At 61.7% G+C, this 56,068-nt stretch carries 54 protein-coding genes and 3 tRNA genes (1 of these 57 cut by a window edge); 47 read left to right on the top strand and 10 right to left on the bottom strand.

Translation table 11 applies throughout. The annotated features are described in order from the left end of the window. Positions 1–30, top strand: partial view of a MarR family winged helix-turn-helix transcriptional regulator gene (locus ACQ66J_RS00285; RefSeq protein WP_430429966.1) — the 3' portion only. The gene continues 399 nt to the left of window position 1, outside the view; only the last 30 of its 429 coding nucleotides appear in the window; the start codon falls outside the window, past its left edge; it ends in the stop codon at positions 28–30. Positions 31–33: 3 nt separating this feature from the next. Here ACQ66J_RS00285 and ACQ66J_RS00280 read toward each other — a convergent pair whose 3' ends face one another. Next, positions 34–633, bottom strand: a complete 600-nt coding sequence (locus ACQ66J_RS00280; RefSeq protein ID WP_430429964.1) for a peptidylprolyl isomerase — start codon at positions 631–633, stop codon at positions 34–36. Positions 634–876: 243 nt separating this feature from the next. On the opposite strand from ACQ66J_RS00280, the gene ACQ66J_RS00275 reads away from it, so the two are divergent. The 3 genes from ACQ66J_RS00275 (at position 877) to ACQ66J_RS00265 (ending at position 2,490) form a co-directional block, all read left to right on the top strand. Beyond that, on the top strand, positions 877–2,043 hold the full coding sequence (locus ACQ66J_RS00275; RefSeq protein ID WP_430429962.1) for a bifunctional chorismate mutase/prephenate dehydratase: 1,167 nt from the start codon (positions 877–879) through the stop codon (positions 2,041–2,043). 24 nt (positions 2,044–2,067) lie between these two features. Then, positions 2,068–2,143, top strand: a tRNA-Val gene (locus ACQ66J_RS00270). A gap of 128 nt (positions 2,144–2,271) precedes the next feature. Continuing rightward, on the top strand, positions 2,272–2,490 hold the full coding sequence (locus tag ACQ66J_RS00265; protein ID WP_375548966.1) for a hypothetical protein: 219 nt from the start codon (positions 2,272–2,274) through the stop codon (positions 2,488–2,490). Positions 2,491–2,504: 14 nt separating this feature from the next. Here the strand turns inward: ACQ66J_RS00265 and ACQ66J_RS00260 are convergent, their stop codons facing one another. Further along, a complete protein-coding gene (locus ACQ66J_RS00260) occupies positions 2,505–3,686 on the bottom strand; it encodes a hypothetical protein (RefSeq protein WP_430429960.1) in 1,182 nt (393 codons plus the stop codon). A 266-nt stretch (positions 3,687–3,952) separates the two neighbouring features. On the opposite strand from ACQ66J_RS00260, the gene ACQ66J_RS00255 reads away from it, so the two are divergent. Both ACQ66J_RS00255 and ACQ66J_RS00250 read left to right on the top strand, forming a co-directional pair. Next, positions 3,953–4,029 (top strand) — tRNA-Asp (locus ACQ66J_RS00255). Between the two features lie 73 nt (positions 4,030–4,102). Next, a tRNA-Asp gene (locus tag ACQ66J_RS00250) sits at positions 4,103–4,179 on the top strand. An 82-nt stretch (positions 4,180–4,261) separates the two neighbouring features. Here ACQ66J_RS00250 and ACQ66J_RS00245 read toward each other — a convergent pair. From ACQ66J_RS00245 to ACQ66J_RS00230, 4 genes are all read right to left on the bottom strand, one after another. After that, entirely contained in the window at positions 4,262–4,966 is a 705-nt protein-coding gene (locus ACQ66J_RS00245; protein ID WP_430429958.1) for a CPBP family intramembrane glutamic endopeptidase, read from the bottom strand. A gap of 121 nt (positions 4,967–5,087) precedes the next feature. Continuing rightward, positions 5,088–6,332 (bottom strand): ABC transporter permease, encoded by a 1,245-nt coding sequence (locus ACQ66J_RS00240; RefSeq protein WP_430429956.1) that lies wholly within the window; start codon positions 6,330–6,332, stop codon positions 5,088–5,090. A 2-nt stretch (positions 6,333–6,334) separates the two neighbouring features. Beyond that, positions 6,335–7,018 (bottom strand): ABC transporter ATP-binding protein, encoded by a 684-nt coding sequence (locus ACQ66J_RS00235; protein ID WP_375548970.1) that lies wholly within the window; start codon positions 7,016–7,018, stop codon positions 6,335–6,337. Next, entirely contained in the window at positions 7,015–8,487 is a 1,473-nt protein-coding gene (locus ACQ66J_RS00230) for an efflux RND transporter periplasmic adaptor subunit (protein WP_430429954.1), read from the bottom strand. Before ACQ66J_RS00230 ends, ACQ66J_RS00235 begins: the two co-directional genes overlap by 4 nt. Positions 8,488–8,819: 332 nt before the next feature. Between ACQ66J_RS00230 and ACQ66J_RS00225 the strand changes: the two genes are divergently transcribed. The 19 genes from ACQ66J_RS00225 (at position 8,820) to ACQ66J_RS00135 (ending at position 27,836) form a co-directional block, all read left to right on the top strand. Further along, positions 8,820–9,185: an NADH-quinone oxidoreductase subunit A gene (locus tag ACQ66J_RS00225; protein ID WP_028284441.1), complete on the top strand. Its 366-nt coding sequence runs from the start codon at positions 8,820–8,822 to the stop codon at positions 9,183–9,185. 5 nt (positions 9,186–9,190) lie between these two features. Beyond that, the gene (locus ACQ66J_RS00220; RefSeq protein WP_022699593.1) at positions 9,191–9,754 is read left to right on the top strand and encodes a NuoB/complex I 20 kDa subunit family protein; all 564 of its coding nucleotides are present in this window, start codon (positions 9,191–9,193) and stop codon (positions 9,752–9,754) included. A 24-nt stretch (positions 9,755–9,778) separates the two neighbouring features. Further along, entirely contained in the window at positions 9,779–10,393 is a 615-nt protein-coding gene (locus ACQ66J_RS00215) for an NADH-quinone oxidoreductase subunit C (protein WP_430429951.1), read from the top strand. 5 nt (positions 10,394–10,398) lie between these two features. After that, positions 10,399–11,589 (top strand): NADH-quinone oxidoreductase subunit D, encoded by a 1,191-nt coding sequence (locus ACQ66J_RS00210; protein ID WP_430429949.1) that lies wholly within the window; start codon positions 10,399–10,401, stop codon positions 11,587–11,589. Beyond that, a complete protein-coding gene (gene nuoE, locus ACQ66J_RS00205; RefSeq protein ID WP_430429947.1) occupies positions 11,586–12,626 on the top strand; it encodes an NADH-quinone oxidoreductase subunit NuoE in 1,041 nt (346 codons plus the stop codon). The genes ACQ66J_RS00210 and nuoE overlap by 4 nt, the downstream gene beginning before the upstream one ends. Before the next feature lie 3 nt (positions 12,627–12,629). Further along, the gene (gene nuoF / locus ACQ66J_RS00200; RefSeq protein WP_430429945.1) at positions 12,630–13,934 is read left to right on the top strand and encodes an NADH-quinone oxidoreductase subunit NuoF; all 1,305 of its coding nucleotides are present in this window, start codon (positions 12,630–12,632) and stop codon (positions 13,932–13,934) included. A 9-nt stretch (positions 13,935–13,943) separates the two neighbouring features. Beyond that, on the top strand, positions 13,944–16,055 hold the full coding sequence (gene nuoG / locus ACQ66J_RS00195) for an NADH-quinone oxidoreductase subunit NuoG (RefSeq protein ID WP_430429943.1): 2,112 nt from the start codon (positions 13,944–13,946) through the stop codon (positions 16,053–16,055). Between the two features lie 5 nt (positions 16,056–16,060). Continuing rightward, positions 16,061–17,113, top strand: coding sequence for an NADH-quinone oxidoreductase subunit NuoH (gene nuoH, locus ACQ66J_RS00190; protein ID WP_022699587.1), 1,053 nt, complete (start codon positions 16,061–16,063; stop codon positions 17,111–17,113). Positions 17,114–17,129: 16 nt separating this feature from the next. After that, positions 17,130–17,618 (top strand): NADH-quinone oxidoreductase subunit NuoI, encoded by a 489-nt coding sequence (nuoI, locus tag ACQ66J_RS00185; protein WP_022699586.1) that lies wholly within the window; start codon positions 17,130–17,132, stop codon positions 17,616–17,618. Between the two features lie 104 nt (positions 17,619–17,722). Beyond that, on the top strand, positions 17,723–18,331 hold the full coding sequence (locus ACQ66J_RS00180) for an NADH-quinone oxidoreductase subunit J (RefSeq protein ID WP_022699585.1): 609 nt from the start codon (positions 17,723–17,725) through the stop codon (positions 18,329–18,331). Then, a complete protein-coding gene (nuoK, locus tag ACQ66J_RS00175; RefSeq protein WP_009800975.1) occupies positions 18,331–18,642 on the top strand; it encodes an NADH-quinone oxidoreductase subunit NuoK in 312 nt (103 codons plus the stop codon). Before ACQ66J_RS00180 ends, nuoK begins: the two co-directional genes overlap by 1 nt. A 9-nt stretch (positions 18,643–18,651) precedes the next feature. Next, positions 18,652–20,784: an NADH-quinone oxidoreductase subunit L gene (nuoL, locus tag ACQ66J_RS00170; RefSeq protein ID WP_430429940.1), complete on the top strand. Its 2,133-nt coding sequence runs from the start codon at positions 18,652–18,654 to the stop codon at positions 20,782–20,784. A gap of 6 nt (positions 20,785–20,790) precedes the next feature. After that, entirely contained in the window at positions 20,791–22,338 is a 1,548-nt protein-coding gene (locus ACQ66J_RS00165; RefSeq protein ID WP_430429938.1) for an NADH-quinone oxidoreductase subunit M, read from the top strand. A gap of 12 nt (positions 22,339–22,350) precedes the next feature. Further along, positions 22,351–23,802 carry an NADH-quinone oxidoreductase subunit NuoN gene (gene nuoN, locus ACQ66J_RS00160; RefSeq protein ID WP_430429936.1) on the top strand — a complete coding sequence of 484 codons (1,452 nt, stop codon included), beginning with the start codon at positions 22,351–22,353 and terminating at the stop codon, positions 23,800–23,802. Further along, a complete protein-coding gene (locus tag ACQ66J_RS00155; protein WP_430429934.1) occupies positions 23,792–24,538 on the top strand; it encodes a biotin--[acetyl-CoA-carboxylase] ligase in 747 nt (248 codons plus the stop codon). Before nuoN ends, ACQ66J_RS00155 begins: the two co-directional genes overlap by 11 nt. A gap of 24 nt (positions 24,539–24,562) precedes the next feature. Continuing rightward, positions 24,563–25,357 (top strand): type III pantothenate kinase, encoded by a 795-nt coding sequence (locus ACQ66J_RS00150; protein WP_430429932.1) that lies wholly within the window; start codon positions 24,563–24,565, stop codon positions 25,355–25,357. Next, a complete protein-coding gene (locus tag ACQ66J_RS00145; protein ID WP_375550206.1) occupies positions 25,351–27,024 on the top strand; it encodes a ribonuclease J in 1,674 nt (557 codons plus the stop codon). Before ACQ66J_RS00150 ends, ACQ66J_RS00145 begins: the two co-directional genes overlap by 7 nt. Before the next feature lie 18 nt (positions 27,025–27,042). Further along, positions 27,043–27,483, top strand: coding sequence for a methylmalonyl-CoA epimerase (mce, locus tag ACQ66J_RS00140; RefSeq protein WP_430429930.1), 441 nt, complete (start codon positions 27,043–27,045; stop codon positions 27,481–27,483). Then, on the top strand, positions 27,480–27,836 hold the full coding sequence (locus ACQ66J_RS00135) for a DUF1467 family protein (protein ID WP_430429928.1): 357 nt from the start codon (positions 27,480–27,482) through the stop codon (positions 27,834–27,836). Before mce ends, ACQ66J_RS00135 begins: the two co-directional genes overlap by 4 nt. A 3-nt stretch (positions 27,837–27,839) precedes the next feature. Here the strand turns inward: ACQ66J_RS00135 and ACQ66J_RS00130 are convergent, their stop codons facing one another. Next, the gene (locus tag ACQ66J_RS00130) at positions 27,840–28,790 is read right to left on the bottom strand and encodes a DMT family transporter (RefSeq protein WP_430429926.1); all 951 of its coding nucleotides are present in this window, start codon (positions 28,788–28,790) and stop codon (positions 27,840–27,842) included. A 129-nt stretch (positions 28,791–28,919) separates the two neighbouring features. Here ACQ66J_RS00130 and proS point away from each other — a divergent pair, with 129 nt between their 5' ends. The 19 genes from proS to lpxB all read left to right on the top strand — a co-directional run bounded on the left by proS (position 28,920) and on the right by lpxB (position 50,946). Further along, positions 28,920–30,248, top strand: coding sequence for a proline--tRNA ligase (gene proS, locus ACQ66J_RS00125; protein WP_430429924.1), 1,329 nt, complete (start codon positions 28,920–28,922; stop codon positions 30,246–30,248). After that, on the top strand, positions 30,245–31,588 hold the full coding sequence (locus ACQ66J_RS00120) for a lipoprotein-releasing ABC transporter permease subunit (RefSeq protein ID WP_430429922.1): 1,344 nt from the start codon (positions 30,245–30,247) through the stop codon (positions 31,586–31,588). The genes proS and ACQ66J_RS00120 overlap by 4 nt, the downstream gene beginning before the upstream one ends. Next, the gene (locus tag ACQ66J_RS00115; protein WP_430429920.1) at positions 31,581–32,270 is read left to right on the top strand and encodes an ABC transporter ATP-binding protein; all 690 of its coding nucleotides are present in this window, start codon (positions 31,581–31,583) and stop codon (positions 32,268–32,270) included. The genes ACQ66J_RS00120 and ACQ66J_RS00115 overlap by 8 nt, the downstream gene beginning before the upstream one ends. 317 nt (positions 32,271–32,587) lie before the next feature. Beyond that, positions 32,588–36,040 (top strand): DNA polymerase III subunit alpha, encoded by a 3,453-nt coding sequence (gene dnaE, locus ACQ66J_RS00110; RefSeq protein WP_430429918.1) that lies wholly within the window; start codon positions 32,588–32,590, stop codon positions 36,038–36,040. Between the two features lie 251 nt (positions 36,041–36,291). After that, positions 36,292–37,140 carry a 30S ribosomal protein S2 gene (gene rpsB, locus ACQ66J_RS00105; protein ID WP_375548987.1) on the top strand — a complete coding sequence of 283 codons (849 nt, stop codon included), beginning with the start codon at positions 36,292–36,294 and terminating at the stop codon, positions 37,138–37,140. A 33-nt stretch (positions 37,141–37,173) separates the two neighbouring features. After that, positions 37,174–38,115, top strand: a complete 942-nt coding sequence (gene tsf, locus ACQ66J_RS00100) for a translation elongation factor Ts (RefSeq protein WP_430429916.1) — start codon at positions 37,174–37,176, stop codon at positions 38,113–38,115. A 102-nt stretch (positions 38,116–38,217) separates the two neighbouring features. Continuing rightward, positions 38,218–38,946 (top strand): UMP kinase, encoded by a 729-nt coding sequence (pyrH, locus tag ACQ66J_RS00095; RefSeq protein ID WP_107713712.1) that lies wholly within the window; start codon positions 38,218–38,220, stop codon positions 38,944–38,946. A 28-nt stretch (positions 38,947–38,974) separates the two neighbouring features. Next, on the top strand, positions 38,975–39,532 hold the full coding sequence (frr, locus tag ACQ66J_RS00090) for a ribosome recycling factor (RefSeq protein ID WP_022699566.1): 558 nt from the start codon (positions 38,975–38,977) through the stop codon (positions 39,530–39,532). 52 nt (positions 39,533–39,584) lie between these two features. Beyond that, on the top strand, positions 39,585–40,304 hold the full coding sequence (gene uppS / locus ACQ66J_RS00085; RefSeq protein WP_430429914.1) for a polyprenyl diphosphate synthase: 720 nt from the start codon (positions 39,585–39,587) through the stop codon (positions 40,302–40,304). Further along, on the top strand, positions 40,297–41,151 hold the full coding sequence (locus ACQ66J_RS00080; protein ID WP_430429912.1) for a phosphatidate cytidylyltransferase: 855 nt from the start codon (positions 40,297–40,299) through the stop codon (positions 41,149–41,151). The genes uppS and ACQ66J_RS00080 overlap by 8 nt, the downstream gene beginning before the upstream one ends. Next, positions 41,148–42,329 (top strand): 1-deoxy-D-xylulose-5-phosphate reductoisomerase, encoded by a 1,182-nt coding sequence (dxr, locus tag ACQ66J_RS00075; RefSeq protein WP_375548991.1) that lies wholly within the window; start codon positions 41,148–41,150, stop codon positions 42,327–42,329. Before ACQ66J_RS00080 ends, dxr begins: the two co-directional genes overlap by 4 nt. Before the next feature lie 24 nt (positions 42,330–42,353). Beyond that, positions 42,354–43,547 (top strand): M50 family metallopeptidase, encoded by a 1,194-nt coding sequence (locus tag ACQ66J_RS00070; RefSeq protein ID WP_430429910.1) that lies wholly within the window; start codon positions 42,354–42,356, stop codon positions 43,545–43,547. A 35-nt stretch (positions 43,548–43,582) separates the two neighbouring features. After that, positions 43,583–45,988 (top strand): outer membrane protein assembly factor BamA, encoded by a 2,406-nt coding sequence (gene bamA / locus ACQ66J_RS00065; protein WP_375548993.1) that lies wholly within the window; start codon positions 43,583–43,585, stop codon positions 45,986–45,988. A 4-nt stretch (positions 45,989–45,992) separates the two neighbouring features. Continuing rightward, positions 45,993–46,598 (top strand): OmpH family outer membrane protein, encoded by a 606-nt coding sequence (locus ACQ66J_RS00060; RefSeq protein WP_375548994.1) that lies wholly within the window; start codon positions 45,993–45,995, stop codon positions 46,596–46,598. Positions 46,599–46,610: 12 nt separating this feature from the next. After that, positions 46,611–47,639, top strand: coding sequence for a UDP-3-O-(3-hydroxymyristoyl)glucosamine N-acyltransferase (gene lpxD / locus ACQ66J_RS00055; protein ID WP_430429907.1), 1,029 nt, complete (start codon positions 46,611–46,613; stop codon positions 47,637–47,639). Continuing rightward, positions 47,636–48,094 carry a 3-hydroxyacyl-ACP dehydratase FabZ gene (fabZ, locus tag ACQ66J_RS00050; RefSeq protein WP_375548996.1) on the top strand — a complete coding sequence of 153 codons (459 nt, stop codon included), beginning with the start codon at positions 47,636–47,638 and terminating at the stop codon, positions 48,092–48,094. Before lpxD ends, fabZ begins: the two co-directional genes overlap by 4 nt. Positions 48,095–48,104: 10 nt before the next feature. Further along, the gene (gene lpxA, locus ACQ66J_RS00045; RefSeq protein ID WP_430429905.1) at positions 48,105–48,896 is read left to right on the top strand and encodes an acyl-ACP--UDP-N-acetylglucosamine O-acyltransferase; all 792 of its coding nucleotides are present in this window, start codon (positions 48,105–48,107) and stop codon (positions 48,894–48,896) included. A 3-nt stretch (positions 48,897–48,899) separates the two neighbouring features. Next, positions 48,900–49,784, top strand: a complete 885-nt coding sequence (locus tag ACQ66J_RS00040) for an LpxI family protein (RefSeq protein ID WP_430429903.1) — start codon at positions 48,900–48,902, stop codon at positions 49,782–49,784. Next, positions 49,747–50,946 carry a lipid-A-disaccharide synthase gene (gene lpxB / locus ACQ66J_RS00035; RefSeq protein ID WP_430429901.1) on the top strand — a complete coding sequence of 400 codons (1,200 nt, stop codon included), beginning with the start codon at positions 49,747–49,749 and terminating at the stop codon, positions 50,944–50,946. Before ACQ66J_RS00040 ends, lpxB begins: the two co-directional genes overlap by 38 nt. Positions 50,947–50,984: 38 nt before the next feature. Here lpxB and ACQ66J_RS00030 read toward each other — a convergent pair whose 3' ends face one another. Then, on the bottom strand, positions 50,985–51,485 hold the full coding sequence (locus tag ACQ66J_RS00030) for a lactoylglutathione lyase family protein (RefSeq protein ID WP_430429899.1): 501 nt from the start codon (positions 51,483–51,485) through the stop codon (positions 50,985–50,987). 95 nt (positions 51,486–51,580) lie between these two features. Here ACQ66J_RS00030 and ACQ66J_RS00025 point away from each other — a divergent pair, with 95 nt between their 5' ends. The 3 genes from ACQ66J_RS00025 (at position 51,581) to ACQ66J_RS00015 (ending at position 53,350) form a co-directional block, all read left to right on the top strand. Beyond that, a complete protein-coding gene (locus ACQ66J_RS00025) occupies positions 51,581–52,486 on the top strand; it encodes a LysR family transcriptional regulator (protein ID WP_430429898.1) in 906 nt (301 codons plus the stop codon). A gap of 80 nt (positions 52,487–52,566) precedes the next feature. Beyond that, entirely contained in the window at positions 52,567–53,127 is a 561-nt protein-coding gene (locus tag ACQ66J_RS00020; RefSeq protein WP_430429896.1) for a hypothetical protein, read from the top strand. After that, on the top strand, positions 53,120–53,350 hold the full coding sequence (locus ACQ66J_RS00015; RefSeq protein ID WP_430429894.1) for a helix-turn-helix transcriptional regulator: 231 nt from the start codon (positions 53,120–53,122) through the stop codon (positions 53,348–53,350). Before ACQ66J_RS00020 ends, ACQ66J_RS00015 begins: the two co-directional genes overlap by 8 nt. 70 nt (positions 53,351–53,420) lie before the next feature. Here the strand turns inward: ACQ66J_RS00015 and gltA are convergent, their stop codons facing one another. Both gltA and gltX read right to left on the bottom strand, forming a co-directional pair. Continuing rightward, entirely contained in the window at positions 53,421–54,725 is a 1,305-nt protein-coding gene (gltA, locus tag ACQ66J_RS00010; RefSeq protein WP_375549004.1) for a citrate synthase, read from the bottom strand. 56 nt (positions 54,726–54,781) lie between these two features. Further along, on the bottom strand, positions 54,782–56,068 hold a 1,287-nt coding region (gene gltX, locus ACQ66J_RS00005; RefSeq protein WP_430429892.1), incomplete at its 5' end, for a glutamate--tRNA ligase.

The raw sequence follows: 56,068 nt of genomic DNA, 5'->3' as shown, positions 1-56,068 counted from the left end.
AACACGCTGCGTCTTGAACTGAAAAGCTAGACCCTAATCTGCGTTACGGATACGCACTTTCTCGATCACGACAGGGTCGGTCATGAACTGCGGGTAGGGGAAGTCATCCGGCGCGCGGTCCAGGCTGGTCGGGCTCATCCAGATGCGCTCCACCACATCCATACCCTCGATCACTTCGCCGAACACGGCGTATCCGGCTTCATCGGGGTTACGGCCGTCCGGTCCTGCGTCGAGGCCGGGATAGTCATGAACCATGATGAAAAACTCGGTCGTGGCGGTGCCAGGTGCGTCGCGCGCCATGGAGATGGCGCCGCGTGTATGGCTCAGACCGGTGTCGAGCGTTGATTCATGGGCGATGCTCTCAGCCGCGGCCAATCCGTCAAAGCTGTGTCCGCCCTGGATCAGGTTCATCGGAGCGACGCCCGCGCGCTCATTATCGTCGCGGACTGAGCGATAGAAAGACCCGTCGTCAAAATGCCCGGCCTGGGCGTGGGTGATGAAATTGGCGACGCTCAATGGCGCAGCGGCCTCATCAAGCTCCACCACGATGGCGCCATGGCTGGTCTCGATGACCGCCTGAGGCAAGCCGAACGCCAGGGCTACGGCTGACAGCGTGGTGATGAGTGCAGGCATGGGCGTGTCCTTTGACCGAGATGGCGCTATCGGGCGGTGTTGCAAGCTGAATGTCAATTGTCCGGCCAAAAGGACTTGACCGTGTGAGGTTTAGGGTTTCATGCTGCGACGCATGATGAACACGAACCTCTTTGTCTTCGGCGGCTATTTCTATCGTCCTTTCGGGGCCGGTTGACGCTGCTTGCTTGCAAGATGAAGTCACCAGCCCCGCCCTTCGGCGGGGTTTTTTAATGGGAGTCGGCCATGAGCCAGACCGAGCTGCGCGATGAGCGTCTAATTCTGCGTCAGGCGATTGATGCGTCCGATTCAGAGATCCTGAAAATTCTGGCGGAGCGTCGGCGTCTGGGCGAGGCGCTCGGGGCGTTGAAAGCCGGCGAGCACAGCCCGGTGCGCGATACGGATCGTGAGCGCGCCGTCATCGAGCGCGCCGTGGAAAAGGGGCGCGAGTACGGCTTGTCTGACAGCTTCGTTGAAACCCTGTTCCAGGCGATCATCGACGACTCCCTGCGCCGCCAGCGCGCCGGTCTCGACGCCCGTGTGGGCGACGCCATGCTGACCGAAGCGCGGGTCGCCTATCTCGGCGGTCCCGGCTCCTATTCGCAGTTTGCCGCGAACGCGCACTTTTCGGGCCGGTATTCCGGCGTCGCGCCGGTGATCAAGCGCGATTATGCGTCGATCTTCAAAGCGCTCGAGGAGGGCGAGGCGGATTACGGCTTCCTGCCGATCGAGAACACGGCCACAGGCGGCGTCAATGAAGTCTACGACTTGCTGCGCGACTCCAACCTGAAGATCGCCGGCGAACACCATATGAAAATCCAGCATGCGCTGATGGGCAAGGCCAGCGATCTGGGGCCGGTCCGCACGGTCTATGGCCACCCCCAGGCGCTGCGGCAGGCGCAGAGATGGCTTAATTCGCGCACGGATCTCAAGAAAGTCCCGGTCACCTCCACCACGCGGGCGCTGGAACGCGCGCTGGATGAAGGGCCTTCGGTGGCCGCCGTTGCAGGACCGGACGCCGCGCGCTTGTTCGGCCTGAACCTGATTGAGCCGATGATCTCCGACTTTGAAGGCAATGAGACCCGCTTTGTCGCCCTGGCGGTCGACCCGGCCCCGGCGTCCCCGCTCTTGCCGTGCAAGACCTCGCTGGTCTTCATCACGTCTGATGCGTCCGGCTCGCTCGTGGATGCCCTGGACGGCTTCCGCCAGCACGGGGTGAACATGACCAAGCTGGAAAGCCGACCCGTCCCTGGATCCCCCTGGGAGCAGATGTTCTTTCTCGATCTTGAAGGTCATGAAGAGGACAAGGCCGTGGTCAAGGCGCTGGAGCATTTGTCCGGCTGTGCGAAATCTGTTCGGCGCTTCGGTTCTTACGGTTCAGACCGCTTGAAGCCGACCTCGCTTGAGGGCTAAAAGAACGTCCTTCGAGTCGGAAACGGGTGGTTAGCTCAGCTGGTAGAGCAACTGGTTTACACCCAGTAGGTCGGCGGTTCGACCCCGTCACCACCCACCATCCGGCTCAATTTTTCTCACAGGACCAGACGTGTCGGGATATTTCCCCATTGCCGTCGCCAGACGGCTCAGCCAGTGTTTCAGATCTGAGGGGCGTCTTTGCGCCTCCTGGCTTGGGGAGCAAGCTCGATGACCCCGTATGACGCGTTTATCGCCGCTCATATCGATACCGATTTCGAGACTTACGCAGCGTTCCTCAAAGCGATGGACGAGGCGGGTCTTGAGGGCGAAGACCGGCAGCGCGCCTATTCGGCCTGGAGGCTGGGCTGGAGCCGGGCGATGCTGGGCGCGGAAGGCGGCGAGCAGCTGACTGAAGTGCGTGAAGGCCGCATCAAGCAATGGCGCTAGCGTTCGGATGTTGATCACGCGCCAAACTGCGCGTCCAGAAAGCGCAAAAACGCATCCCAGTCTTCGCCGCGCACCCCATGTGTGGCGGGGCGGATGTGAAAGGCGATGCGTCCGGTGACGCTCATATCTTCAAGTGTGTCCTGCCTCAGACCGTCCTCTCCATAGAGCGACCAGACCGGGCTCGCCGCTTCCGCCGCGCGCCAGGCGCCGGCAGGGTCAGACCAGACATCGCGGCGCGCATTGCCCAAGAGCACGCTGCGCGGCGCGATCATGGCCAGTAGATGATGCGCATCGAGCGGCAAGGCGTCTTCGCGGTCTGCATAGGTCGCATAGGCAGGCGCGAACCAGTGCGGATAGCTTTGGGTGATCGAGGCGAGCGGCTCTCCCAGATTGTCCCGGTGAAGAGATGCTCCGCCCGTACCCGATTGATGGGCGATCACGACGCCGAAGCGTTCATCGCGTGCGCCCGCCAGCAATGCCGCCTTGGCGCGCCGCGAATGCCCCATGACGCTTAACTGGTTAGGGGCGATGCGGGGATCGGTTTGAAGGTGATCGGCCACACGGCTCATCATCCACGCCCACACCCCGATCACGCCGGGGCGGTCAGGCGCGTCTGGGTCAAGATTGAGCGCGCGGAGTGTCGCGTCATGAACGCTGGCGCGATCTGGCGCGATATCGCTTTCATGCCAGGCGGCGACCGCATACCCGCGCCGCAGAATCTGTTCCAGAGGCGGGCTGACGACGTAATCGCCAAAAAAACTGCTGGCGAAGTCTTCAAGCGCCGAGCCTGACGGTTCGCAATATCCCGGAACCGGGTTATCGGATTCGGGCCAGTCAGGACGGCGCAGCTGGGCGCGCAAGCCGCAATCGCTGGGAATGAGAATCACCGGAACCGGGCCTTGCGCATCGTGCGGCGTGATCAGCGCCAGATCAATTGCGCCCTGACCACCGTTTTCAAGCGCGATTGAGAGCGACACCCGCTCCAGCACGCCAGATTGACGATAGGCGTCCGGATCGATGACCTCGCGTTCAATCATGCTGACATCAGCGCCTGGGAGCGGTGCGCCATACAGCGTGTCGGACAGGGTTTGAGCAATCTGCGGTCTTGCGCTCCGCCAACCCTCCAACCCGTCTTCCAGCCCTGGCAGCGGCGGCTCAGCCGGGGGACCTGCGCCATGGGGGTTGGCGGTCATCATGATATAGCGCACCGGACTGCATGAGGCGGCGAGGCCAAGCAATAAGGGCGTTATGAGCGCGAGGAGGAGGGCGGTTCTCAGGACGAAACGAGGCTGGGTCATCAGACCAGCTTAGCGCTGTCCCGAGCCCGCGGCGAGCGGGCTCACAACGCTGTGATTTTCCCACAGTCAGACGCTGCATTTGCTGGCAAAACCCGCTTGACCCTTCGCGGGTGCGCCTTTAGACACACGCTTCCTGACGCGGCCTTGCGCCGCAGATGATCTGAGCGGGTGTAGCTCAGTTGGTTAGAGCGCCGGCCTGTCACGCCGGAGGTCGCCGGTTCGAGCCCGGTCACTCGCGCCAGTTCAGATCATCAGGACATGCCGCTTTGAGCGGCGTTTTAGTTGGCGCCGAGCTTATCGACGCATTGATCTGAGCGGGTGTAGCTCAGTTGGTTAGAGCGCCGGCCTGTCACGCCGGAGGTCGCCGGTTCGAGCCCGGTCACTCGCGCCAGTTCAGATCGAAATAGTCCAGACTTTCAAATATGATCTCAAGAGCCGACGCCCGGTTTCAGGCGCCGGCTGAGACTGTTCGTCTAGACGTCCAGATTGAAATACAGCGCTGTGAATGCCAAGCAGTCTACCGCCGCGTGAGCGATCACTAGCGGCCACAGATTTCGTTTGTAGATCAGGAATAACAGTCCAAGCGACAGGCCGATCAGGCCCGTGGTGATCAGGCCGCGTATGCCCTGATAGTAAAAATGGCCATATCCGAAATACAACGCCGGCAAGAGCACGGTCAGCGCGGTCATGGCGAACCCAGACCCTAGCGCATCACGCAGCCGGTTGATCATGTAGCCGCGAAAGAACAATTCCTCGCCCAGGCCTGCAGCGAAGATCGCAATCGCGAGCCACAACAGATAATGGGGCAAACTGCCATCGACCACCGCGCCGAAGCGATCCATGACCCCGGCGGGCTCTTCCCCCATGAAATCAAACCCGAGCGCTGCGCCGATGGTCGCAGTTCCTACGCCTGTCGCCAGAATTGCGATGATCGCGAACACTGCCTGAACAGGTAAGAGGAGCCAGGATTTCAGCTTTGGTAGTTTGATCAGCCCGAAGCGTCGCCAGCCTAATCCTCGCCAGCGCAGATAGACTGTCAGCCCTGACAAGACGACCAGCAGCGTCAGCGGTCCGGCATAACGCCAGAGCACCAGGCTGATCAGGGCTTTGACCGTCATGGCCGCCAGGGCCGCGATTAGGACTTCAAGCAAGATAAGGTGACGGGGAGAAGCGGACATTTCAAACTCACTTTGCATACTATTGGTTCAAAGCCAGATGCCTGTATCGCCCTGATTGGATGCAAAAGAGGCCGCTTCGGGGGAAGCGGCCTCTCTGTCGAGTTCTGATAAACAGAGCGCTCTACTCGTGGCGCAGCGCCGTGATCGGATCGAGGCGGCTGGCCTGGTGCGCGGGATAAAAGCCGAACAGTACGCCCACCAGCGTCGAGGCGCCGATGGCCACCAGCGCGATTGTGGGCTTTACCGCTACGTTCAGATTGACGCCGAGCGCCGGTGCGAACTGCTCGATGCTGAGCGCCAGGCCAAGACCGAACAACAGACCCAGCACGCCGCCGACGGAGCACAGCACGACCGATTCAATCAGAAACTGATTACGGATGTCCGCCCGGCGCGCGCCGATGGCGAGGCGCAGCCCGATCTCTCGCGTGCGTTCGGTCACCGAGACCAGCATCACGTTCATGATGCCGATGCCGCCGACGATCAGGGTGATCAGCCCGGCCACGGCGAGCAGCAAGCCCATCACGGTCTCTGTGGCGCGGAAGGCGGTGATGAATTCGGCGAAATTGCGAACCTGAAAATCGTCGTCATCCCCCGGATCAATGGCGCGCAAGACGCGCAGGAAGTTTTCCAGCTCTTCGGTCGCGTAATCCATATCCTCGCCGGCGGCGATTTTCACCCAGACCCGCTGGACCGGATCACGCACGCCGGCGCGAGAATAGCCCACCACGCGCGAGCGCACGGTGGAGATGGGCGCCATGATGATGTCGTCCTGATCCTGTCCGAAGCTCGACTGGCCCCGCTCAGACAGGATGCCGATGATCTCGAACGGCTGGCTGTTGAGCCGGACCGAGGCGCCGATAGCGCCGCCTGAAGGAAAGAGTTCATCCGCCACCGTCTGCCCCAGAATCGCGACGCGGGAACTGCGGTCCACATCGATCACGGAGAACATGCGGCCGTCCGAGACCGTCCAATCGCGGATTTCAAGATAATCGGGATGAACGCCCGTGATCTGCGTGGGCCAGTTCACGCCGTCCACCACCGCAGTGACGGCTCCGTCGATCGTGCCGGAGGCCGCCACGACCACGTCCACCTGATTGCGCATGGCGTCGACATCGTCAGAGGAAAACGGCGTGCCGCTGCCAGCGCCGCCCCGGCGTCCGCCACGATTGTTGGACCCGGCGCGAATGTTGAGCGAGTTCGACCCCAGAGAGGAAATCTGGTCCTGCACGGCCTGGCTGGCGCCATCGGCCAGTGAAACAGTGGTGATCACGGCCATGACGCCGAAAATGACGCCCAGAATGGCCAGGAAGCTCCGCAGGGCGTTGACGCGCAAGGCTGTTAGCGCAACCCCAATTGCCGCCATCATATTCATTGGTCATCCTCCACGATCAAGCCGTCCCGGAACCAGATCCGGCGTCTGGCGCGCGCGCCGACCTCGCTTTCGTGGGTCACCAGCACAATGGTGATGCCTTCAGCGTTGAGCTGGTCGAGAATATCGAGCACTTCAATCGTGGTCTGGCTATCGAGCGCACCCGTAGGTTCGTCCGCCAGCAAGATCGAGGGTTTCCCTGCCAGAGCGCGGGCGATGGCGACGCGTTGCTGCTGACCGCCGGACAGTTGAGAGGGGTGGTGATCCATACGATCCCCCAAGCCCACCATGGTCAGGCATTCGGCCGCGCGGGCGTTGCGCTCCTTGGGCGGCAGACCGCGATACAGCAGAGGCAGGGCCACATTGTCGAGCGCAGTGGTGCGCGGCAGCAGGTTGAACTGCTGGAACACGAAACCGACCTTGCGATTGCGAAAATCAGCCAGCTCGTCGGGCGTCATGCCCGACAGCGCCTCTCCGGCGATCACAAGCTCGCCCGAGCTGGGCCGGTCCAGCGCCCCCACCATATTCATGAATGTGGATTTGCCGGAGCCGGATGGCCCCATAATGGCGACGTATTCGCCGGCGTTGAGGGTGCAATCCACCCCGGCGAGTGCGTAAACGTCGCTGCCGCCCAGGGTGTAGACCCGCGTCAGTTCGCGCGCCTGAATGAGAGGCTCGGTCATCCGTTCGTCTCTCGCACGCGCGTGACCACGCGATCTGTCTCGGTGATCGAAGGGCCGAGGATCTGGGTGTATTGCCCGTCAGAGAGACCGATGCCGACCTGGCGCTCCTGAAGGCGTCCCTCGGCGGTTTCGATCCAGATCGAACCGCGGCGGACCTGGTCTCGCTGGCGAGAGCGTTCCTGGCTCATCTGGTCGTACCGCGCCAATTGCTCAGACGTCAAAATGTCAGACAGGGCGCGCCGGATCAGCGCTTGCGGATTGGGACGCGCGCCGCCGGGGGCGGGGTTCTGGAACTGGGCGCGCATTTGCTGAAACGTCTCGCGCAGGGCGCGTTCCGCTTCGCTGCGCTGCTCATCGGTCAGCTCCAGCTCTTCAGCCAGCCGGTCAATCATGCCGGCGCCGCTGCGACCGCCGCGTTGCCCGCCATCCGCCTGGTTTTCAGCAGCGACCACCAGGCTTTCCGCCGCGCCGCGCGGGGCGAAGCGCAGCGCTGCGTTCGGCACAGACATCGCGCCCTCGACCTGACCGGTCACGATGGAGACGTTGGCGGTCATGCCTGGCAGCAAGCGCTGGCCGGGATTGTCCGCCTGGATCACGACGGTATAGGTGACGACATTGCCTTCATTGGTGGCGGCGAGGCGCACCTGGGTGACTTCACCGGCAAATTCACGGTCAGGATAGGCGTCCACATCAAAAGTGACGGTCTGGCCTTCGTCGATCTGGCCGATATCGGCTTCGTCGATTTCCGCTTCGATCTGAATTCGCGACAGATCCTGGGCGATCAGGAACAAGACGGGCGCGTTAAACGATGCGGCCACGGTCTGGCCTTCATCAATCTGACGGTCGATCACCACGCCCTCGATGGGGGAACGAATGAAAGTGCGCTCCAGATCGACCTCTGCGCTTTCAAGCGAGGCGCGGCGTTGCTGCTCGCTGGCGCGTGAATTGCGCAGATTGGCCTGAGCCACCAGGAGCGCGGCGTTGGCCGCCGCCAGTTCTGATTCCGCCGCGTCATATTGCGCCGCCGAATAAGTTCCGCGCTGAACCAGCTCTTGAGCTCGGTCAAAATTGCGTTGAGAGATTTCACGATCCACCCGCGCGCGCTCCAGATTGGCGTCCGCAACAGAGACCTGGGCGCTGGCCACTTGCAATGTGGCCTGAGCTTCCTCGACACGCGTCTGGAAGGTCTGCGGATCAATGCGCGCGAGCAGGTCGCCGGCCGTCACCTGATCATTGAAGTCGGCATGCAGCTCAAGCACCTGCCCGGAAAGCTGTGAGCCTACCTCAACGGTGATCAGCGGCGCGATGGCGCCTGAGGAGGAAACGATTCGCGAGATGTCGCGCGCCTCCACAGGCGAGGTTTCAATCAACAGGTCGCCGGTCGCAGCAGCGCCGCCGCGGAAAAAGAGGAACCAAATCAATGCTGCGGCAGCGATGATCGCTCCGCCTGCGAGTAGAATGCGTTTCACGTCTATGCCCCTGGCCGAATGTGGACGCTGTTGCGTCACCTTGCCCTTACGTACGGCGTATCATGGCTGGATCAGTTGCAGAAAATGAAACACTTGAAAGGATTAGTTCGGTAACTGAGAGGCATTCGCAATTATTGTCGTCTTTTCCCCATATTAGACCGCATTTGGACAGTGCTTTCGGCTTGCGAGCGGGCAGTCGCCGGACTAGCTTCCGCCTCAACCGCGGCCGGGGACTCACTGTGCAAGCGTTTGTTTGGATTTATCTGACCGAATGAACAGCTGTGATCCTTCGGCCCACTGGCCATCTTGATGCGGGGAAGGTGCGACCTCTCATGAACGCGCTCCTGTTGGAATATCTGCCGATCCTGATCTTTCTGGGCATAGCCGCAGGGCTGGGCCTGGCGTTCATTCTCGCCGCTTTCGTGCTGGCGCCGTCTGATCCGGATCCGGAAAAAGTCTCCACCTATGAATGCGGCTTCAACGCCTTTGATGACGCGCGCATGAAATTTGACGTGCGCTTCTATCTGGTTGCGATCCTGTTCATCATCTTCGACCTGGAAGTCGCCTTCCTCTTCCCCTGGCTGTTCCCGATCTTCGACGGCAGCATCACGGCCTTCTGGTCGATGATGGTCTTCCTGGGGGTTCTCACGGTTGGCTTTCTTTATGAGTGGCGCAAAGGCGCGCTGGACTGGGAGTAGGGCTTATGTCTGACCTGATTGTTCCGGCGGGCGCCGCCGCGACGGCCAAGACGCCGCATTACGACCCGCAAAAGCACGATCCGTTCTTTGACGGCGTCAGCGACCAGCTGGCCGACAAAGGCTTTCTTGTGGCGCGCGCCGATGACCTGATCACCTGGGCGCGCACCGGCTCGCTGATGTGGATGACATTTGGTCTGGCCTGTTGCGCGGTGGAGATGATGCAGGCGTCCATGCCGCGTTATGACGTTGAACGTCTGGGCGCTGCGCCGCGCGGTTCGCCCCGCCAGTCTGATGTGATGATCGTCGCCGGCACCCTGACCAACAAGATGGCTCCGGCCTTGCGCAAGGTCTACGACCAGATGCCTGAGCCGCGTTACGTCATCTCCATGGGCAGCTGCGCCAATGGCGGCGGCTATTATCACTATTCGTACTCAGTCGTGCGCGGCTGCGACCGGATCGTACCGGTCGACATCTATGTGCCGGGCTGCCCGCCGACCGCTGAAGCGCTGGTGTACGGCATCTTGCAGCTTCAGAAGAAAATTCGCCGCGAAGGCTCGATTGAGCGCTAAGGCGCCCGTCTAGGAGACGCTCTTATGAGCAAGACCGAAACGCTGACAGAACTGGGCGCGCATCTTACGGCGGCGCTCAGCGACGATGTCCGCAGTGTGGATGTCGCCCATGAGGAATTGACGCTGACCATTCACCGCGACCGCGTGGTGAAGGTGTTGCGCTTCCTGCGTGATGATCCCCTGTGCCGTTTCACCTCGTTGATCGACATTTGCGGCGTTGACTGGCCGTCGCGCGCGGACCGGTTCGATGTGGTCTATCACCTTCTGAGCATGCATCTGAACCAGCGTATCCGCGTGGTTCTGAGCACGGATGAAGACACGCCCGTCGCCTCTGTGGTTGAGTTGTTTCCGGCGGCGAACTGGAATGAACGCGAAGCCTTCGACATGTATGGCATCCTGTTCGATCACCACCCGGATCTGCGCCGGATCCTGACCGATTATGGTTTCCACGGTCACCCGCTGCGCAAGGACTTCCCGCTCTCGGGCTTCAACCAGGTCGTTTATGACGATGAGCAGAAGCGCGTGGTCTATGAGCCCGTCGAGCTGGTCCAGGACTACCGTGACTTTGACTTCCTCAGCCCTTGGGAAGGCGCGAAATACGTGCTGCCCGGCGATGAGAAAGCGGAAGGGAAGGCGTAAACGTCATGGCTGAAACCGACATCCGCAATTTCACCATCAATTTCGGCCCGGTGCACCCCGCCGCCCACGGCGTGCTGCGCATGGTGCTGGAGCTGGACGGCGAAGTGGTCGAGCGCGTCGATCCCCATATCGGCCTTCTGCACCGCGGCACCGAGAAGCTGCTGGAGCACAAGACCTATCTTCAGGGCATCGGCTATTTTGACCGCCTCGACTATGTGGCGCCGATGAACCAGGAGCACGCCTTCTGCCTGGCGATCGAGAAACTCGCCGGCATTCCCGTGCCCAAGCGGGCCTCCTATGTGCGCGTTCTGTATTCTGAAATCGGCCGCATCCTGAACCATTTGCTCAATGTCACGACGCAGGCGATGGATGTGGGCGCGCTGACCCCGCCGCTGTGGGGCTTTGAAGAGCGCGAGAAATTGATGGGCTTTTACGAGCGCGCCTCCGGCGCCCGTCTGCATGCTCATTATTTTCGTCCCGGCGGCGTGCACCAGGATCTGCCGCAAGAGCTGATTGATGATATCGACGCCTGGTGTGACCAGTTCACCCAGCATGTGGATGATCTTGAGACCCTTCTGACCGAGAACCGCATCTTCAAGGCGCGCAATGTCGATATCGGCGTGGTGTCCAAGCAGGATGCGCTCGAATGGGGCTTCTCCGGCGTGATGGTGCGTGGTTCAGGCATGGCCTGGGATCTGCGCCGCTCGCAGCCCTATGAAGTCTATGACGAGCTGGAATTCCAGATTCCGCTGGGCAAGAACGGCGATAATTACGACCGCTATCTGTGCCGCATGGAAGAGATGCGCGAATCCATGAAGATCATGAAGCAGTGCTGCGACTGGCTCTCCCGCGAGGAGAATCAGGGCGACGTATTGCCGGTGGAGTCCAAATTCGCGCCGCCGCGCCGCGCCGAGATGAAGCGCTCGATGGAAGCGCTGATCCAGCACTTCAAGCTCTACACTGAAGGCGTGCATGTTCCCGAAGGTCAGGCTTATGCCTGCGTTGAAGCGCCCAAGGGCGAGTTCGGCGTCTATCTGATCGGCGACGGCACCAACAAACCCTATCGCCTGAAAATCCGCGCGCCTGGTTTCGCGCACCTTCAGGCCATGGATTACCTCAATAAGGGCCACATGCTTGCGGACGTGTCCGCGATCCTGGGCTCACTCGACATCGTGTTCGGGGAGATTGACCGATGAGCGCGCGTCGTATCGCCGCTGAGCAACCCGACAGCTTCGTCTTCAACGAGAAGAGCGAAGCCAAGGTCCAGTTCTGGCTCGCCAAATATCCTGAAGAGCGCAAGGCGTCGGCGGTCATTCCGCTGTTGTGGATTGCGCAGAAGCAGGACAATTGGATCTCTGAGCCCGCCATGCGCGAGATCGCGGAACGCTGCGGCATGCCGTATATCCGCGTCTATGAGGTGGCGACCTTCTACACCATGTTCAATCTCGCCCAGACCGGCAAACACCTGATCCAGGTGTGCGGCACGACCCCGTGCTGGCTGCGCGGCGCGGATGACCTCAAGGCGGTGTGCGAGAAGAAGATCGGCAAGAAGGGGCGCGAACACGTCTCTTCTGACGGTGTTCTGGCCTGGGAAGAAGTCGAGTGCCTGGGCGCTTGCGCCAATGCGCCGATGGTCCAGATCTCCAACACCGAAGGCGATCTGTATTACGAAGACCTGACCGCGGAAGCGCTCGAGCAGATGCTTGATGATCTGCGCGCCGGGAAAGATGTCAAGGCGGGCCCGATTTCGGGGCGGTCCTGCTCTGAGCCGACCCAGGCGACGACGCTGACCTTGGTCGATGAGAGCCTGTATGACGGCTCGCGCGCTAAAAAGGTCAAGCTGCCCAACACCAAGGGCGCTGAGAAGGCCGAGGTTCCGAAAGCGGAACCGGCCAAGCCCCAGGAAAAAGGCGCGGAAGAGAAGGCCAAGCCCAAGGCGAAGGCGAAATCGCCTGCGCCGAAAGCCGCTGCAGCGGACGCTGGCGCCGGCAAGGCGCCTAAGCTTCTCAAAAAGCCTGACGGCGAAGCGGATAATCTCAAAAAGCTGACCGGTCTCGGGCCGAAGCTTGAAACGTCGCTCAACGAGATCGGCGTTTATCATTACAGCCAGATCGCAAGCTGGAGCGCTGAAGAAGCGGTCTGGGTTGATGCGGCGCTGAAGCTGCGCGGCCGGATCGAGCGCGACAACTGGATCGACCAGGCCAAAGCCATGGCCGGCAAGGCGGAAGGGTAATACATGACCCAGCTATTGCAGGATAAAGACCGGATCTTCACCAATCTCTACGGCCGCCATGACTGGCGCCTTCAGGGCGCGAAGCAACGCGGTCACTGGAACGCCACCAAGGATATTCTGGATCAGGGCCGCGACTGGATCATCGACGAGATGAAAAAATCCGGTCTGCGCGGCCGCGGCGGCGCAGGCTTCCCGACCGGCCTGAAATGGTCGTTCATGCCCAAGGAAGTGGGCGCGCGTCCGCACTATCTGGTCGTGAACGCTGACGAATCCGAACCGGGCACCTGTAAGGACCGGGAGATCATGCGCAATGATCCCCAGAGCCTGATCGAAGGCTGCCTGATCGCGTCTTTCGCCATGCAGGCGCACGCTTGCTACATCTATATCCGGGGCGAATACCAGTTCGAGCTCGAGCGCATGGAAGCCGCCATCAAGCAGGCGTATGACGCCAAGCTGATCGGCAAGGACAATGTCCATGGCTGGGATTTCGATCTCTACATCCACCATGGCGCCGGCGCGTATATCTGCGGCGAGGAAACCGCGCTGCTCGAAAGCCTGGAAGGCAAGAAAGGCCAGCCGCGCCTGAAGCCGCCTTTCCCGGCGAACGCGGGCCTTTATGGCGCGCCGACCACTGTGAACAATGTGGAATCCATCGCCGTTGCGCCGACCATTCTGCGCCGCGGCGCGGACTGGTTCGCGGGCTTTGGCCGAGAGGGCAATGCGGGCACTAAGGTGTTCTCGATCTCGGGCCATGTGAACGCGCCGTGCAATGTCGAAGAGGTGATGAGCATCCCGCTCAAGACCTTGATCGAGACCCATTGCGGCGGCGTGCGCGGCGGTTGGGACAATCTCAAGGCGGTCATTCCGGGCGGCTCGTCCGTGCCGCTGCTGCCGAAAGAAATTTGCGACGACGTGCTGATGGATTTCGATGCTCTGAAGGAGCACAAATCGGGTCTGGGCACGGCGGCGGTGATCGTGATGGACAAATCCACCGATCTCGTTAAAGCGATCGCGCGCATCTCGTACTTCTACAAGCATGAAAGCTGCGGCCAGTGCACGCCATGCCGTGAAGGCACCGGCTGGATGTGGCGCGTGCTTGACCGGATGTCCCGCGGCGAAGCGGAGATCTCCGAGATTGACGATCTGCTGGACGTCGCCGGCCAGGTGGAAGGCCACACCATTTGCGCGCTCGGCGATGCGGCGGCTTGGCCGGTTCAGGGTCTGATCCGTCATTTCCGCGGCGAGATCGAGGATCGCATCAACAACTACCGCGCCGGCAAGCCGGTGTTCGTAGCGGCTGCGGAGTAGGAACCAGACATGTCTGACAATCTGCGCACCATCGTGATCGACGGCGAGGAAGTCACCGTCCCGAACGATTACAACCTGCTTCAGGCGTCCGAGGCGGCGGGCCGTGAAATTCCGCGCTTCTGCTATCACGAGCGCCTGTCGGTGGCCGGCAATTGCCGCATGTGCCTTGTGGAGCTGGTGGGCGCGCCGAAGCCCGTCGCGTCTTGCGCCTTTCTGGTGCGCGACATGCGCGGCGGTCCCAATGGTGAGCCGCCGCAAATGCGCACGCTCAGCCCGCTTGTGAAAAAGGCGCGAGAAGGGGTGATGGAGTTCCTCCTGATCAACCACCCGCTCGACTGCCCGATCTGCGACCAGGGCGGCGAGTGCGACCTACAGGACCAGTCCCTAGCCTATGGCCGCTCCGGATCTCGCTTTGACGAAAACAAGCGCGCGGTCGAAGAAAAATACATGGGTCCGCTGATCAAGACGGAGATGACCCGCTGCATTCAGTGCACGCGTTGCGTCCGCTTCTCCACCGAGATCGCGGGCGTGCCCGAGCTGGGCGCGATCGGCCGTGGCGAGAATATGGAGATCACCACCTATCTCGAACAGTCCATGACGTCCGAACTGTCGGGCAATGTCATCGATCTGTGCCCGGTGGGCGCGCTGACCTCTCGCCCTTACGCCTTCAACGCGCGTCCATGGGAGCTGACCAAGACTGAAACCATCGACGTGATGGACGCGCTTGGCTCCAATATTCGCGTCGACAGCCGCGGCGGCGCCGTGCTGCGCATCATGCCGCGCCTGCATGACGACGTGAATGAAGAGTGGATTTCCGACAAATCCCGCTTTGTTTGGGACGGTCTGGGTCGCCAGCGTCTGGATCGCCCGTTCGCCAAGACAAACGGCAAGCTCGCCCCGATCGACTGGGACGAAGCCCTGACCATCGCCGAAGACAAGCTGTCGGGCGACGCCTCCAAAATTGGCGTCATCGCGGGCGATCTGAACGATGTCGAGGGCCTTTACGCCGCCAAAGAGCTGTTTGATGCGCTTGGCGTCACATCCATCGACGCGCGCCAGGACGGCTCAAAGCTCGGGTCCGGTCCGCGCGAAAGCTATCTGTTCAACTCCACGATCAAGGGCATTGATCAGGCTGACGCCATTTTGATCGTCGGCGCCAATCCGCGCGTGGAAGCGGCGGTGATGAACGCCCGCATTCGTCAGCGCTGGCTGACCGGCAAGTGCGAGATCGGCGTCATCGGCGAAGCCCATGACTTGACCTATGACTATGCGCATGTGGGCGAGGGCGCTAAAGACCTCGCAGCCCTTGGCGGCAAGCGCTCGGGTTTCATCAAGACCCTGAAAGACGCCGAGCGTCCGATGATCATTCTCGGCGCGGGTGCGCTGGCTCGTGAAGACGGTCAGCAGGTGCTGCGCGCGGCGGGCGAACTCGCTGATAAGATCGGCGCGGTGAAAGAAGGTTGGAACGGCTTTAACGTGCTGCACACGGCGGCGAGCCGTGTGGGCGCTCTGGATCTGGGCTTCGTGCCGGGCGAAGGCGGCCGCGACACCACCGCCATTCTCGACGGCGCGTCTTCGGACGAGTTGGACACCGTCGTGCTTCTGGGCGCGGATGAGATCGACATGGCGAAGCTGGGTTCCGCCTTCGTGATCTATGTGGGTCATCACGGCGACCAGGGTGCTCAGCGAGCGGACCTGATCCTGCCGTCGGCGGCTTACACCGAAAAGCCTGGGCTTTACGTGAACACCGAAGGCCGGGTGCAGATGGCGGAACGCGCCGTCTTCCCCAAGGGCGACGCAAAAGAGGACTGGGCCATTTTCCGCGCCCTCTCCGCACGCCTGGGCAAGACCTTGCCCTATGACGATCTGAACGCCCTGCGCGCCAAGCTGATCGGCGACCATGAGATCCTGGGCCAGATTGACCATGCACCGGGCGCTCTGAATTCGGGCGAGTTCAAACCGGCTGAGCTGGGCGAGGCGGGCGATGTGTCCGACGCGCCGTTCAAGAGCCCGGTTGAAGATTTCTACTTTACCAATTCGATCGCGCGGGCGTCCAAGACCATGGCTGAGTGTTCAGCTGCGGCGACGGCGGCGCGGCAAACCCTGCAAGCGGCGGAGTAGGGCGCATGTACGATTTCGTCACTCAATGGGGGCCGCTCTGGGGCACGCTGGCGTCTGTGGGCCAGATCCTGGGCTTCATGGTCGTCCTGCTGCTCTCGCTGGCCTTCCTGCTGCTGATGGACCGCAAGGTCTGGGCGGCGGTTCAGATGCGCAAAGGCCCCAACACGGTCGGCGCGTTCGGCCTGCTGCAATCCTTTGCGGACTTCATCAAGTTCGTCCTGAAGGAAATCATCGTGCCCGCCGGCGCGGATCGGCCGCTCTTCATTCTGGCGCCGCTTCTGACGCTGACGTTCGCCTTCATCACCTGGGCGGTGATCCCTGTGGCGCCGGGCTGGGTGATCTCGGATCTTAACGTCGGCATTCTCTACATTTTCGCGATCAGCTCGCTGGGCGTTTACGGCATCATCATCGGCGGTTGGGCGTCCAACTCGAAATATCCGTTCCTGGGCGCCATGCGCTCGGCGGCGCAGATGGTGTCTTATGAGGTCTCCATCGGCTTCATTCTGGTGACCATTCTTCTGATGGTGGGCAGCATGAACCTGACCGACATCGTCGAGGCGCAGGCGGGCGGGTTCTGGAACTGGCACGTCTTGTCGTTTGATATGTTCCCGGTGCCGGTCTTCGTGATCACCATTCCGATGTTCGTGATGTTCTTCATCTCGGCGCTGGCGGAAACCAACCGTCCGCCGTTTGACCTTCCCGAAGCGGAATCCGAACTGGTGGCCGGCTATCAGGTGGAATACTCCTCCACCCCGTATCTGCTCTTCATGATTGGCGAATATCTCAACATCGTTCTGATGTGCGCGCTCATGACCGTCCTGTTCATGGGCGGCTGGCATGCGCCGTTTGATATTGTCCCGTTCACCTGGGTCCCCCCGGTGTTCTGGTTCGCGATCAAAGTGGTTCTCTTCTTCTTCATGTTCGCCATGGTCAAAGCATTGGTGCCCCGGTACCGCTATGACCAGCTGATGCGTCTGGGCTGGAAAATCTTCCTGCCCACCTCACTGGCCGCCGTGGCGCTTATGGGCGGCATCGTCGCCTACTCGAACGCTGGTTAAGGGCTAAGGATCTGACATGAGCCGGATTGCACAAACCCTGCGCGGCGCCGCCCTGATGGATTTCTGGGGCGCGTTCGCACTTGGCATGCGGTACTTCTTCCGCAAGAAGCCGACCATCAACTATCCCTTTGAAAAGGGGCGTCTGAGCCCGCGGTTCCGTGGTCAGCATGCTTTGCGGCGCTACGCCAATGGTGAAGAACGCTGCATCGCCTGCAAGCTGTGTGAAGCGGTCTGCCCGGCGCAGGCGATCACCATTGAAGCCGAACCGCGTGAAGACGGCTCGCGCCGCACCACGCGCTATGACATCGACATGACCAAATGCATCTATTGCGGATATTGCCAGGAGGCATGCCCGGTGGATGCAATTGTTGAGGGGCCGAATTTCGAATTCGCCACCGAAACTCGCGAAGAGCTGTATTACGACAAAGCCAAGCTCCTCGATAACGGCGACCGGTGGGAACGTGAAATTGCACGGAACCTCGAACTCGACGCGCGCTACCGTTAACGCTATCACGGCGCGCGACTCCATACCGGGGCTGGGGATTCTCTCCCGCTCCATTTGATCTCAGTCCGGCGAGCTCGTCCTCGTCGCCCGTAAGGGGGGCAACAGTGCTGTCAGCAGCGGCCTTCTATATTCTTTCAGCAACCGCCGTGTTCTCCGCCTTGATGGTGGTGATCGCGAAGAACCCTGTTCGGGCGGTGCTGTTTTTGATCCTCGCCTTCTTCTCGGCGGCGGGGCTGTTCGTCCTTCTCGGGGCCGAGTTCCTGGCGATGATTTTGGTCATCGTCTATGTGGGCGCGGTTGCGGTGCTCTTCTTGTTCGTGGTGATGATGCTCGACATCGACTTCGCCCAGCTCAAGGAAGGCTTCATCAGTCATGCGCCGCTCGGCGGTTTGGTGGCCATAGCCCTCGCCGGCATCCTGGCGACCACGGGGCTGGGCTGGGTCAGCGCTGACAGCGCCAGCTCCGCACTGCAATCGCCGACGCCGGACGACATGACCAATGTCGCCGCCCTCGGCGCGCTCATCTATGACCGCTACGTGTTCTTCTTCCAGCTGGCGGGCCTTGTGCTGCTGGTCGCCATGGTCGGCGCCATCGTTTTGACCCTGCGCCATCGCGACGGCGTCAAGCGCCAGGACATGCACGCCCAGGTCAATCGCAAGCGCGAAGACTCCGTCGAGATCGTCGACATCAAAAGCGGCGAGGGGATTGGCTGATGCTTGAGATTGGTTTGGGTCATTATCTCGCCCTGGCGGCGATCCTGTTCACCATTGGCGTTTTCGGCATTTTCGTGAACCGCAAGAACGTCATCATTTTGCTGATGTCGATCGAGCTGATCTTGCTGTCGGTGAACATCAACATGGTCGCGTTCTCCGCCCATCTGGGCGATCTGACCGGCCAGGTCTTCGCCATGTTCATCCTGACGGTCGCGGCTGCTGAAGCGGCGGTCGGCCTCGCCATTCTCGTCGTCTTCTTCCGCAACCGTGGCGATATCGCGGTTGACGACGTCAACCTGATGAAGGGCTAGCGCACGGTCATGGCTTATATCGTCGTCTTCGCCCCGCTTCTGGCGGCCATCATCGCCGGTCTGTTGCAAAAGCAGATCGGGGACCGTCTGGCCCAGATCCTGACCACCGGCGCCACCATCGCAGCGGCGCTCGGCTCTGTGGTGCTGTTCTTTGACGTCGCCGTGAACGGCAACGCCCGCACCATCGAGCTGGCGCAATGGATGGCGGTCGGCAATTTCGAGATCAACTGGGCGATCCGCCTGGACACGCTGTCAGCGGTCATGCTGGTCGTGATCACCTCGGTCTCCTCGCTGGTGCACGTCTATTCGTGGGGTTACATGTCCCATGATCCGCACCGTGCGCGCTTCTTCGCCTATTTGTCGCTCTTCACCTTCGCGATGCTGTCGCTGGTGACCGCGGACAATTTCATCCAGATGTTCTTCGGCTGGGAAGGCGTGGGGCTCGCCTCCTACCTTCTGATCGGCTTCTGGTATCAGAAAGACAGCGCCACCAGCGCCGCCATCAAGGCGTTCGTGACCAACCGTGTGGGCGATTTCGGCCTCGCGCTCGGCATCATGGCGATCTATCTGGTGTTCGGCTCGCTGCAGTTTGACGAAGTCTTCGCCCAGGTTCCGGCCATGGTGGACGAGACGATCGCTTTCTTCGGCATGAACTTCCAGGTGCTCGAACTGGTGGCCTTCCTGCTGTTCATCGGCGCCATGGGCAAGTCCGCGCAGTTTTTCCTGCACGTCTGGCTGCCGGACGCGATGGAAGGCCCGACACCTGTGTCCGCGCTGATCCACGCCGCCACCATGGTGACCGCGGGCGTGTTCCTGGTGTGCCGCGCCTATCCGATTTTCGAACTGGCGCCCAACACCTCCGCCTTCATCACCTTTATCGGCGCGTCGACCGCTCTGTTTGCGGCGACCGTGGGGCTGGCGCAGAACGACATCAAGCGCGTGATCGCGTACTCCACCTGTTCGCAGCTGGGCTATATGTTCTTCGCGGCCGGGTTGGGCCTGTACTCGGCGGCCATGTTCCACCTGTTCACGCACGCCTTCTTCAAGGCGCTCTTGTTCCTCGGCGCAGGCTCGGTCATTCACGGCCTGCATGACGAGCAAGACATGCGCAATATGGGCGGCATCTATAAATTGCTGCCGGTCACCTGGATCATGATGATCATCGGCACGCTTGCGCTGACCGGCGTGGGCATTCCGCTCCTCGGGATCGGTTTCGCCGGTTTCTACTCGAAAGACATGATCATCGAAGAAGCCTTCATGATGGGCCAGGACGGCGTCGCCTTCGGCATGTTCGCCTTCTGGATCGGCGTCATCGCGGCAGGTCTGACGAGCTTCTATTCCTGGCGTCTGATCTTCATGACGTTCCACGGCAAGCACCGCGGCAAGGAAGAAGTCCTCAAGCACGCCCATGAAAGCGGTCCCGTCATGGTGATCCCTCTGGTGCTGCTGGCTATCGGCGCGCTGTTTGCGGGCATGGCGTTCAAGTCCGATTTCGTCGGCAAGGGCGCTCTGACCTTCTGGGAAGAGAGCCTGCCGGCCGGTCCTTACGCCGAAGGCAATTACGGTCATCTGGTCGAGGGTTACGGCCAAGGCTACGCCGACGATCATGGCGTGGAGCTGAGCGAGGCCGAAGCCGCCTCGCTGGAAGCGGCCATGTCGGATGACGAAGCCCATGCGGCTCAGGAACAGGCTGTCAGCGCCGCTGATGACCATGGCGACGCCCATGACGGCGAACATGCTGGACATCATCCGCCGACCTGGGTGCTGTTCGCGCCGGTGGCGGTGACCCTGCTCGGCTTTGCACTGGCCTGGTATTACTACATGGCCAACCCCGAACTGCCGCGCCGCATCGCCGAGAAGAGCGGTCCGCTACATCGCTTCCTCCTCAACAAATGGTATGTGGACGAGATCTACGACGCCACTTTTGTGCGGGCCACGCGCGGTCTGGGCGATCTGTTCTGGAAGTTCGGCGACCAGAAAATCATCGACGGTCTGGGACCGAACGGGATCGCCGCTACGGCGATGTCCTCGGCCCGCCGGATCGCCAAGCTGCAGAGCGGCTATCTCTATCACTATGCATTCGTGATGCTTATCGGGGTCCTCGGACTGGCCCTGTGGCTGATCGCTGGCGCTGGAGCGTAGGGTCTCATGCTCGGTCAACTTCCCATTCTCTCCGCCATCACCTTCCTGCCCGCTCTCGGGGCGGTCGCGATCTTGCTGCTGCGCGCCCTGATGCGCAGCGAGGAAAGCGCGGTGCTGGACCGTAACGCCAAGGGTGTTGCGCTGTTCGTGTCGCTCTTTGTCTTTGCGCTGTCGCTGCTGCTGGTGGCTGAATTTGATTCCTCCCAGGCCGGGTTCCAGTTCGTGGAAAACCTGCCCTGGCTGCCCGCGCTCGGCATCTCCTACAAGATGGGCGTGGACGGCATTTCGGTGCTGTTCGTGGTGCTCACGGCGTTCCTGATGCCGATCTGCATCCTGTCGAGCTGGAAGCTCGACAAGCGTGTCGCCGATTACATGGCCGCCTTCTTGCTGCTGGAGACCCTGGTCATCGGCGTGTTCTGCGCGCTCGACATGATCTTGTTTTACATCTTCTTTGAGGGCTCGCTGATCCCGATGTTCCTGATCATCGGCGTCTGGGGCGGTCAGAACCGGATCTACGCGGCGTTCAAATTCTTCCTCTACACCTTCATCGGCTCGGTTCTGATGTTGGCGGCGATGATCGTGATGTTTGTCCAGGTCGGCACCACTGATATCGAGGTGCTGCTGACCCATCCCTTCGCCCGCGATCTGCAGATCTGGCTGTGGCTGGCCTTCTTCGCCTCGTTTGCGGTGAAGATGCCGATGTGGCCGGTGCATACCTGGTTGCCGGACGCCCACGTGCAGGCGCCGACGGCAGGCTCGGTGATCTTGGCGGGCATCTTGCTGAAGCTCGGCGGCTACGGTTTCCTGCGTTTCTCGATCCCGATGTTCCCGAACGCCAGCGACTTCTTCGCGCCCATGGTGTTTGTGCTGTCGATCATCGCCATCGTGGTCACATCGCTGATCGCCTTCCGTCAGACCGACATCAAGAAACTGATTGCCTATTCGTCCGTGGCCCATATGGGCTTTGTGACCTTGGGCATCTTCACGATGACCGAGCTTGGGGTGCAGGGCGCGATCTTCCAGATGCTCAGCCACGGCGTGATTTCCGCCGCGCTCTTCTTGTGCATCGGCGTGATCTATGACCGCTTCCACACTCGCGAGATCTCGTTTTACGGCGGCCTCGTGCACAAGATGCCGGTGTTCGCCGCCGTGTTCGGCCTGTTCGCCATGGCCAATGTCGGGCTTCCGGGCACGTCGGGCTTCATTGGCGAGATCATGACCATGACCGGCGCCTTCCAGGTGGACCCGCGGGTCGCCGCGGGCGCGGCGCTCGGCGTGATCTTCTCGGCGGTCTACATGCTGGTCGCCTACAAGAAAGTCGTCTTCGGCGTGATCACCAATCCCAAGCTTGAAACCGCCACCGACCTCAATGGTCGCGAGTGGATCAATCTGGGCGTTCTGGCCGTGCTGGCGGTGTATTTCGGCTTCTTCTCGACGCCGATCACCGACACCACCCGCGCCTCCGTGGACCAACTTATCCAGCAATACCAGTCTGCGCAGACGATCGAGGCGACCGCCTCCGACGTCGCGCCGTCTGAAACCGCTGCGTACTAGCAAGGACAGGTCATGACTGTTTCGACGCTGCTCGCCGACCTTCAACTGCTGACGCCGGAGCTTTTGCTCTCTGTCGGCGCCATGGCGCTCTTGCTCATCGGGGTCTACACCAAGGGCGAGGCCAAGGCGGCCCAGCGCATCATGACGCTGGCGACGGCGCTGCTGATCCTTGCCGCGGGCGTGTCGGTCTGGATGGCGCAAAGCCCGGGCGGCACAGCCTTCCACGGCGCGTTCGTCCTTGATTCCTTCTCCATGTACGCCAAGACGGCCGTCTATCTGGCTGGCGCGGTGGCGCTGGTGCTGGCGGGGCATTACCTGCGCGCCGAACAGCTCGCCCGGTTTGAGTATCCGGTGCTGGTGACGCTCGCCGTTACGGGCATGAGCGTGATGGTGTCGGCCAACGATCTGATCACGCTGTATTTGGGTCTGGAGCTGCAATCGCTGGCGCTATACGTGCTCGCCGCGTTCAATCGCGACTCTCTGCGGGCGTCTGAAGCGGGCCTGAAATATTTCGTGCTGGGCGCGCTCAGCTCGGGTCTGCTGCTCTACGGCTCATCTCTGGTTTACGGCTTCTCGGGCTCCACAGCGTTTGACGCCATCGCCATTGCGGCGGCTGAAGGCGGGCAGAATATGGGCCTGCTGTTCGGCCTGGTCTTTGTGATCGCCGGTTTGGCCTTCAAAGTCTCCGCCGCGCCGTTCCACATGTGGACGCCGGATGTGTATGAAGGTGCGCCGACCCCGGTCGCCGCCTTCTTCGCCACGGCGCCGAAGCTGGCGGCCATGGTTTTGCTGGCGCGTGTGCTGATGGAGCCGTTCGGCCCGATGACCGAGCAATGGCAGCAAGTCACCATGGTGATGGCGGTTCTGTCGATGGCGTTCGGATCGTTCGGCGCGCTGATGCAGTCCAACATCAAGCGCCTGATGGGCTACTCCTCCATCGGCAATATGGGCTATGTGCTGGTCGGCCTGTCCGCTGGCACCGCGCTCGGCCTGTGGTCGGTCCTCTTTTACATGACGCTTTATGTGATCGGCGTCGCCGGCGCGTTCGCCGTCATCCTTTCCATGCGCCGCTCTGAGGGCATGGTGGAGCGGATCGATGATCTGGCTGGTCTGTCTCAAACCCGCCCCGCGCTCGCCTGGTCGATGACCGCCCTGATGTTTTCCATCGGCGGCATGCCGTTCATGATCGGCTTCTTCGGCAAGCTCTTCGTGTTCTATGCGGCGGTGCAGGCGGGCTTGATCTGGCTCGTGATCCTGGCGGTGCTCTTCTCCACCGTGTCGATCGCGTACTATCTGCGCGTCATCAAGGTGATCTGGTTTGATGAGCCCAATGGCGATTTCCTGCCGGCGCCGGCCGGTCCGGCCATGGTGTCGCGTCTGGCGGCTCTGGTGGCGGTGTCCATGCCGGTCGTGGGCGTGATCATTGCGCTTGTGGTCAACGCCGGGGCAGGCATTGGCGGCTAAGCCCGACCTGCCGATCCATTATTTCGACACGCTGGACTCCACAAACGAGGAAGCCAAGCGTCAGGCCTTGGCGGGCGCGACCGGTCCGCTCTGGATCGTCGCGCGCCGCCAAAGCTCCGGGCGCGGGCGTCGGGGCCGTGTCTGGACATCGAAACCGGGCAATCTCTTCGCTACCGGGCTGTATCGGCTTGAATGCGAGCCGTCCCGGGCCGCTCAGCTCTCCTTCGCGGCGGCCTTGGCGGTGGGCGATCTGTGCGCCAGCGTTCTGGACCCTGAACAGGTCCGCCTGAAATGGCCCAATGACGTCCTCGTGGGCGGCCGCAAGATCAGCGGCATCTTGCTGGAATCCGGTCAGCACGCAAACGGCGGGCTCTGGCTGGCGGTCGGCATCGGCGTCAATCTCAGCCACCACCCTGAAGAGTCAGAACGCCCCGCCACAGATCTGCGCGCCCAGGGCGCTGAACTCAGCGTGGAGGCCGCCGCCGAACGCCTGTCCGAGCGCTTTGACCATTGGCTGAACCGATGGGCGCAGGATGGGTTCACGCCGATCCGCGAGGCCTGGCTGTCACGAGTTCATGGGCTGGGAGAACGCTGTGTGGTGCGTCTTGATCATGAGACGCTTGAGGGCGTGTTCGCCGATCTGGGACCTGACGGCTCGCTGCGTCTTGATTTGAAAGATGGCGGTCGGCGCTTTATCTCGGCGGGTGACGTATTTTTTCCCGGCGCTTCAAGCTGATGCGCCGCTTCTGGGAGCCGGTCCATGCTTCTCGCGATTGATTGCGGCAACACCAACACGCTGTTCGCCGTGCATGACGGCGACGACTGGCGCGCACAATGGCGCACAGCGACCTATTCCACGCGCACGGCGGATGAATATGCTGTCTGGCTCCAGCAGCTCCTTCAACTTCAAGGCCTTGACCTGAAAGACTTGAAGGGCTGCGTGATCTCTTCCGTGGTGCCTCAATCGCTGTTTAACCTGCGCAATCTGGCGCGGCGTTATGTGGGGGCGGAACCAGTGGTGGTGGGCGACGCCCATGTGGATCTAGGCGTGGGCGTGAACCTGCCGCGTCCCGAAGAAGCGGGCGCGGACCGTCTGGTGAACGCGCTTGGCGGCCGGGTGCGCTATGACGGGGCGATGATCATTGTGGATTCAGGGACGGCCACGACCTTTGACGTGGTCTCCGCTGACGGCAATTTTGAAGGCGGGGTGATCGCGCCAGGCATCAATCTCTCCATGCAGGCGCTGCATCAGGCGGCGGCGCGTCTGCCGCGTATCGCAATCGAGAAACCTCAACGGGTTATGGGCACCGATACGGTCGGCGCCATGCAATCGGGCGTGTTCTGGGGCTATGTCGATCTCATCGACGGGCTTGTGACGCGGCTCAAAGCCGAGTACGGCCAGCCCATGACCGTTATTGCAACTGGCGGCGTCGTTTCCCTGTTTGAGGACGCGGCGCGCACAATCGACCATTACGACCCTGATCTCACCATGCGGGGCCTTCTGGAAATCTGGAAACGTAACGCGCCTCAGGGCGAAGGGGCGCACGCATCGTGACCCAGACTGACAACGCATTGTATTTCGTCCCGCTCGGCGGCTCCGGTGAAATCGGGATGAACCTGAACCTTTATGGGTATGGTCCTGAAGAAGATCGCAAATGGATCATCCTCGATTGCGGGGTGACGTTTGGTGATCTGACCACGCCTGGCGTGGACATCATCACCCCCGATCCGCGCTTCATCGCCGAGCGCAAGCATCAGCTTCTGGGGATCGTGCTGACCCACGCCCACGAAGACCATATGGGCGCAGTGGCGCATTTGTGGCGTCAGCTGGAATGTCCGATCTACGCGACGCCGTTCACCGCCTGGCTGATGCGCGACCGTCTGGCCGAGCATGGCCTGCTCGATCAGGTGGCGCTGCACGAGATCGACCTGCACACCCGGTTTGAACTGGGCCCGTTCGACATGCAGCTGGTGACGCTCACTCACTCCATTCCCGAACCCAATGGCGTGATCATCCGCACGCCGGTCGGCACCGTGCTGCACACGGGCGACTGGAAGATCGACCCTGAACCGCTGATAGGCGCTTCGACCGATGTGGCGGCTCTGGAAGCGGCCGGCGAAGAGGGCGTGATGGCGATGGTGTGTGACAGCACAAATGTCTTCACCGAAGGGGAGTCCGGCTCTGAAAGCGATGTGCGCGACAATCTGATCGAGCTCGTCGGCAAGCAGACGGGCCGTGTGGCCATCGCGGCCTTCGCCTCCAATGTGGCGCGCCTTGAAACCGCGATCCGCGCCGGCGAAGCCAATGGACGCCGCGTCTGTCTGGTTGGCCGGTCCATGCACCGCATGACCCAGGCCGCGAAAGCGGTGGGCCTTCTGGCCGATTGCCAGCCCTTCATCGAGGAAGAGGAAATCGGCTACTTCCCGCCCGATAAAATCCTGCTCCTATGCACCGGCTCCCAGGGCGAACCACGCGCCGCGCTGTCGCGCATTGCTGAGGGATCACATCGCAATGTCACGCTAAACAAAGGTGACAGCGTGATTTTCTCCTCCCGGATCATTCCCGGCAATGAACGCGGCATCTTTGATCTGATGAACCGTCTGGCCGAGCGCGGCGTGGATATCATCACCGAGCGCGACGAGCACATCCACGTTTCTGGCCATCCCTGCCGGGATGAATTGCGCCAGATGTACGCTTGGGCCAAGCCCACCACCGCGATCCCGGTGCATGGCGAATATCGCCATCTGGTGGAACACGCCCAGCTTGCGCGCGACCTTCAGGTGCCCAACGCCGTGGTGCCGCGCAATGGCTCGATCATCCGTATCACCCAAGAAGGCGCGTCCATCGTGGATGAAGCGCCGGCGGGCCGATTGCATGTGGACGGCAATTTCCTGACCGAGGCGGATGCGGAATCCATCAAGGAGCGCCGCCGCCTGGCTTATAACGGTCATCTGACCGTCGCCGCTGTTCTGGCGGATGGTGAATTGGTGTCGGAGATTGATGTGCGCGCCATGGGCGTGGCCTCAACCCACGCCTATGATCTGGACGACTTCCTGGATGATCTGGCGGAGGCGGCGGACACGGCGTTCAAGCGCCTGGATCGACGGGCTCGCAAGGATCCGGGCGCAGTTGAAGAAGCGATCCGTCGCGGCGTGCGGCGGGAAGCGAGCCGGATCTGGGGCAAGAAACCCCATGTGGAAGCCCTTATTCTCACGGTTTGATAAGAACGGAGATCCGTCATGAAGCTGGGACGTTTGAACCATGTGGGCGTCGCAACGCCAGATGTGGACGCCGCGGCAGCGGTCTACGCCGAGCTTTATGGCGCGACCGAGCGGACCGAGACCAAGGATTTCCCGCATCTGGGCGTCCGGGTGGTGTTTGTGACCTTGCCGAACATGCAAATCGAGCTGATCGAGCCCTTGGGCGAGGCGAGCCCGATCCACAAATACCTTGAAAAGAACCCCAAGGGCGGCCAGCACCATATGTGCTTTGAGGTCGAGGACATCGTCAAAGCGCGTGACGCCATGGTCGAGCGCGGCGCGACGGTGCTCGGGACCGGAGAGCCTTATATCGGCGCGCATGGCGTGCCGGTGATCTTCGTCCATCCCAAGGATACCGGCGGCGTGCTGGTCGAGCTGATGCAGGACCCGGCGCTTTATCAAGGTGAGGCGGGCCAGTGAGGCGCTACGCGGAATACGCCCTTCTGGGCCTTGTCTTTGTGATCTGGATCGCTCAGGGCTTTCTGCCGGATCGCGGCGTGGGTCTGGTCACCGGCGTGGTGATTTTCCTGATTTCGTGGTGGATGCTGTTTCTGGGCGTGTTGCCGCTCAAGATTCGCGGTCAGTTCGAAGACAATGACGTGGTGGAGGGCTCCGAGCCCGGCGCGCCTGTCTCACCTCGCATCAAAGAGAAGATGTGGCTGGCGACCGTTCTGACCGCCGGCGTGTGGCTGGTCTTGTTCACGGTCCTGGAATTTGGCCTGGTCGATCTCGACTCCCTGAGCTGGGGACCGAGCTATATCGAGTACGACTAGCGGTCAGTCCTTTGCTGGCGTTTCGCTGTCGTCTGACAGGCTCGCATGTTCCCAGCTCATGAGCATGACGCCTGCGAAGACCACGGCGAACCCGGCCAGATGCACCCAGGCGAACGCCTCGCCAAGCAGGATGTAGGACAGAACCAGCGCGGATACCGGCATCACGCCCATGAAGGCCGCCGCGGTCGCGCCCTCGGCTTTCTGAACGCCCGCATACCAGATCCAGCTGCCCAGGGCGAGCGTGCCCAGGCCGTACCAGATCAGTGCGGTCCAGACCCCGGCGTCAAACTCTGAGGGCGTGAAATCCGACCATTGCCAAACCGCCAGCGGAACAAAGAGCGGAATGGAAAGCGCGGAGGCTAGAAAAGCCACCAGGACCGGATCCAGAGTCTTGGTCAGCGTCTTGCCCAATAGTGTATAGGCGCTTTCACAACAGACCGCGGCGAACACCAGAACGACGCCCCAGAGCGAGCTCCCAGCTTCAGCGCCAGAGCCGCCCAGTTGCAAGACCAGAACGCCGATGACCGCGCAGCCAATGGCGGCCAGTTTGCGCCAGGTGGATCGATCGCCCAGAAACGCCATGGAGGCGGCGGCCGTCACAGCTGGCGTGGTGCTCATCACCACAGCGCCCGTCACGCCGGACGCCAGCCGCATGCCGTAGAGCATGAAGGCGGAAAAGCCCACCATGCCGAAGAGGGCGATGAAGCCGATCCGCACCCAGTCGGCCGTCGCGATGTCGCGCATGGCGTCGCGGCGCCGCCAGGCGAGGGGCGCCAGAAACAGCGCGCCCAGGCCCACCCGGAACAGTGAGGCGATGAAAACAGGCGCAGCCTGGGTCACGATCTTGCTGACAGGCGTGGCGGAGCCGAACATCGCCATGCCCGCGATCAGTTGCGTGATCGTCAGCGCCTTTTGCGAGGCTTGGCCTTCAGACGTGTCGGGGGTTTCGCTCATCAGCAGTGATCCAGCGCAAGACGTGTGACTTCCATGGGCCAGGGCGGGCATGGATGGCTTGTCCTTCTCCAACGCTAAGTCTAATCGTTGGGTTCCCGCAGTTTTTCATTGTCGCCGGATTCTGACCCCATGCGCCTGTCCCGCTTTTTCCTGCCTGTCCTGAAGGAAACCCCTTCTGACGCGCAGATCGTCTCTCATCAGCTCATGTTGCGCGCCGGCATGATCCGCCAGGAAGCGGCGGGGATTTACGCCTGGCTGCCACTGGGGCTGCGGGTGCTGCGCAAGATCGAAAATATCGTGCGCGAGGAACAGAACAGCGCCGGCGCGATCGAGCTGCTGATGCCGACCCTGCAACCGGCGGATCTGTGGCGCGAGAGCGGGCGTTATGATGATTACGGCAAGGAGATGCTGCGCATCGTGGACCGTCATGAGCGCGATCTTCTGTACGGTCCGACCAATGAAGAGATGGTCACTGAGATCTTCCGCGGTTATTGCCGGTCCTACAAGGACCTGCCGAAAATTCTCTATCACATCCAGTGGAAGTTCCGTGACGAGATCCGGCCTCGCTTCGGCGTGATGCGCGGGCGCGAATTTTTGATGAAGGACGCTTATTCCTTCGATCTTGATCTTGAAAGCGCTACAAAGGCTTACAACAAGATGTTTGTAGCCTACCTTAATACGTTTGCGCGCATGGGCCTCAAATCTGTGCCGATGCGCGCGGACACGGGACCCATCGGCGGCAAGCTTTCGCACGAATTCATCATCCTGGCCGAAACCGGCGAGAGCGAAGTCTTCTGCGACGCACAGCTTGTGGACATGCCAGCGCCCGGCGAGGTGGATTTTGATGGCGACCTTCAGCCGCTGGTCGACGAGCGCACCGCGCTTTACGCCGCCACAGAAGAGATGCACGACGCCGCCCGGTTTGAAGCGGACGTGCCTGAAGAGCGCCGCTTGTCCGCCCGCGGCATCGAAGTGGGCCATATCTTCAATTTCGGCACCAAGTATTCAGACCCGATGAAGGCGCTGGTCACGGGCCCTGACGGCAAGGATACGGCCGTGCATATGGGCTCTTACGGGGTGGGTGTGTCGCGTCTTCTGGGCGCGATCATTGAAGCCAGCCATGACGAGAATGGCGTGATCTGGCCGGAAGCCGTCGCGCCCTTCGGTGCGGGCGTCATCAATATGCGCGCCGGCGACGAGGCGTGCGACGCCGCCAGTACTGATGTCTACGCCAAGCTCGATGCGGCCGGGCTCGAGCCGCTTCTGGACGACACCAATGAGCGCGCAGGCGCGAAATTCGCCACCATGGATCTGATCGGCGTGCCCTATCAGGTGGTCATCGGGCCGCGTGGCCTGAAAGAGGGCAAGGTCGAGGTGAAAATCCGCGCCTCCGGCGAACGCCATGAGCTGAGCCTTGAAGACGCCGTCAATCGCCTTGTGGAGGGCGCGTTCAAGTGAGCTCTGACGCCGCGTCGACAGCAGCGCCTGATACGCCGCCATCTTCTGGCGCGGCGCCGTTTTCGGGCTATGAATTCATGCTGGCGTTCAAGTATTTGCGCGCCCGCAAGAAGCATGGCGGTGTGACGCTGATCTCGGTGATCTCCTTTGTAGGCATCATGCTGGCCGTGGCGGTGCTGATCACCGTGATGAGCGTGATGAACGGCTTCCGGCATGAGCTTCTGACGCGGCTTCTGGGCGTTCAGCCCCATGTCTATGTCTATGTGCCTTCCGAGCAGGGTGAGGCGGCTTTGACGCTGGCGGATCGGATCCGCGAGCTGGACGGCGTGCGTCAGGCGGGGCCGGTTGCGACCGGGCAAGCGCTTGTCACATCGGGGCGGTCCGCCGCCTTTGCGCAAGTGTCCGGCGTGCGGCCAGACGATCTCGCCCGGTTTGATCTCATCACCGGCGCCCATGGCGCAGACGATGCGGGCGGCGGTCTTGTGGCGGGCTCGATTGAGGCGTTTGGCGCCGGCCGCAATGGCGGCGATGTGATCATCATGGGCACGGTCATGGCCGCTCAGCTCGGCGTTGGCGTAGGGGATCAAGTCACCCTGGTGTCCCCCCAGGGCGCGTCCACGGCGCTTGGCATGACGCCGCGCTCCAAGCGCTACACCATTGGCGGGCTTCTCAGCGTCGGGGTTCAGGATCTTGATCAGATCCTCATCTACATGCCGCTTGATCAGGCGGCGCTGTTTTTCAACCGGCCCGCCCAGGGCGATTATATCGATGTGCGGATCGCCAATCCTGATGCGCCCGAGCCGGTAATTGAGGCCATTCGCGCCATCGCGCCTGAGGGCAGCGTCATGTTTGACTGGCGGCGACAGAACCAGGCGTTCTGGAACGCGCTGCAGGTCGAGCGGGTCGCCATGCGGCTGATCCTGTCGGCCATCGTGCTGATCGCGGCGATGAACATCATTTCCGGCCTCGTCATGCTGGTGAAGAACAAGACCCGCGACATCGCCATTTTGCGCACCATGGGCGCCAGTCAGGGCGCGATCATGCGCATTTTCCTCATCGCCGGGGCGGCGGTGGGCGTGCTGGGCACGCTGGCCGGCATTGCTCTGGGGCTGCTGGCGGTGATCGGCATCGGGCCTTTGCAGGATTTCGTGTCCTGGGTCAGCGGCGTCAATGTCTTCGACCCGAGCGTTTATTCGCTCTATCGTCTGCCGGCGCGGCTCGATTGGGGCGAGGTGGCGTTCGTGTCTTTCTGGGGTGTTTTCGCGTCCCTCGTGGCGACCTTGGCGCCGTCCTGGCGCGCGGGCCGCATCGATCCTGTGGAGGCGCTGCGTTATGAGTAAGCCAGCGCTCTGCCTGCGGGCCATCACACGCATTTATGAAACCGAAGGCGAGCGGCTCGAGGTTCTCACCGACGCCGATCTCGACCTCAATCCTGGCGAGCTTGTGGGGCTGGTGGGGCCGTCTGGCTCAGGCAAATCCTCGCTGCTTCACGCGGCGGCGCTACTTGAAGCGCCCAATGCCGGCGAAGTCTGGATCGGCGGGCAGAACGGGCTGGCGCTGTCTGAGGGCGAGCGTACGGCCTTGCGTCGCCGCGAAGTGGGGTTCGTCTATCAATTTCACCACCTGCTGCCTGAATTGGACGCTCTGGATAATGTCGCCTTGCCGCGCATGATCTCTGGAGCCAGCCACAAGATCGCGCGTGAAGCGGCAGAGGCCCAGCTGACGGCTTTGGGATTGGGCGGGCGCTTGCGCCACCGCCCGGGACAATTGTCCGGCGGCGAACAGCAGCGGGTCGCGATTGCGCGCGCTCTGGTGAACGAGCCACGCATTCTGCTGGCGGACGAGCCTACGGGCAATCTTGATCCCGCGACGTCCGATCAGGTGTTTGAAGCGCTCGCGCATGCGTGTCGCGGGGCCGGGGCGGCGGCGTTGATCGCCACGCACAATCACGAGCTGGCCTCGCGCATGGATCGCGTGGTGACTCTGGACCGCGGCCGCGTGGTCCCGTTCACGAGCGCCTGACACGCCCAAAAACTGTTCTTCAAATGTTCTAAGTTGCGGGTTTTCCGCAGCTTTTCAATTCGAATCAAAATCTGCTTGACGGGCGGAACAAAAGCAGAAAATATGCAATGGAACAAAACAGGAATAGCTGCTGTTAAGTGCAGCTGATCAAGGAGTTGTCCCCATGCGTAACCTGATTGAAGATATGACGTCCGCCGCAGTCATCGTCGGCTTCATCGCTGTGGCTCTGAGCCTGTCCGCCGCAATCGCAGGCTGACCTCGGCGCCGGGCGGGCGCTAGAATGAAGAGGTGAGTCCGCCAGATCTGGAGCGCCCGTCGTGAGCGATGCCCCCTTCGTCCATTTACGCGTCCGGTCGCCATACTCCTTGCTGGAGGGGGCGATCCGGATCAAGGAGACGGCGGCGCTGTGCAAGACCTTCTCCATGCCGGCGGCGGCGATCACCGATTCCAACAATCTGTTTGGCGCGCTCGAATTTTCTGAAGTCCTCTCGGGCGAGGGCGTCCAGCCGATCACCGGCGTGACGCTGTCTGTTCAGGTCGAGGCGCCGCGTCCGGGCGAGCGGGCGAAGCCTGACGGCACGCTGGTTTTACTGGCGCAATCCCAAGCGGGCTACGCCAATCTGATGAAGCTGTCTTCGGCGGCGTATCTCGACGTCGCCGCCACCGATGAGCCTCATGTGCCGATCGAAAAGGTGCTTGAGCTCAGTGAAGGCCTGATCTGTCTGACCGGCGGGTTTGACGGTGCGCTGAACCGCTTTCTTTGCACAGGCCGGGACGGGCAGGCGCAGGCCCTTCTGGATCGTCTGCGCGCGAGTTTTCCGGACCGGTTGTATCTCGAGCTTCAGCGCCATGGTCGCTCCGATGACGTCATCGCCGAATCCTGGCTTGTCGATCAGGCGTATGATCTTGATCTGCCGCTGGTGGCGACGAACGAGCCGCATTTCTCCAAGCCTGAATTTTATCAGGCCCATGATGCGTTGCTGTGCATCTCCGAAGGCGCCTATGTCAGCATGGATGACCGGCGCAAGCTGACCGCCGAGCATGATTTCAAATCCGGCGCAGCCATGGCGGAGCGGTTCTCTGATCTGCCTGAAGCGATCTCCAATACGCTTGAGATCGCCAAACGCTGCTCCTTCCGGCCGCGTACCTCCAAACCGATCCTGCCGCGCTTTCCCACTCAAGGCGATCGCAACGAGGCCGAAGAATTGCGCGCCCGTGCGACTGAGGGCCTGGAGGACCGGCTCTCAAAAATCGAAATGGCCGATACGCGAGAGGCGTATTTCGAACGGCTGGATTATGAGCTCGGCGTCATCGAGCGCATGGGGTTTCCGGGCTACTTCCTGATCGTGTCTGACTTTATCCAATGGGCGAAATCCCAGGATATTCCTGTGGGGCCAGGGCGGGGGTCGGGCGCAGGCTCGCTTGTCGCCTGGGCGCTGACCATCACCAACCTTGATCCGCTTCGGTTCGGCCTGCTGTTTGAGCGCTTCTTGAACCCTGAGCGCGTCTCCATGCCTGACTTTGACGTGGACTTTTGCCAGGATCGCCGCGGCGAGGTGATCCGGTATGTGCAAGAGCGGTATGGCCAGGACCGGGTGGCGCAGATCATCACCTTCGGCACCTTGCAGGCGCGCGCCGTGGTGCGCGATGTGGGCCGGGTGCTGCAATTGCCGTTCGGGCTGGTGGACCGGATCGCCAAGCAGGTGCCCAACAATCCCGCCCAGCCCGTCACCTTGGCGGAAGCGGTGAAGACCGAGCCCAAATTACAGGAGATGCAGCGCACCGACGACATGGTCGATCAGCTGATCACTGTGGCCTTGCAATTGGAGGGCTTGTTCAGAAACGCCTCCACCCACGCCGCCGGCGTGGTGATCGGCGACCGGCCGCTGACGGATCTGGTCCCGCTCTATCAAGATCCGCGCTCGGACCTCCCGGCCACCCAGTTCAACATGAAATGGGTGGAGCCTGCGGGCCTTGTGAAGTTTGACTTTCTGGGTCTGAAAACCCTCACCGTGATCGCGCGGGCGCTGAGTTATATTGAAAGCGCGGGGCTGGCGCGTCCGGACATGGACGCGATCAGTCTGGAAGATCCCGCAACCTACGAGCTTCTGGGCGCGGGATCCTCCATCGGCGTGTTCCAGCTTGAAAGTACGGGCATGCGCGACACGCTGCGCAAGCTCAAGCCTGACAGTATTGAAGACATCATCGCGCTGATCTCGCTTTATCGGCCGGGCCCGATGAAGAATATCGACGTCTATGTGGATCGCAAATTCGGGCGCAAGAAACCCGATTACCTGCACACCGATCTCGAGCCTGTCCTGAAAGAGACCTACGGGGTCATCATCTACCAGGAACAGGTGATGCAGATCGCCCAGATCCTGTCCGGCTATTCTCTAGGAGAGGCCGACCTTCTTCGCCGCGCCATGGGCAAGAAGAAGAAGGAGGAGATGGACAAGCAGCGTGTGCGCTTCAATGAAGGGGCGGAAAAGCGCGGCGTGTCCAAGGACAAGGCCAATTACATCTTCGACCTGGTGGCCGAGTTCGCCGGCTATGGCTTTAACAAATCCCACGCCGCCGCCTACGCCCTGATCGCTTATCAAACGGGGTGGCTGAAAGCCAATCACCCCGCCGCCTTCATGGCCGGCCTGATGAGCCTTGATAGCGCCAACACCGAGAAGCTCGCTGTTTTCTTCCAAGAATCCAAACGCATCGGTCTTGAGGTCTTGCCGCCGGATGTGAACGCGTCCGAGGCGGACTTCGCTCTTGAGGAAGGCAAGATCCGTTATGCGCTCGGCGCCATCCGCAATGTGGGTTATTCGGCGATGGAGCATGTGGCTGAGGTGCGCCGGACGGGCGGGCCTTACAAGGATGTGTTTGATTTCGCCGAACGCGTGGATCCGCGCCAGGTGAACAAGCGCGCGTTTGAAAACCTCGCGCGCGCCGGCGCGTTCGACACCTTGGAGCCCGATCGCGCCAAGGCGCTGGCGTCCGCTGAAATGCTGTTGTCCGTATCCCAGAACGCCCAGTCCGAACGCGACAGCGCGCAAGCGTCCTTGTTTGGCGGGGGCGGGGAGTCCGGCGGCGCTAAACTCGAGCGCCCCAATCTGCCTGACCCTGAGCCTTGGGATCCGGTGCGGCGGCTGGATGAAGAGCTCGCCGCCATCGGCTTTTACCTGTCCGGCCACCCGCTTGATGACATGATGCCGGCCCTGGCCCGACGCGGCGTGGTGGTCTTTGCAGACCTGCCGTCCAAGGCCGCCGAGGGCGCCCGCGCTGCGCGGCTCGCCGCCGTGGTGCGCCGCCGTCAGGAAAAGGTGTCACAGCGGTCGGGCGAGAAATTCGCCTTTGTCACGCTTTCAGACCCTTCGGGCGAGTTTGAGGCGCTGGTTCCGCCCAAGGTCTTGCGCGAGATCCGTGAAGTGATCGAACCGGGTGCGTCGGTGCTGGTGAACGCCAAGATCGAGGCGCAGGATGAAGGGCTTCGGCTGATCATTGATGGCGCCGACACCATCGACCCCTTTGCGGCGGAACATATTGGTCAGGGGCTCAAGATCCGTCTGGGGCAATCTGGCGCGCTCGAGCCCTTGCGAAAGCGTATCGACCGGGCCGATGGCCGGGAGGGTGCTGTGAAAGGCTCCATCCATCTGATCGTGCCTTTGTCAGACGGACGTCTGGCGGAAGTGCGCCTGCCGGGGCGTCATGCTGTCGACCCGGCCGCCCGCGCGGCGGTGAAGGCGGTCGCTGGCGTTTTGGAGGTGGAAACGCTGTAAGGCGCGCATCAAGCCGTTCTGGCGTCATAAATGTCAGTTCAGGCGGGCTCCAGAGGCGGAAAGTCCGATCTGATGGCTTGCAGCTTTGAGCTGCGGCTCGTATAAGCGCGCCCGATCCCGCACGCGGAGCTTCGGCTTTTCAGGTGAAAAGTCGCTCCGGTGTCGCAAGTCGTGCCTGATGTCCACTTGGATGAAGGGTGAGGCGAGCGGCTCCGCTCCGCGGAGGCCAACCGGAAAAAGGACCTAAAATTATGGCTCTTCCTGAATTCTCCATGCGCCAGCTGCTCGAAGCCGGCTGTCACTTCGGCCACCAGACCCACCGCTGGAACCCGAAGATGAAAGACTACATCTTCGGCGAACGCGCCAACATCCACATTCTGGACCTGTCGCAAACCGTTCCGCTTCTGCACCAGGCTCTGGTGAAAGTGCGTGAAGTCGCCGCCAAAGGCGGTCGCGTTCTGTTCGTGGGCACCAAGCGCCAGGCCGCCGAGCCGATCTCGCAGGCCGCATCGCGCTGTGCGCAGTACTATATGAATCACCGTTGGCTGGGCGGCACGCTCACCAACTGGCAGACCATCTCCAAGTCCATCGCGCGTCTGCGCGAGCTGGAGACCCTTCTGGACGCCGAAGGCGGCCCGACCGGTCTGACCAAGAAAGAAATCCTGATGTTGACCCGCGAGCGTGAAAAGCTCGAGCGCTCCCTGGGCGGCATCAAGGAAATGGGCGGCACCCCGGACCTGATGTTTGTGATCGACACCAATAAGGAGTCCATCGCCATTCAGGAAGCCAAGCGCCTGAACATTCCGGTCGTGGCTATCCTGGACACCAATTGTGATCCTGATCCGATTGATTTCCCGATCCCGGGCAATGATGACGCCTCTCGCGCGCTGTCGCTGTATTGCGATCTGATCGCCGACGCTGTTCTGGATGGCATTGCCGACAGCCAGGCCGCTCTGGGCATGGATCTGGGCGAATCTGAAGCGCCGAGCGAAATGGCTCTGGGCGCGGACGAAGGTGAAGCCGCTCCGACCGAAGAACCTGCCGCCGCCGAAGCCGCGCCCGCCGCTGCTGAAGCACCGGCTGAAGACGCCAAATCCTAATAGCGCCCTAGCGCGATCCAAGGAGACCTCCCCATGGCTCAGATCACCGCTGCTCTCGTCAAAGAGCTTCGCGACAAAACCGGCGCCGGCATGATGGACGCCAAAAAGGCGCTCGTGGAAGTTGACGGCGACATGGAAGCCGCCGTCGACTGGCTCCGCAAGAAGGGCCTGTCCAAGGCCGCCAAGAAAGCGGACCGCGTGGCGGCTGAAGGCCTGGTGGCCGTCAAAGCAGAAGACAAAGGCGCTGGCATGGCCGCCGCCGCTGTTGAAGTGAACGCCGAGACCGACTTTGTGGCTCGTAACGAGATCTTCCAGAACGCTGTTGGCGAGATCGCCGGTCTGGCGATCAACGCGGAATCTGTGGAGGCCCTGAACGCCTCGCAGATGTCTTCGGGCAAGTCTGTGGCCGACACCATGACCGATCTGATCGCTCAGATTGGTGAGAACATGTCGGTTCGCCGTTCCGCCACTCTGTCTGTGGATCCGGGCGTCGTCGCGGCTTACGTGCACAACGCCGCCGGTGACGGCATGGGCAAAATCGGCGTGCTGGTTGCGCTGAAGTCAGAAGGCGACAAGGCGGTTCTCGCTGAGCTGGGCCGCAAAGTCGCCATGCACGTCGCGGCGGGCTCACCCGCACCGGCTCTGGCCGTCCATGAGGGCGAGCTCGATCAGGCCGTGGTCGAAAAAGAACGCCAGGTGTTCGCTGGCCAGGCCCGCGAATCCGGCAAGCCTGAGCAGATCGTTGAGAAAATGGTCGAAGGCCGCCTGCGCAAATTCTACGAAGAAGTCGTGCTTCTGAAGCAGGTCTTCGTGTTTGACACCGACAAGACCGTCGCTGAAGCCATCAAGGCGGCTGAAGGCGATGCGGGCGCACCGATCGAACTGACCGGTTTTGTGCGTATGGTCCTGGGTGAAGGCGTCGAGAAAAAAGAAGAAGACTTCGCCGCTGAAGTCGCAGCCGTCGCTAAAGGCTAACAATTTCGGCCCGGGCGTGTGAAGACACGTCCGGGCCGGACTCTATCTGAAGACAGCAATCATGCGGAGCTTGCCGTGACCGACACCGAGGACCGACCGCTTATTACGCCTAAAGGCCCGTATAAACGGGTTCTTTTGAAGGTTTCCGGTGAAGCCCTGATGGGCGATCAGCCCTACGGCATCGACATGACAACTGCAGACCGCATCGCCCGCGAAGTCGGCGAAGCGGTCGAGGCCGGCTACGAGTTGTGCCTGGTGATCGGCGGTGGGAACATTTTCCGCGGCCTGACCGCCGCCGCCAAAGGCATGGAACGCGCCGCCGCCGACTATATGGGCATGCTGGCGACCGTGATGAACGCGTTGGCCATGCAGACGGCGCTGGAGCGCGTCGGCGTGCAGACCCGCGTTCAGTCCGCCATTCCCATGACCACTGTGTGCGAGCCCTATATCCGCCGCCGCGCCGTGCGCCATATGGAGCGTGGCCGCGTGGTGATCTTCGCCGCCGGTACGGGCAATCCGTTTTTCACCACCGACACAGCCGCCGCCTTGCGCGCCGCCGAAATGGGGTGCGACGCCTTGTTCAAAGGCACCAGTGTGGATGGCGTCTATGATGATGATCCACGTAAAAATCCGCAGGCCAAACGCTTTGAGTCTCTTGACTATATCGACGTTCTGGCGCGCGATCTGAAAGTTATGGACGCTTCGGCGGTGACGCTGATGCGCGACAACCAGATTCCGATCGTTGTGTTCAACATCCGCGAACAGGGCGGTCTCGCCCGGGTTCTGGATGGCGAGGGCACCTGTACGGTCGTCGGCGGCTCATCCACCTGAAGCCGCAATAAAAAGGGGAGACACGGACATGTCCGGTTTCGACATCAAAGACATCGAGCGCCGCATGGATGGCGCGATTGACGCGCTCAAGAAGGAATTCGCCGGCCTGCGCACCGGCCGCGCTCACGCCAGCTTGCTCGACCCGATCAAGGTTGAGGCTTATGGCGCGCTGACTCCGATCAATCAGGTCGGCAACGTGTCTGTGCCCGAGCCGCGCATGATCACGATTTCGGTTTGGGACAAGACTCTGGCCGGCGCTGTGGAAAAGGCGATTCGCAATTCTTCGCTGGGTCTGAACCCAGTGTCAGAAGGCGAAACCCTGCGCATTCCGATCCCGCCGCTCAATGAAGAGCGCCGTGTGGAGCTGGCGAAAACCGCAGGCTCCTATGCCGAGAACGCCCGAGTCGCCGTGCGCAATGTGCGCCGCGACGGCATGGATCAGCTCAAGCGCGACGAAAAAGACAATGAGATCAGCGAAGATCAGCACAAGAAGCTCGCTGACCAGATCCAGAAACTGACAGACGCCAAAGTGGCGTCCATCGACACCCTGCTGAAGACCAAGCAGGACGAGATCACTCAGGTCTGATGGGACGGGCGCTCGCTTGCGGGCGCCCTGTGACGGCGGGAGGGCCGTTTCCATGAGCGAGACCGAACCGTCCGGACAGACGCCCCGGCACGTCGCCATCATCATGGATGGCAATGGTCGCTGGGCGGCGTCTCGGGGGCGCCCGCGCGCCTTTGGTCATCGCAAGGGGGTCGAGGCTGTGCGCGAGGCTGTGCGCGCCGCTGGTCAGCTGGGCGTGCGCTATCTCACCCTGTTCAGCTTTTCCACCGAGAACTGGAACCGTCCCGCCGCCGAGGTTGAGGCGCTCTTTGAGTTGCTGCGGCGTTTCGTGGCGGCGGATCTGGACCGTTTGCACGCCGAAGGCGTTCGCGTTCGCATTCTGGGCCGCCGCGAGGGGCTGAAAGAGGAATTGTTGCGCCTGATTGAGTCTGTGGAAACGCGGACGGCGGAGAATGACGCCTTCTTTCTCAACATCGCCTTCAATTATGGGGGGCGGGACGAGATCATCCGCGCGGCGCGCCGGGCGGCCGAGGCCCATGACGGCGATTTATCTCAGCTGAACGAAGCAGAGTTCGCCGGATATCTGGATACGGCCGATCTGCCTGACCCGGATCTGGTGATCCGCACCAGCGGCGAACGCCGCATCTCCAACTTTCTCTTATGGCAGGCCGCTTACGCTGAATTTGTTTTCATGGATGTTCTCTGGCCTGATTTTGACAAGTCAGCTTTCGAGGACGCCTTGTCCGAATACGCCAGCCGGGACCGTCGCTATGGCGGCGTGCGTCATGGCTGACCCTGAGAATGCTGACGATGTAACCGCGCCTCGCAAGCCCATGCGCGGCGATCCCATGTTCTCCCGACGGGTGCTGTCCGCGCTGGTGCTGGCGCCGGTCTCAATCGGCCTGGTGATCTGGGGCGGGTCTGCGTTTTCCATATTCATCGCCGCCTTTTCCGCCGCCATGGCGTGGGAATGGGTGCGCATGTCCGACCCCAAAGCTCCGCCGCGCGCCTTTGCAATCGCCACCAGCACGGCTGTGGGCGGGGTGTTGCTCGCCAGCCAGCTTGAACTTCTTGGGGCCACCGTCTGGATACTGGGCGGCGCTTTGGCGGCCTATGCCGACCGTCGGCCACGCGGACGTGGGTATGAAGCCTTGTTCGGCGTCGCTTATGTGGCGTTGGCCGCCAGCGTGCTGGGCGCGTTACGGCATGAGGACACCGCAGGGCTGGCCGGCGTCGTCTTTCTGATCAGCGTGGTCTGGGCTGCGGATACGTTCGCCTATCTGGCGGGATCCTGGCTGGGCGGCTGGAAGTTGTTGCCCGCCGCCAGCCCGAACAAGACCTGGGCGGGGCTGGTCGCGGGGCTCGCCTTTGGCGTGATCGCCGGCGCGTTGGCGGCCTGGTGGGCGGGCTGGGACCCCAGGCATGGCGCGATCCTGGCGGCGCCCACGGCGCTGATGGCGGTGGCGGGCGATCTGTTGATGTCGCTGGCCAAGCGCCGCTTCGGCGTCAAGGATGCCGGCACGGTGATCCCCGGGCATGGCGGTGTTCTGGACCGCGTGGATGCGCTGATGATGGCGGCTCTGTTCGCCGGGCTCTGGTCGTGGATCGGGCCGGGCGGATGGCCTGGAGGAAGCGCATGAGCGCACGGACAGTCACAATACTGGGCGCGACAGGCTCTGTGGGACGCGCCACGCTGGATCTGATCGAGCGTGCGCCGGACGGCGCATTCGATGTCGTGGCGCTGACCGCGAACAGTCAGGCGGAGGATCTGGCGCAGCTGGCGATCCGAACCCGTGCGAAATTTTGCGCCGTCGCCGACCCTGAAGCCGGTGGAGCGCTGGACACTGCGCTGCAAGGCACGTCCATTCGCAGTGCTGCAGGCCCTGACGCCGTCTGTGAAGCCGCGCGCATGTCCGCGGACTGGGTGATGGCGGCCATTGTGGGCGCAGCGGGACTGCCGCCGACGCTGGAGGCGGTGCGCCAGGGCGCCGCAGTGGCCTTCGCCAACAAGGAAGCGCTGGTCTGCGCTGGCGACCTCTTCATGACGGCTGCACGTGAGGCGGGCGCGCGTCTTCTACCTGTTGATTCAGAACATAACGCTATTTTTCAGGCTTTTGACGAGCAGCAACGCGCCGGCATTCGCCAGATCATCCTGACCGCGTCGGGCGGCCCGTTCCGCGACTGGTCGCTGGAGCAGATGGGGCAGGCGAGTCCGGCGCAGGCGGTGGCCCATCCCACCTGGTCCATGGGGGCCAAGATCTCGGTGGACAGCGCCACCATGATGAACAAGGGCCTTGAGATCATCGAGGCGTGCCATTTGTTCGGTCTGCCGCAGACCGATGTGGATGTCCTGGTGCACCCGGAATCCATCGTGCATGGCCTGGTTGAGTATGTGGATGGCGGGATGCTGGCGCAGCTGGGCATGCCGGACATGCGCACGCCCATCGCCCATGCCCTGGCCTGGCCGGACCGGCTTGAGACGCCGGTCGAACGGCTCGATCTCGCCAGGCTCAGCCAGCTCACCTTCGAAGCCCCTGATCCGGTTCGGTTTCCAGCGCTCGGCCTGGCGCGCGCGGCGTTTGATGCGGGGCGGGGCGCGCCAGCGATTTTCAATGCTGCGAACGAAGTGGCGGTCGCCGCCTTTCTGAATGGTCAGATAGGCTTTCTTGACATCGCGGCATGCGTCTCTGACTCTCTGGAGCGAGGGGAAGCAGACGGCGTCGCATCCGTGCAGCCATCTGGCTTTGAGGCTGTGTTAGACGTGGACCGGCAAGGGCGTCGGTTGGCGATGGACGCGGTTAAGCAGCGAGTTCGCTAAGCGGCTACTGCGTAAGGAGACTACATGCTCGACTGGCTTGGGTCCGGAACCCTGTCCATTTTCGCCTTCATCCTCGTGATGGGCTTTGTCGTGATTATTCACGAGCTGGGCCATTACTGGGCGGGGCGGGTGTGCGGCGTGCATGCGGATGCCTTCTCCATGGGCTTTGGCCCGACGCTGTTCTCGCGCACCGACAAGCGGGGCACGGTCTGGAAAGTCAGCGCCTTGCCTCTGGGCGGGTTTGTGCAGTTTCGCGGCGACGCCAACGCCGCCAGCGCTCCGGATTACGCCACGCTGGACAAATTACGCGCAGAGCATCCCGATCCTGACAGCGTGCTGCATTTCAAACCGGTCTGGCAGCGCGCCTTCATTGTGGCGGCGGGACCGCTGGCGAACTTCCTTTTGGCGATGGTGCTGTTCTCAATCCTCGGGGTGATGAACGGCGAACGCGTGATCGAACCGCGCATTGGTGTCGTGGAAGAGGGCTCGGCGGCGGCGCAAGGCGGGTTTCAACCCGGCGATCTGGTGACCGAAATCAATGGATCCCAGATCAGCAATTTCAACGCGATCCGTGAATATGTCGCGACCCGCGCCAACCAACCCATTCGCTTTACAGTTCAACGCGATGGAGCGCCTGTAGAGCTGACCGTCACGCCGGATCGCACCTTACGGCCCGATGGGCTTGGCGGTGAGCGCGCTGTTGGTTTCATGGGGGTTGGCGTTTCGCAGGATGCGCAGGTGCAAGTGGTGCGCCCTGCGCTCTGGGAAGCGCCGATCTATGGCGTGACCCGGACGGTCGACACCACTGGGACAATTATCAGCTATCTGTCGCGCTTGGTGACCGGGCGCGCGTCTACCGAACACATCAACGGTCCGGTGGGCATCGCCACCACAGCGGGTCAGCTCGCCAATCTGGCGGTCAGTGATGGCGGTGCGACCCAGCCGATCGGCCTTTTGACGCGGCTTGAACGATTGTTTGTGGTGATGCTGGCCTTGTCCGCATTGCTGAGTGTCGGACTGGGGTTAATGAATCTTCTGCCCATTCCGGTTCTCGACGGCGGGCACCTTGTGTACTACGCCTATGAAGCGATAGCGAAGCGCCCGCCAAGCCCCTCCGTTCAGGAAATGGGGTTTCGGCTGGGTCTTGGCTTGATTTTGGCCATGTTCTTGGTGGCCACCTGGAATGATTTGAGTTATTTGCGCGGACAGTTCCTGTGACAGGGGGCGTCGCGGGCGAGGGACGAGGGCCTTTCATGAATGTGATTTTCAAAGGATTGGCGGCTGCGCTCCTGAGCGTGATCACCGCAGGCGTCGGCCATGCGCAGGATGCGGGCGTTAACCCCGCGACCTCTGCGTCTGAGACGGTGCAGGTGGACCGCGCGCCTGAACAAGCCCAGCAGCCGATCCTGCAGATCCTTGTGGAAGGCAATCAGCGCGTCGAAGCGGATACGATTCTGTCCTATCTGCTGATCCAGCCCGGTGATCTTCCCAATTCGCGTCTGATCAATCTGTCGATCCAGACCCTTTACAGCACCAATTTATTCTCGGACGTCCGGGTGGCCGTCGACGGCCCGTCTCTGGTTTTGTACGTGGAAGAGAACCCGATCGTTAACCGTGTGATTCTCGAGGGCAATCGCGCGATTGGCGATGACAAGATCACCGATGAAATCGAGCTTCAGGCTCGCGCTCTGTTCACGCGCTCCCGCGTGCAGTCAGACGTCCAGCGCATTCTTGAAGTCTACCGACGCTCGGGCCGGTTCGCCGCTCAAGTGACGCCGCAGATCGTCGAACTGCCTCAAAACCGCGTCGACCTGGTTTTTGAAATCTCGGAAGGTCCGGTGACGGGCGTCGAGCGCATCTCGTTTGTCGGCAATGAGGCGTATTCTGATCGCCGCTTGCGGGGCGAGATCGTCACGACCGAGGCGCGCTGGTGGAAATTCTTCAGCTCGAACGACAATTACGACCCTGACCGGATCGAATATGACCGCGAGCAGCTGCGCACCTTCTACAATGACCGCGGCTTTGCAGACTTCCGCGTGACCTCAGTTTCCGCTGAACTCGCCCCCGACCAGTCTGAATTCTACGTCACCTTCACCATGGATGAAGGCGAGCGCTATGAATTTGGCGAGATCACTGTCGAGACCGAAATCTCAGATCTGAATGTCGAATATCTCGAAGCGGTTCTGTCCACCCAGCCTGGCCGTCTCTATGTGGGCAGCCTGATCGAGAACGCTACGGACTCGCTCACCTATGCCGCTGGCGCCGCCGGATACGCTTTCGTGGATGTCAGTCCGCGCGTCTCGCTGAACCGCGAAGACCAGACGGTCGACATCAATTATGTGATCGAGGAAAGCCCGCGCGTTTACATCGAACGCATCGACATTATCGGCAACACCCGGACGCTGGACCGTGTCATTCGACGCGAGCTCGACCTGGTGGAAGGCGACGCCTTTAACCAGGCGCTTGTGAATGTGTCGCGCTCCCGTGTCGGTCAGCTGGGCTTCTTTGAAGACGTGCAGGTCGAGCCGATCCAGGGCAGTGCTCCGGATCGCGCCCAGGTTCAGGTGCGGGTCGCCGAGCAGCCTACGGGCGAGTTGGCCTTCGGCGCCGGCTTCTCCTCAACGGACTCGTTCCTGGTCGACTTTTCGATCTCTGAACGCAATTTGCGCGGTCGTGGCCAGTTCCTGCGCTTGCGGGTCTCCACCAGCTCGCGCCAGCAGCAGATCGATATTCGCTTTACCGAACCGCGCTTTCTGGATCGCAATCTTGCAGCAGGGTTCGATCTGTTCCGTGTGAGGTCTGACTTCTCCAGCGAAGCGTCGTTTGAGACAGAGTCCACGGGCATCACGCTGCGCGCAGGCTTCCCGTTGACGCGGGCTGTGCAAGCGGGTGTCAGCTATACGATGCGGACCGATGACGTGACCACGTTCTCTGGCGTTTCAGAATCCATCCAACGCGCGGCGGGCTCTCGGGTCACCTCGTTGTTGGGCTATTCGCTGCGCTGGAACCGTACGGATGATTATCGTGAACCGACACGCGGGTTCCAGTTGAGCTTCAACCAGGATTTCGCCGGCTTTGGCGGTGATGTGCGCTATGTGCGCTCGGAGCTGCAAGGCGGCGTCTATCGCAGCGTCTGGCGGGATCGTCTGGTGTTCAGCGCCACCGGCTCTACGGGGTACCTGTTCTCTTGGGGCGGCGACACTGCGCGTATCAACGACCGTTTCTTCAAAGGCGGCAATTCCTTCCGCGGCTTTGAAACCGCCGGCATCGGCCCTCGGGTCGTCCAGCGTCGGGCCGAAGCGCTTGAAGATGGCGATGAGTTTGTGTCCGGCGATGCCCTGGGCGGTAATTTCTACGCCATTGGCGCTTTTGAAATGGGCTTCCCGCTGGGCTTGCCGGAGCAATACGGCATCCGCGGCAGCCTGTTTACTGAATTCGGTACGGTCGGCGTCCTGCCTGACGACGATCAGATCGACGATGATGGCGCAGACGGCGCTATCTTCACCGTTGACGACCTGGCGCTGCGCGCATCGGCCGGCATGAGCATCTTCTGGGATTCTCCATTCGGCCCGGTGCGGTTTGACCTGGCGCACGCCTTTATCAAGGAAGATTACGACCAAGGGGCGTTCTTCCGCTTCAGCACACGAACGGGGTTCTAAACTCATGAAACGTCAGATTTTCGCCGCTATGCGCCCGCTGCGCATGCTCGCTGCAGCTCTCGCTCTGACCATTGGTTTCAGCGCTGCGAGTTTTGCTCAGGGCGTGCTCGTCATGAACGAACAGCGCATCCTCCGAGAGAGCGCGGTCGGTCAGCATATCGCCTCGCGTCTTGAAGCCATCGGTCAGGAAATCCAGGCCGAACTCGGACCGCAACAAACCGCAATCCAGGCTGAAAGCGAAGCGCTTAACGCTGAACTGTCCGCCCTGTCTGAGGATGCGATCCGTCAGCGTCCGGACCTGGCAGCCCGGTATGAAAGTCTGCAGCGTGACGCTGCGACCTTCGAACAGACCCGCCGTATCCGCGCTCAGGAACTGCAAGCCACTGAGCAGCAGGCCATGCGTCCGGTGCTGACGATCCTGCAAGAAGTCCTGCAAGAGATCTTCGACGAGCGTAACGGCAGCGTGCTGATTGACCGGTCTGTGGTGGTTTACGCCGCCGATTCCGTCGACATCAGCCAGTCTGCGATCGAGCGCCTGAACCAGCGCATCTCGACCACGCCGGTCAACCGCGTGCGCGTGCCCACCCAGCCTGCTCAACAGCAGCAATAAGGTTGGTCTGATATGGGGGCCGACCCGCGATTTTTTGAGCGGCTCGGCCCGCTCAAGGCTTCTGACATCGCCGCGCTTATCGGGTCTGACCTGATCGGCGACGGCGATGTCGCTGTTTTTGACGTCTCCACGCCTGACGCAGCATTAGCGGGCGAGTTGATGTTTCTGGCTGGCAAGGCGCCGCCGGAAACGCCGCCAGCTGCGGGCGTCGCGATTGTCCCGGACGCCAGGTGGGCGGACGCCTTGCCCCATTGCGAGGCGGTTCTGGTCCACAGGGTTCCGCGCGCAGGGTTTGCGCAAGCCGCGGCACGGCTGTTGTCCACCCGTTTCCATGACGGTGGCGACTTCATCCACGCCACTGCACAGATCGCTGAGACCGCCCGTCTCGCTCCGGGCGTTATTGTCGGGCCGGACGCCGTCATTGGCGAGGGCGCGCGCATTGAGGCTGGAGCCATTATCGGGCCGGGCGTCGTCATCGGCGCACAAACCCGGATCGGGGTGCGCGCCAATGTGCAATGCGCGCTGATCGGCGCGACGTGTGAAATTTCCGCAGGCGCCGTTGTCGGTGAAGCTGGTTTTGGCCTCGCCTATGAAGAGGGTGAGGTGTTCACTCTGCCGCATCTGGGGCGCGTCGTCATTGAAGACGAAGCGACGCTCGGCGCCAACGCGACCGTGGATCGCGGCATGCTCAAGGACACCCGGATCGGCAAGGGCGTGCGGATCGATAATCTGTGCCATATCGGCCATAATGTCGATGTGGGCGAGTACGCCGTGATGGCGGCGTTTGCAGGCATTTCGGGCAGCACCATTATCGGTGCGGGCGCGCAATTTGGCGGCCGTGTAGGCATTGCAGACCATTTGAAGATCGGCGCCGGCGCTCGGCTTGCAGCAGACGCTGCTGTCATGAAGGACGTCCCGCCGGGCGAAACCTGGGCCGGGTCGCCCGCGCAGCCCATCCAGAGTTTCATGCGGGAGACCGCTTGGCTGAGGCGCGCGGTTGGGCGCAAGTCCAGGCCCGAGCGCAAGAAGGATGAGACATGAGCGATGAAACGATGACCATCGGGCCTGATGAAATCCTGCGCCGGTTGCCCCATCGTTACCCGTTCTTGATGGTGGACCGGGCGGAGGCCTATGTGCCGGGCGAGTCCATTGTCGGTTTCAAATGCGTGTCCGCGGCCGAGCCGCATTTTCAGGGACACTTCCCCGAAAACCCGGTCATGCCCGGCGTGCTGATCATCGAGGCGTTGGCCCAGACGGGCGCGATCCTGATGTCAAAAACGCTCAATGCGGACATCTCCAATACGCTGATTTATTTCATGGGTGTGGAACAGGCCAAGTTCCGCCGCCCCGTTCGTCCGGGTGATGTGCTGGAAATGCCTGTTGAGGTGACAGCCAATCGTCGCGGCGTTTTCAAATTCAAAGGCGAAGCGCGCGTGAACGGCGTCCGGTGCGCGGATGCGACGTTCTCCGCCACCTCGGCCCCGCGCGAAGCCTGACGGAGCGAGCATGACTCACACCATCCACCCCACAGCCCTTGTGGACGATAGCGCCCAATTGGGCGAAGGCGTCGAGATCGGGCCTTTCTGCATTGTCGGCCCGAACGTCAAGATCGGCGACCGTACGCGGCTGATCTCCCATGTCACGCTGAACGGCCAGACCGATCTGGGCTCTGATTGCGTGCTGCACCCCTTCGTCTCGCTCGGCGAGCCGCCCCAGGACTTCAAGTTCAAAGGTGGTGATGTCCGCCTGATCGTCGGGGACCGCAACATCCTGCGCGAGCAGGTGACCATGCATATGGGCACCGAAAGCGCGAAGGGCGTGACCGAAGTAGGTTCAGATAATTTCTTCATGGTCGGGGCGCATGTGGCCCATGACTGTACGGTCGGAAATCATGTGGTCTTCGCCAATAACGCGACGCTGGGCGGTGATTCCACGGTGGCTGATTACGTGATCATGGGCGGGCTGTCGGCGTTGCACCAGCAATGCCGGATCGGCAAATACGCCTTTATCGGCGGGGGCGCCCCGGTGACGGGCGACGTCATTCCCTATGGCATGGTGGATAATCTGGGCGCGCTGGCGGGCCTCAATCTGGTGGGCCTCAAACGCCGCGGCTTCGCGCGTGACGCCATCCATGACCTGCGCGCCGCCTATCGCCTGGTCTTCGCCAATGAAGGCGCCTTCAACGAACGGATCGAGGACGCGGCGCGTCTGTTTGAAAATCGGCCTGAAGTGATGGATATCGTTGAGTTCATCCGCACCCCGGCCAAGCGCCCGCTTTGTTCGCCAGAGGGGCGCTAGATCTTGGCGGGGTTTGAGCGTCTGGGCCTGATTGCGGGGGGCGGGGACCTTCCGGTCTATGTGGCCGAAGCCGCTCAGGGCGGAGACCGTCTAGCGTGTGTGATCGCGCTCAAGGGGTTTGCAGACCCGACCCGCTATGACAGCCCGATCATTCGCGGCATCGCTCAGCTGGGGCAGGTGGTCAAGGATTTGCGTCTGGCCGATTGCGACGCTGTTTGCTTCGCCGGCATCGTCACGCGGCCTGATTTTTCCGCGCTCAAGCCCGATCTCAAAGGCATGGCCTTTCTGCCCCAGGCGCTGGCGGCGGCCACGCGCGGTGATGACGCGCTGTTGCGCGCGATCGTCGGCTTTTTCGAGAAAGAGGGCTTCACCGTTATCGGCGCCAACGACATCGCAGATGAGCTGCTGGTCCCCCCTGGCCTGATCGGCGCGGTCGAGCCGAGCCCGGGCGTGCGGGCGGACGCCGCCAAGGCGCTTCATATCGCCGGCGTGACCGGGGCGGAAGATATCGGGCAGGGCGCTGTAGTCTGCGACGGGCTGGTGCTGGCTGTGGAAGCGCAAGAGGGCACTGATCAGATGCTGGCGCGCGTCGCCGGCTTGCCGTCCGAGCTGAGAGGGTCCGCCATCAATCGCAAAGGCGTGCTCGCCAAGCGCCCGAAACCCGATCAGGAGCGGCGCATTGATTTGCCGGTGATCGGCGTCTCCACAGTTGAAGGCGCAGCCCGCGCGGGGCTTGCCGGTATCGTCATCCCCGCGGGCGGCGCTATGGTGTTAGGCCGAGAGGCTGTTGCGCGCGCCGCAGATGCGGCGGGGCTGGCGGTCTGGGCTGTAGACATGGACGAGCGGGCGGATGTCGACGATTACCGAAACCCTGACCGCGAACACTGATCTGGCGCGGGCGCCGCGGATTTTCCTGGTGGCGGCGGAGCCGTCTGGCGATGCGCTGGCCGGCGATCTGATTGATGCGCTGCGCGCCCTGCGCCCGGATGTTGAGATCGCCGGCGTAGGCGGGCCTGAAATGGCCAAACGCGGCGCCGTCTCCCCCTTTGATATTTCCGAGCTTTCAGTCTTCGGCCTGTTTGACGGGCTGAAAATCATCAATCTTGTCCATCAGCGCGCCCAGGAGACCGCGGACGCCGCCAAGGCGTTTGGCGCGGACGCCGTGGTGCTGATTGATTCATGGGGCTTCATGCTGCGCGCCGCCTGGAAACTGCGCGAAGCCTTGCCCGGCGTGCCGCTGATCAAATACGTGGCGCCCCAGGTGTTCGCGGCCCGACGCGAGCGCGCCAAGGTTGCTGCCGACACGTTTGATCATCTCTTGGCGATCCATCCGTTTGACGCGCCATATTTCACCGAGCATGGCATGGATGTGAGCTTTGTGGGCAATCCGGCGCTCGAGCGTGACCTTAGTGGTGACGGTCCGGCCTTTCTCGCCCGTCACGGTGTCAGCCCGGAGAGCGAGCTGTTGCTGGTCTTGTTCGGCAGCCGGATGTCGGAATTGACGCGGCTATTCCCGCGCTTCGCTGACGCCGCCCGCCGTTTGAAAGCCGAGCGTCCGGGGCTCAGGCTCGTCACCCCGCTGGCGCCCTCGATCGCTGAGCAGGCGCGGGAGATGATCAAGGCTGAGCCTGCCTTTGACGATCTGATCATTGTGGATGGGGAAGAGCGCCGGGACGCGTTCCACGCCGCCGATGTGGCGCTGGCCTGTTCAGGCACGGTGACGCTGGAGCTGGCGCGATTGGGCGTGCCTACGGTCGCGGCCTATCGTCTGGGCTGGCTGGCCTGGGCGGCGGCGCGGTTCTTCCTGATGAAGGCGAAATACATCTCGCTCGCCAATATCGCGGCCGACGAGATGCTGATCCCCGAACATGTCCAGACCCAATGCCGGGGCGATGTGCTGGCGCACAGCGTCGGCGCATTACTGGACGATCCGGCGCGCCGGTCAGACATTTCGACCAAGCTGCGCGCAGTGACGGACCATATGCGCGGCGAGGGCGGGGCGCCGGCCCGAAACGCCGCGGAAGCCGTGTTGCGACTTGTCGGCGCGTGACCGTGTCCGGCGTGAGGCCGGACACGGTCTTTTGGGGCTCAGCTATAGGCGCCGGCGGAATAGGTGAGTTCGTAGCTGTGTGAATACAGCTCGAAAACAATGCCGAACGGGTCTTCCACATAGACCATGCGATAGGGCTTTTCGCCCGGATAGTATGCACGCACAGGCATGCGTTGCTTGCCGCCGGCGGCCACGATGCGCTCCAGAAGGCCCTCTACATCAGGGTCCTGGATGGCGAAATGGAACATGCCGGTCTGTTTGAAAGGCAGATTGTCGTCAGGCGTGACATTGCCCTGAAATTCAAACAGTTCGACGCCGATCCTGTCCGCCGTCGCCAGATGAGCGATCCGGAACCGGTCCCAATTCGGACCGAACACATCTGTGCACATGAGGCCGATCGGGCTCTTGTCTTCGGTGATCTCGGTAGGCTCCATGATGACGTAGAAGCCCAGCACCTCCGTGTAGAATTTCACGGCGGCGTCGAGATCGGGAACGGATAGCCCGATGTGTGAAAACGTCCGAGGGGTTGTCTGGGTCATGACGCGCTCCTTTGCTGCGATGACGGACAACCTCTCATGGAAATAAACTCATGAATAATTATGATATGAACTAATTTCAATAACCGGACATTATGATGATCAATCCGACCTGGCTCCGCACCTTCGAGACCTTAAGCGAAGAGCGGCATTTCACACGTACCGCCCGACGGTTGAACATGACTCAGCCCGGCGTCACGCAACATCTAAAGAAGCTTGAGCAGCAGGTGGGCCATCCATTGTTCACCCGTCAGGGGCAGGATATGATGCTGACCCCGCAAGGCAAAGCGGTGTTGGCGTATGCGCGCCGACAGGCGGATGAAGAAACGGCCTTGCTTAAGTCTCTCGCCATTGATCGGGCCGATGCGGGACAGGTGAGTTTCGCCTGTTCAGGCAGTCTCGCCTTGTTGCTCTACCCTGCCATCACGGAGCGGTTGGCGTCTGCGCCAGAGCTTCAAGTCATGCTCGAGGCCGCACCGGAGGATGCAATCATCAAGGGGGTTCTTGAGGGCCGGTTTGATTTTGGGCTATCGATTGGCCAACCCACGCATTTTCAGCTCGTCAGTCAGGCGCTCGGGCGTGATCAGTTATGCCTGTTGACGTCGGCGCAATGTGAGCCGTCGATGACGTTTGCGATGCTGCAAGATCTGGGGTTGATCCGTCACCCGGATGCGGACGCCTATGCCGACAGAGTGCTCAGTCGGAATTTCCCAGAGGAATATTCGGGTGCTTCTGATTTATCAGTCAGAAGTTATATCAACCAGATAAACCAGATTCTTGACCCTGTGTCACAAGGGTTGGGATATACGATTTTGCCCTGGAGCGGGTATCAAGCGTATCGCTACAAGGAGAGGCTCAGAAGCGTCCATTTGCGCGTTCGAGTGGATCAGGACCTCTGGCTCGTACAACGCAAAGGCCGCACGTCGCCGCTCTGTGTGAAGGCGGTCGCCGATCTATGTCGGCAGGTTCTGACCCAATCCCTGCAGGCGTCTTCGATGACGTGAAGATCTGCATGAGCTCTGTTTTCAGAATTGAAAATGTAGTGTATATGCTATGTTTCGATGTTCAAACACGGAGAAACCTCATGCCAGTGCAAGGGCCGCTTCACGGCTTCCATCTTCCAGACGCCAACGACGATCCGCAAAAAGCGTTGGCCTGGGCGCCGAAATCCAAGCGCCGTGCGCTGGTTGTTGCTGCGATCTTTGTGTTTCTGGTCCTGAGTCTGGTGCTGTCCTTGCTCCTTGATGGCGCCATTCAGGCCATCCGCGCCCAATCGAGCATCACCGGGCCCCTGATTGGTCTGGCGCCGCTCATGCTGATCGGCGCAGCGGCGGCGATCTGGCTGGACCGTAAGCTCTTCCTCGCCAGTCGCCCGGCGTTCGCTCTACCAGGCGAGCCGTATGATGAACGCCAGCAAGGTCTGGTCGCCATGGCGACGCAGCGGGGTTTCAAGCTGGCGCTGGCCTTGATGCTGATCGTCGCGGGGGTGGGCGCGTCTCCTTTGCCGGCGGCGTACGTGATTGGCCTCGGTTTGGGAGCGTTCACCCTGGCGATGTCGGGGCCGCAGCTGGTGTTGGCCTGGGTTCTGGACGCCTCGGACTATGACGTGACGGGCGCTGCGGATGGTGATGCATTCGATGGCTGAGCCTGTCGCTTTCCAGAATCGGGTGAAGACCTATCGGGTGGATCGCGGCCTGTCCCGGCAAGCTCTGGCGGAGCGCGTTCAGGTGCATCCGCAAACCATCGGCGCGATCGAGCGCGGTCAATTCAATCCCACAATCGAGATTGCGCTACGTCTGTCTGAGACGCTGGGGGTTGGGCTCGATGACTTGTTTTCACGAGATGGATTCGGCTCGCTGAAAAGCTAGTGCGATGACAAAAGAAAACCGGCGAAGCTGCTGCTTCGCCGGTCTTTTTTGTTCGCTAGTGTTGCGCTGGTTAGCGCTTGTCGATACCGACGAAGTCGCGGGCGGTCGCGCCAGTGAAGGCCTGACGCGGCCGACCGATCTTCTGGCTCGGATCCTCGATCATTTCCGACCATTGCGCGATCCAGCCCACGGTGCGGGCCAGGGCGAACAGCACTGTGAACATCTCTGTCGGGAAGCCCATGGCTTTCAGGGTGATGCCCGAATAGAAATCGATGTTCGGATAGAGTTTCTTCTCGACGAAGTAGGGATCTTCCAGCGCGATCTTCTCCAGCTCCATGGCCACAGCCAGCAGCGGATCATTGCGCACGCCCAGCTCATCGAGCACGGCGTGGCAGGTTTCGCGCATCACTTTGGCGCGCGGATCGTAGTTTTTATACACGCGGTGACCAAAGCCCATCAGACGGAACGGATCGTTCTTGTCTTTGGCTTTCGCGACGTATTCGGGGATGTTCTCCACCGAACCGATTTCCGCCAGCATGTTGAGCGCCGCTTCATTGGCGCCGCCATGCGCCGGGCCCCACAGCGAAGCGATGCCGGCCGCGATGCAGGCGAACGGGTTGGCGCCCGACGAGCCGGCGAGACGCACGGTCGAGGTCGACGCGTTCTGCTCGTGATCGGCGTGCAGGGTGAAGATCTTGTCCATGGCGCGCGCCAGGGTCGGGGAGACTTCGTATTTCTCCGCCGGAACCGCAAAGCACATCTGCAGGAAGTTGGACGCGTAATCGAGATCGTTCTGCGGCGTCACAAAGGGCTGACCCACATGGTATTTGTAGGCCCGGGCCGCGATGGTCGGCATTTTCGCGATCATGCGATGGCTCGCGATCAGGCGGGCTTTGGGATCATTGACGTCTGTTGAGTCGTGATAGAACGCTGACAGCGCGCCCACAGTGCCGACCATGATCGCCATCGGGTGGGCGTCACGGCGGAAGCCGCGGAAGAACTGGTCGAACTGGTCGTGCAGCATGGTGTGGCGACGGATTGTCCAATCAAACTCTTCGAGTTCCTTGGCGTTCGGCAGCTCACCGTTTTGCAGCAGATAGGCCACTTCGATGAAGCTGGCGTTGTCCGCCAGCTGGTCGATCGGATAGCCGCGATACAAAAGCGTGCCTTCATCGCCGTCGATATAGGTGATCTGGCTTTCGCACGACGCGGTGGACGTGAAGCCGGGGTCAAAGGTGAAAACACCCGCATTTTTATAAAGCGCACGAATGTCGATGACGTCCGGACCGATGGAGCCGCCATACACAGGCAGGTCATAAGTCTCGCCGTTAATCGACAGCTGTGCGGAACCTTTCGGTTGAATCTTGTTTTCCATATCTCCAACCCCTTTTCTATGGGTCATGATGAACGCGGCCTGTGAAGGGGCGCGACCTAGTCCATCACGTCATTGAGCCGATCCAGAACTTCATCGCGTCCCAGAACCGCCAGTACGAAACTCATGTCCGGCGCGGGCGCGCCACCAGTGAGGGCCGCTCGAAGCGGCTGCCCAACCTTGCCAAATCCAACCTCTTCAGCCTCTGCGAAAGCGTTAAGCACTTCGCCCAGAGCCGCCTCGGTCCAGTCTGGCGTATCCCTTAAAACCTCTGCAAGGCGCGATAAAAGCGCCTTGGCGTCATCCTTGAGAGCCTTTGCGGCCTTGCCCGTCAACTCGATCGGCCGCGGGCGGATGAGGAAATAGGTCTGATCGTCCAGTTCTGCGAGGGTCGCCGCCCGTTCTTTCAGCACTTTCATCGCTGAGGACACCCAGACTTTCGCCTGATCATCCAGCCGCACATCCTCGCGGCCCTCAAGGCGATCCCACAACAGATCAGTCAGGCGCGCATCCTCTGCGCGTTTCATATGCCAGGCGTTGACGCTGGACATCTTGTCGAAATCCAGCCGCGCCGGGGCTTTGCCGAGGCCTTTCAGATCAAAGGCTTTGATCATCTCTGCGTCGGTGAAATATTCCTGATCGCCTTTGGACCAACCCAGCCGCAACAGATAATTGCGAAGGCCTTCAGGCAGATAGCCCATGTCGCGATAGGCTTCCACACCCAGCGCGCCATGACGCTTGGACAATTTCTTGCCGTCGGGGCCGTGAATGAGCGGGATATGGGCGAAGACCGGAATGTCCCAGTTAAGCGCGTTATAGATCTGGGCCTGACGGCCGGCGTTCACCAGATGATCATCGCCGCGGATGATGTGGGTGACGCCCATGTCATGATCATCCACCACGACGGCGAGATTATAGGTGGGATTGCCGTCGCCGCGCAGAAGCACGAGATCGTCAAATTCCTTGGCGCCCCAGCGCACCTGTCCCTGAACCGCATCCTCGATCACCGTGTCGGTGTCTGAGGCGCGAAAACGCACTACGAAAGGCGTGTCTGCAGGGGCTTCGGACGGGGCGCGATCACGCCAGGGCGAACGCAGCGCGCGGCCTTCGGCGAACGCCTGTTCGCGCAGGGCTTCTGTTTCTTCCGCCGTGCAATAGCAACGGAACGCAGCGCCGTTCTCGATCAGCGTGTCGACAATCTCACGGTGGCGGTCAGCGCGGGCGAATTGGGAGACGGTCTCGCCATCCCAGTCCAGGCCCAGCCAGCTCAGGCCGTCCACGATCGCCTGTACGGTCTCGTCGGTCGAGCGGGCGCGATCGGTGTCTTCAATGCGCAGCTTGAATTC

The organism is Oceanicaulis sp., assembly GCF_965284345.1.
GTDB lineage: Bacteria > Pseudomonadota > Alphaproteobacteria > Caulobacterales > Maricaulaceae > Oceanicaulis > Oceanicaulis alexandrii_A.
The sequence above is the reverse complement of the archived record's forward strand: the minus strand, read 5'-3'. Positions and strand labels throughout refer to the sequence as shown.

Excerpts from the sequence above, each read along its gene's own strand:
- ACQ66J_RS00275 (WP_430429962.1), top strand. The coding sequence starts at position 877 with ATGAGCCAGACCGAGCTGCGCGATGAGCGTCTAATTCTGCGTCAGGCG.
- ACQ66J_RS00070 (WP_430429910.1), top strand. The coding sequence starts at position 42,354 with ATGCTCGACTGGCTTGGGTCCGGAACCCTGTCCATTTTCGCCTTCATC.
- ACQ66J_RS00225 (WP_028284441.1), top strand. The coding sequence starts at position 8,820 with ATGAACGCGCTCCTGTTGGAATATCTGCCGATCCTGATCTTTCTGGGC.
- ACQ66J_RS00015 (WP_430429894.1), top strand. The coding sequence starts at position 53,120 with ATGGCTGAGCCTGTCGCTTTCCAGAATCGGGTGAAGACCTATCGGGTG.
- ACQ66J_RS00260 (WP_430429960.1), bottom strand. The coding sequence starts at position 3,686 with ATGATGACCGCCAACCCCCATGGCGCAGGTCCCCCGGCTGAGCCGCCG.
- uppS (WP_430429914.1), top strand. The coding sequence starts at position 39,585 with ATGAGCGAGACCGAACCGTCCGGACAGACGCCCCGGCACGTCGCCATC.
- nuoL (WP_430429940.1), top strand. The coding sequence starts at position 18,652 with ATGGCTTATATCGTCGTCTTCGCCCCGCTTCTGGCGGCCATCATCGCC.
- ACQ66J_RS00280 (WP_430429964.1), bottom strand. The coding sequence starts at position 633 with ATGCCTGCACTCATCACCACGCTGTCAGCCGTAGCCCTGGCGTTCGGC.
- fabZ (WP_375548996.1), top strand. The coding sequence starts at position 47,636 with ATGAGCGATGAAACGATGACCATCGGGCCTGATGAAATCCTGCGCCGG.
- ACQ66J_RS00030 (WP_430429899.1), bottom strand. The coding sequence starts at position 51,485 with ATGACCCAGACAACCCCTCGGACGTTTTCACACATCGGGCTATCCGTT.
- proS (WP_430429924.1), top strand. The coding sequence starts at position 28,920 with ATGCGCCTGTCCCGCTTTTTCCTGCCTGTCCTGAAGGAAACCCCTTCT.
- bamA (WP_375548993.1), top strand. The coding sequence starts at position 43,583 with ATGAATGTGATTTTCAAAGGATTGGCGGCTGCGCTCCTGAGCGTGATC.
- lpxB (WP_430429901.1), top strand. The coding sequence starts at position 49,747 with ATGTCGACGATTACCGAAACCCTGACCGCGAACACTGATCTGGCGCGG.
- frr (WP_022699566.1), top strand. The coding sequence starts at position 38,975 with ATGTCCGGTTTCGACATCAAAGACATCGAGCGCCGCATGGATGGCGCG.
- ACQ66J_RS00060 (WP_375548994.1), top strand. The coding sequence starts at position 45,993 with ATGAAACGTCAGATTTTCGCCGCTATGCGCCCGCTGCGCATGCTCGCT.
- ACQ66J_RS00080 (WP_430429912.1), top strand. The coding sequence starts at position 40,297 with ATGGCTGACCCTGAGAATGCTGACGATGTAACCGCGCCTCGCAAGCCC.
- nuoK (WP_009800975.1), top strand. The coding sequence starts at position 18,331 with ATGCTTGAGATTGGTTTGGGTCATTATCTCGCCCTGGCGGCGATCCTG.
- ACQ66J_RS00115 (WP_430429920.1), top strand. The coding sequence starts at position 31,581 with ATGAGTAAGCCAGCGCTCTGCCTGCGGGCCATCACACGCATTTATGAA.
- nuoF (WP_430429945.1), top strand. The coding sequence starts at position 12,630 with ATGACCCAGCTATTGCAGGATAAAGACCGGATCTTCACCAATCTCTAC.
- ACQ66J_RS00215 (WP_430429951.1), top strand. The coding sequence starts at position 9,779 with ATGAGCAAGACCGAAACGCTGACAGAACTGGGCGCGCATCTTACGGCG.
- tsf (WP_430429916.1), top strand. The coding sequence starts at position 37,174 with ATGGCTCAGATCACCGCTGCTCTCGTCAAAGAGCTTCGCGACAAAACC.
- ACQ66J_RS00025 (WP_430429898.1), top strand. The coding sequence starts at position 51,581 with ATGATCAATCCGACCTGGCTCCGCACCTTCGAGACCTTAAGCGAAGAG.
- ACQ66J_RS00240 (WP_430429956.1), bottom strand. The coding sequence starts at position 6,332 with ATGATGGCGGCAATTGGGGTTGCGCTAACAGCCTTGCGCGTCAACGCC.
- mce (WP_430429930.1), top strand. The coding sequence starts at position 27,043 with ATGAAGCTGGGACGTTTGAACCATGTGGGCGTCGCAACGCCAGATGTG.
- gltA (WP_375549004.1), bottom strand. The coding sequence starts at position 54,725 with ATGGAAAACAAGATTCAACCGAAAGGTTCCGCACAGCTGTCGATTAAC.
- dxr (WP_375548991.1), top strand. The coding sequence starts at position 41,148 with ATGAGCGCACGGACAGTCACAATACTGGGCGCGACAGGCTCTGTGGGA.
- ACQ66J_RS00235 (WP_375548970.1), bottom strand. The coding sequence starts at position 7,018 with ATGACCGAGCCTCTCATTCAGGCGCGCGAACTGACGCGGGTCTACACC.
- ACQ66J_RS00130 (WP_430429926.1), bottom strand. The coding sequence starts at position 28,790 with ATGAGCGAAACCCCCGACACGTCTGAAGGCCAAGCCTCGCAAAAGGCG.
- nuoI (WP_022699586.1), top strand. The coding sequence starts at position 17,130 with ATGAGCCGGATTGCACAAACCCTGCGCGGCGCCGCCCTGATGGATTTC.
- nuoE (WP_430429947.1), top strand. The coding sequence starts at position 11,586 with ATGAGCGCGCGTCGTATCGCCGCTGAGCAACCCGACAGCTTCGTCTTC.
- ACQ66J_RS00265 (WP_375548966.1), top strand. The coding sequence starts at position 2,272 with ATGACCCCGTATGACGCGTTTATCGCCGCTCATATCGATACCGATTTC.
- nuoH (WP_022699587.1), top strand. The coding sequence starts at position 16,061 with ATGTACGATTTCGTCACTCAATGGGGGCCGCTCTGGGGCACGCTGGCG.
- lpxA (WP_430429905.1), top strand. The coding sequence starts at position 48,105 with ATGACTCACACCATCCACCCCACAGCCCTTGTGGACGATAGCGCCCAA.
- ACQ66J_RS00020 (WP_430429896.1), top strand. The coding sequence starts at position 52,567 with ATGCCAGTGCAAGGGCCGCTTCACGGCTTCCATCTTCCAGACGCCAAC.
- rpsB (WP_375548987.1), top strand. The coding sequence starts at position 36,292 with ATGGCTCTTCCTGAATTCTCCATGCGCCAGCTGCTCGAAGCCGGCTGT.
- ACQ66J_RS00210 (WP_430429949.1), top strand. The coding sequence starts at position 10,399 with ATGGCTGAAACCGACATCCGCAATTTCACCATCAATTTCGGCCCGGTG.
- nuoN (WP_430429936.1), top strand. The coding sequence starts at position 22,351 with ATGACTGTTTCGACGCTGCTCGCCGACCTTCAACTGCTGACGCCGGAG.
- ACQ66J_RS00150 (WP_430429932.1), top strand. The coding sequence starts at position 24,563 with ATGCTTCTCGCGATTGATTGCGGCAACACCAACACGCTGTTCGCCGTG.
- ACQ66J_RS00165 (WP_430429938.1), top strand. The coding sequence starts at position 20,791 with ATGCTCGGTCAACTTCCCATTCTCTCCGCCATCACCTTCCTGCCCGCT.
- ACQ66J_RS00245 (WP_430429958.1), bottom strand. The coding sequence starts at position 4,966 with ATGTCCGCTTCTCCCCGTCACCTTATCTTGCTTGAAGTCCTAATCGCG.
- nuoG (WP_430429943.1), top strand. The coding sequence starts at position 13,944 with ATGTCTGACAATCTGCGCACCATCGTGATCGACGGCGAGGAAGTCACC.
- ACQ66J_RS00220 (WP_022699593.1), top strand. The coding sequence starts at position 9,191 with ATGTCTGACCTGATTGTTCCGGCGGGCGCCGCCGCGACGGCCAAGACG.
- lpxD (WP_430429907.1), top strand. The coding sequence starts at position 46,611 with ATGGGGGCCGACCCGCGATTTTTTGAGCGGCTCGGCCCGCTCAAGGCT.